42 protein-coding genes, 1 pseudogene and 1 riboswitch are annotated in these 45,053 nt (G+C 51.7%); of the genes and pseudogenes, 40 read left to right on the top strand and 3 right to left on the bottom strand.

Going from position 1 to position 45,053, the window contains the following annotated elements:
- From HPY81_09715 to HPY81_09775, 13 genes are all read left to right on the top strand, one after another.
- Positions 1-269 (top strand): tryptophan synthase subunit alpha (locus HPY81_09715; protein ID NPV27691.1); only part of this gene is annotated, 269 nt, incomplete at its 5' end.
- Positions 256-1,098 (top strand): 3-deoxy-7-phosphoheptulonate synthase, encoded by an 843-nt coding sequence (gene aroF / locus HPY81_09720; GenBank protein ID NPV27692.1) that lies wholly within the window; start codon positions 256-258, stop codon positions 1,096-1,098. The genes HPY81_09715 and aroF, both read left to right, overlap by 14 nt.
- A 143-nt stretch (positions 1,099-1,241) precedes the next feature.
- Positions 1,242-1,460 carry a GerAB/ArcD/ProY family transporter gene (locus HPY81_09725; protein ID NPV27693.1) on the top strand — a complete coding sequence of 73 codons (219 nt, stop codon included), beginning with the start codon at positions 1,242-1,244 and terminating at the stop codon, positions 1,458-1,460.
- Positions 1,460-1,705, top strand: coding sequence for a hypothetical protein (locus HPY81_09730; GenBank protein NPV27694.1), 246 nt, complete (start codon positions 1,460-1,462; stop codon positions 1,703-1,705). Before HPY81_09725 ends, HPY81_09730 begins: the two co-directional genes overlap by 1 nt.
- 137 nt (positions 1,706-1,842) lie before the next feature.
- Positions 1,843-2,391, top strand: coding sequence for a bifunctional pyr operon transcriptional regulator/uracil phosphoribosyltransferase PyrR (gene pyrR, locus HPY81_09735; protein ID NPV27695.1), 549 nt, complete (start codon positions 1,843-1,845; stop codon positions 2,389-2,391).
- A gap of 166 nt (positions 2,392-2,557) precedes the next feature.
- Positions 2,558-3,499 carry an aspartate carbamoyltransferase catalytic subunit gene (locus tag HPY81_09740; protein NPV27696.1) on the top strand — a complete coding sequence of 314 codons (942 nt, stop codon included), beginning with the start codon at positions 2,558-2,560 and terminating at the stop codon, positions 3,497-3,499.
- Positions 3,483-4,790: a dihydroorotase gene (locus HPY81_09745; protein NPV27697.1), complete on the top strand. Its 1,308-nt coding sequence runs from the start codon at positions 3,483-3,485 to the stop codon at positions 4,788-4,790. The genes HPY81_09740 and HPY81_09745 overlap by 17 nt, the downstream gene beginning before the upstream one ends.
- 18 nt (positions 4,791-4,808) lie before the next feature.
- Positions 4,809-5,894, top strand: a complete 1,086-nt coding sequence (gene carA / locus HPY81_09750) for a glutamine-hydrolyzing carbamoyl-phosphate synthase small subunit (GenBank protein ID NPV27698.1) — start codon at positions 4,809-4,811, stop codon at positions 5,892-5,894.
- Positions 5,895-5,931: 37 nt separating this feature from the next.
- Positions 5,932-9,162 carry a carbamoyl-phosphate synthase large subunit gene (carB, locus tag HPY81_09755; protein NPV27699.1) on the top strand — a complete coding sequence of 1,077 codons (3,231 nt, stop codon included), beginning with the start codon at positions 5,932-5,934 and terminating at the stop codon, positions 9,160-9,162.
- Between the two features lie 49 nt (positions 9,163-9,211).
- The gene (locus tag HPY81_09760; GenBank protein ID NPV27700.1) at positions 9,212-10,030 is read left to right on the top strand and encodes a dihydroorotate dehydrogenase electron transfer subunit; all 819 of its coding nucleotides are present in this window, start codon (positions 9,212-9,214) and stop codon (positions 10,028-10,030) included.
- Positions 10,023-10,937 (top strand): dihydroorotate dehydrogenase, encoded by a 915-nt coding sequence (locus HPY81_09765; protein NPV27701.1) that lies wholly within the window; start codon positions 10,023-10,025, stop codon positions 10,935-10,937. The genes HPY81_09760 and HPY81_09765 overlap by 8 nt, the downstream gene beginning before the upstream one ends.
- A 39-nt stretch (positions 10,938-10,976) precedes the next feature.
- Entirely contained in the window at positions 10,977-11,705 is a 729-nt protein-coding gene (gene pyrF, locus HPY81_09770; protein NPV27702.1) for an orotidine-5'-phosphate decarboxylase, read from the top strand.
- A complete protein-coding gene (locus HPY81_09775) occupies positions 11,699-12,274 on the top strand; it encodes an orotate phosphoribosyltransferase (GenBank protein ID NPV27703.1) in 576 nt (191 codons plus the stop codon). Before pyrF ends, HPY81_09775 begins: the two co-directional genes overlap by 7 nt.
- A 233-nt stretch (positions 12,275-12,507) precedes the next feature.
- On the opposite strand, the gene HPY81_09780 is transcribed toward HPY81_09775, so the two are convergent.
- Together HPY81_09780 and HPY81_09785 are read right to left on the bottom strand one after the other, a co-directional pair.
- Entirely contained in the window at positions 12,508-12,942 is a 435-nt protein-coding gene (locus HPY81_09780) for a nucleotidyltransferase domain-containing protein (GenBank protein NPV27704.1), read from the bottom strand.
- A gap of 111 nt (positions 12,943-13,053) precedes the next feature.
- Positions 13,054-14,829: a fibronectin/fibrinogen-binding protein gene (locus tag HPY81_09785; GenBank protein NPV27705.1), complete on the bottom strand. Its 1,776-nt coding sequence runs from the start codon at positions 14,827-14,829 to the stop codon at positions 13,054-13,056.
- A gap of 227 nt (positions 14,830-15,056) precedes the next feature.
- Between HPY81_09785 and HPY81_09790 the strand changes: the two genes are divergently transcribed.
- The 25 genes and pseudogenes from HPY81_09790 (at position 15,057) to hslO (ending at position 42,276) form a co-directional block, all read left to right on the top strand.
- Positions 15,057-16,031 (top strand): amidase domain-containing protein, encoded by a 975-nt coding sequence (locus tag HPY81_09790; GenBank protein NPV27706.1) that lies wholly within the window; start codon positions 15,057-15,059, stop codon positions 16,029-16,031.
- Between the two features lie 124 nt (positions 16,032-16,155).
- Positions 16,156-17,523, top strand: a complete 1,368-nt coding sequence (locus tag HPY81_09795; protein NPV27707.1) for a hypothetical protein — start codon at positions 16,156-16,158, stop codon at positions 17,521-17,523.
- A gap of 210 nt (positions 17,524-17,733) precedes the next feature.
- Positions 17,734-20,517 carry a calcium-transporting P-type ATPase, PMR1-type gene (locus tag HPY81_09800; protein ID NPV27708.1) on the top strand — a complete coding sequence of 928 codons (2,784 nt, stop codon included), beginning with the start codon at positions 17,734-17,736 and terminating at the stop codon, positions 20,515-20,517.
- Positions 20,518-20,714: 197 nt separating this feature from the next.
- The gene (locus HPY81_09805) at positions 20,715-21,593 is read left to right on the top strand and encodes a YicC family protein (protein ID NPV27709.1); all 879 of its coding nucleotides are present in this window, start codon (positions 20,715-20,717) and stop codon (positions 21,591-21,593) included.
- A gap of 88 nt (positions 21,594-21,681) precedes the next feature.
- Positions 21,682-21,954, top strand: coding sequence for a DUF370 domain-containing protein (locus tag HPY81_09810; protein ID NPV27710.1), 273 nt, complete (start codon positions 21,682-21,684; stop codon positions 21,952-21,954).
- On the top strand, positions 21,954-22,574 hold the full coding sequence (gene gmk / locus HPY81_09815; GenBank protein NPV27711.1) for a guanylate kinase: 621 nt from the start codon (positions 21,954-21,956) through the stop codon (positions 22,572-22,574). The genes HPY81_09810 and gmk overlap by 1 nt, the downstream gene beginning before the upstream one ends.
- A gap of 24 nt (positions 22,575-22,598) precedes the next feature.
- Positions 22,599-22,805, top strand: coding sequence for a DNA-directed RNA polymerase subunit omega (locus HPY81_09820; protein ID NPV27712.1), 207 nt, complete (start codon positions 22,599-22,601; stop codon positions 22,803-22,805).
- 105 nt (positions 22,806-22,910) lie between these two features.
- The gene (gene coaBC / locus HPY81_09825) at positions 22,911-24,101 is read left to right on the top strand and encodes a bifunctional phosphopantothenoylcysteine decarboxylase/phosphopantothenate--cysteine ligase CoaBC (GenBank protein ID NPV27713.1); all 1,191 of its coding nucleotides are present in this window, start codon (positions 22,911-22,913) and stop codon (positions 24,099-24,101) included.
- A gap of 41 nt (positions 24,102-24,142) precedes the next feature.
- Positions 24,143-25,329, top strand: a pseudogene (locus HPY81_09830) (methionine adenosyltransferase).
- 155 nt (positions 25,330-25,484) lie between these two features.
- Complete coding sequence (priA, locus tag HPY81_09835) at positions 25,485-27,746, top strand: primosomal protein N' (GenBank protein ID NPV27714.1); 2,262 nt, start codon at positions 25,485-25,487, stop codon at positions 27,744-27,746.
- Between the two features lie 21 nt (positions 27,747-27,767).
- Positions 27,768-28,217: a peptide deformylase gene (gene def / locus HPY81_09840; protein NPV27715.1), complete on the top strand. Its 450-nt coding sequence runs from the start codon at positions 27,768-27,770 to the stop codon at positions 28,215-28,217.
- A 47-nt stretch (positions 28,218-28,264) separates the two neighbouring features.
- Complete coding sequence (locus HPY81_09845) at positions 28,265-29,215, top strand: methionyl-tRNA formyltransferase (GenBank protein ID NPV27716.1); 951 nt, start codon at positions 28,265-28,267, stop codon at positions 29,213-29,215.
- A 24-nt stretch (positions 29,216-29,239) separates the two neighbouring features.
- On the top strand, positions 29,240-29,995 hold the full coding sequence (locus HPY81_09850) for a DUF116 domain-containing protein (GenBank protein ID NPV27717.1): 756 nt from the start codon (positions 29,240-29,242) through the stop codon (positions 29,993-29,995).
- The gene (locus HPY81_09855; protein ID NPV27718.1) at positions 29,961-30,698 is read left to right on the top strand and encodes a zinc metallopeptidase; all 738 of its coding nucleotides are present in this window, start codon (positions 29,961-29,963) and stop codon (positions 30,696-30,698) included. The genes HPY81_09850 and HPY81_09855 overlap by 35 nt, the downstream gene beginning before the upstream one ends.
- A gap of 24 nt (positions 30,699-30,722) precedes the next feature.
- A complete protein-coding gene (gene rsmB, locus HPY81_09860) occupies positions 30,723-32,120 on the top strand; it encodes a 16S rRNA (cytosine(967)-C(5))-methyltransferase RsmB (GenBank protein NPV27719.1) in 1,398 nt (465 codons plus the stop codon).
- 60 nt (positions 32,121-32,180) lie between these two features.
- Positions 32,181-33,263, top strand: coding sequence for a 23S rRNA (adenine(2503)-C(2))-methyltransferase RlmN (rlmN, locus tag HPY81_09865; GenBank protein ID NPV27720.1), 1,083 nt, complete (start codon positions 32,181-32,183; stop codon positions 33,261-33,263).
- Positions 33,264-33,273: 10 nt separating this feature from the next.
- Positions 33,274-33,987, top strand: coding sequence for a Stp1/IreP family PP2C-type Ser/Thr phosphatase (locus HPY81_09870; protein ID NPV27721.1), 714 nt, complete (start codon positions 33,274-33,276; stop codon positions 33,985-33,987).
- Positions 33,988-34,037: 50 nt separating this feature from the next.
- Complete coding sequence (pknB, locus tag HPY81_09875; protein NPV27722.1) at positions 34,038-35,906, top strand: Stk1 family PASTA domain-containing Ser/Thr kinase; 1,869 nt, start codon at positions 34,038-34,040, stop codon at positions 35,904-35,906.
- 10 nt (positions 35,907-35,916) lie between these two features.
- A complete protein-coding gene (gene rsgA, locus HPY81_09880; GenBank protein ID NPV27723.1) occupies positions 35,917-36,792 on the top strand; it encodes a ribosome small subunit-dependent GTPase A in 876 nt (291 codons plus the stop codon).
- Between the two features lie 25 nt (positions 36,793-36,817).
- Positions 36,818-37,477 carry a ribulose-phosphate 3-epimerase gene (locus HPY81_09885; GenBank protein ID NPV27724.1) on the top strand — a complete coding sequence of 220 codons (660 nt, stop codon included), beginning with the start codon at positions 36,818-36,820 and terminating at the stop codon, positions 37,475-37,477.
- A 54-nt stretch (positions 37,478-37,531) separates the two neighbouring features.
- Positions 37,532-37,665, top strand: a riboswitch (FMN riboswitch).
- A gap of 135 nt (positions 37,666-37,800) precedes the next feature.
- Positions 37,801-38,898 (top strand): bifunctional diaminohydroxyphosphoribosylaminopyrimidine deaminase/5-amino-6-(5-phosphoribosylamino)uracil reductase RibD, encoded by a 1,098-nt coding sequence (gene ribD / locus HPY81_09890; protein ID NPV27725.1) that lies wholly within the window; start codon positions 37,801-37,803, stop codon positions 38,896-38,898.
- 34 nt (positions 38,899-38,932) lie between these two features.
- Entirely contained in the window at positions 38,933-39,589 is a 657-nt protein-coding gene (locus tag HPY81_09895; GenBank protein ID NPV27726.1) for a riboflavin synthase, read from the top strand.
- Positions 39,590-39,644: 55 nt separating this feature from the next.
- The gene (locus HPY81_09900; GenBank protein NPV27727.1) at positions 39,645-40,844 is read left to right on the top strand and encodes a bifunctional 3,4-dihydroxy-2-butanone-4-phosphate synthase/GTP cyclohydrolase II; all 1,200 of its coding nucleotides are present in this window, start codon (positions 39,645-39,647) and stop codon (positions 40,842-40,844) included.
- A 67-nt stretch (positions 40,845-40,911) separates the two neighbouring features.
- A complete protein-coding gene (locus HPY81_09905; GenBank protein NPV27728.1) occupies positions 40,912-41,376 on the top strand; it encodes a 6,7-dimethyl-8-ribityllumazine synthase in 465 nt (154 codons plus the stop codon).
- Positions 41,377-41,394: 18 nt separating this feature from the next.
- Positions 41,395-42,276: an Hsp33 family molecular chaperone HslO gene (gene hslO, locus HPY81_09910; GenBank protein ID NPV27729.1), complete on the top strand. Its 882-nt coding sequence runs from the start codon at positions 41,395-41,397 to the stop codon at positions 42,274-42,276.
- A gap of 163 nt (positions 42,277-42,439) precedes the next feature.
- On the opposite strand, the gene HPY81_09915 is transcribed toward hslO, so the two are convergent.
- Positions 42,440-42,628, bottom strand: coding sequence for a 50S ribosomal protein L28 (locus HPY81_09915; protein NPV27730.1), 189 nt, complete (start codon positions 42,626-42,628; stop codon positions 42,440-42,442).
- Positions 42,629-42,879: 251 nt separating this feature from the next.
- Between HPY81_09915 and HPY81_09920 the strand changes: the two genes are divergently transcribed.
- Both HPY81_09920 and HPY81_09925 read left to right on the top strand, forming a co-directional pair.
- Positions 42,880-43,242 (top strand): Asp23/Gls24 family envelope stress response protein, encoded by a 363-nt coding sequence (locus tag HPY81_09920; protein ID NPV27731.1) that lies wholly within the window; start codon positions 42,880-42,882, stop codon positions 43,240-43,242.
- Between the two features lie 12 nt (positions 43,243-43,254).
- Positions 43,255-44,895 carry a DAK2 domain-containing protein gene (locus HPY81_09925; GenBank protein NPV27732.1) on the top strand — a complete coding sequence of 547 codons (1,641 nt, stop codon included), beginning with the start codon at positions 43,255-43,257 and terminating at the stop codon, positions 44,893-44,895.
- The last annotated feature ends 158 nt before the right edge of the window (positions 44,896-45,053 follow it).

A 45,053-nucleotide genomic window follows, 5' to 3' on the forward strand; every position in this document is an offset into this window, starting at 1 on the left:
GGGATCATGTCCCAGCCGATATTGAAGATTTCATTAAGCGGGTGAGAAGTTGCTGTACCCAGCCGCTGGCAATCGGCTTCGGGATTTCTAATCCCGCGCAGGCGGCCCGGCTGGCCCGCCTGGGGGATGCGGTGATTGTCGGTAGCGCCATCGTCAGGGTGGTAGAGCAGTATTCCGCTGACCCGGCGAAGATGTTGGCTGAGGTTGCCAGGCTGGTGCGGCAGTTGAAACAAGCCATCAGGGGGGGAGAGGAAAATGGAACCCTATAAACTCGTGGCCCGGACTGAGGCCACAAAGCGAACCACCATTCAGGTAGGGGAGGTGACCATCGGCGGCACGGAAATTGTCATAATCGCTGGTCCCTGCGCCGTGGAGGGGCGAGAAGAGTACCTGACCACTGCTCTTCAACTCAAGGCGTTGGGCGCCAACCTTCTGCGGGGAGGGGCGTTCAAACCCCGGACTTCACCTTACTCTTTTCTGGGGTTGGGGAAAGAAGGACTGGCCATCCTGGCCGAGGCCCGTCAGCTCACTGGTTTACCGGTGGTCACCGAGGTCATGGATGTGCGGGACGTGGAACTCGTGAGCGTTTACGCGGATATCCTTCAGGTGGGCAGCCGAAACATGCAGAATTTTACCCTGTTACGGGAATTGGGGCAGGTTAATCGACCGGTTTTATTGAAACGAGGACTCTCAGCCACCATTGAGGAATGGCTGCTGGCCGCCGAATACATTCTGGCGGCGGGCAACCCGCAGGTCATTCTTTGTGAGCGGGGAATCCGGACCTTTGAAACGCAAACCCGGAACACGGTGGACATCAGCGCGGTGCCGGTGGCCAAAGAACTCACGCACCTGCCAGTGTTTGTTGACCCCAGCCACGGGACCGGCCGGTGGAAAATGGTGAATCCGGTGGCGCGGGCCGCGGTGGCGGCCGGGGCCGACGGTCTAATGATCGAGGTCCACCCCAATCCCGAATTGGCCCTGTCGGACGGACCGCAATCACTGACCCCGCGGAATTTCGGCAAACTGGTGCAGGATGTATCTTCCATCGCGTTGGCGGTTGGCCGCCAGGTTTCTGTCGCAAATTTAATCCTGGCCTGAGACCACCTTGTTAGAAAAAATAGCCATGAATAGATGAAAAAATATTAATATTAACAATAATGCTACTAAAAAACAGCCGCCTTTAATTGTTTATTTCGCCAGAAGAATAAACAAAATTTGGCTCGAGGTAAAAATAAAAAACGGTGAAAACCAGTCAGCAGGCTATTTTTATAATCATATTTGTTAATATTGCAACATCGGTTCTATTCATTCCCAGTGAAGAAGCTTCTTTCCTCGGGCAAAACGCGTGGGTGGCTGTAGTTTTAGGCACATTTTTGGCTGCTTTGTTCGCATATTATCCGTTAGCTGATTTGGGAATGCGCTATCCTGGACAGAAATTTTTCAATATAGCGAGTCTATAATGGAACGTTATTTAGGTAAATTATTTGGTCTGCTGCTTATTTACATGTTCTTCCAGCTCCATTGCTTTAGTTTAAGGGAGTTTAGTGAATTGTCCGTCGTTTTCTTGCCTCAAACCCCTACAATTCTTTCCACATTCTGCTTTTCACTAGCGCCGGCACTTCCGGAGCAATTACAGCAAAAACACCCAATATGTAAAGTTCTTGACAAGGCTCAGCCGATCACTTATCATAATCTTAATGATTAAGATGCCTTTAAGCAGTCCCGTGAGACTAGCAAGGGTGACATACTGGGGAAGGCCATAAATGGCTTTAACTTTTGCGCATTAGCCTGCTTGCTGGTCAAAGTGAGCAGGCTTTTCTGTATTGTAAGGGGGTTAAAGGAATGACCGGTCAACCGAAGGCCCAAATCATGGACGCCGACCAGATTCGACGGGCCTTGACCCGGATCGCCCACGAAATCATCGAAAAGAACAAAGGGATAGCTAACGTGGTCCTGGTGGGGATTCGTCGCCGTGGGGTTCCTCTGGCCGAACGACTGGCCAGAAAAATCGCTGAAATTGAGGGTCAATCTGTTCCGATTGGAACGTTGGATATTACCCTTTACCGGGACGACTTGACGATGTTGACAGTTCAGCCGGTTGTGCACCGGACAGAAGTTCCGGTGAGCGTCACCGGAAAGACCATTGTCCTGGTGGATGACGTTCTCTACACGGGACGGACAATCCGCGCGGCCCTGGATGCCTTGATGGATTTGGGCCGGCCGCAGGCCATCCAGTTGGCAGTGCTGGTCGACCGGGGCCACCGAGAACTCCCGATTAGAGCTGATTACGTGGGAAAAAACGTACCGACGTCGAGAAAGGAAATCGTACACGTCAAGCTGGTAGAGGTTGACGGCGAAGAACGCGTGGTGATTGAAGAGCACAGCGGCTAGTGAATACCCTTTAATTTAGTCCAGCGAGACTAAAAAGGGGAAAGTCTCAAACAGCAGTGCTTGGGAATGACCTCTTGATTAGTCTCGCAGACTAATAGGGAGGTCTTTTTATTGTAGATAACATTAATTTCTGCTGATTATTAAATTATCAAAGGGAGGGTTATTGATGGGGTTAAACCGCAAAGACCTGCTGGGACTCGAGGACCTTTCAGCCGAAGAAATCAAGCTGATTTTAGACACGGCTATCCCGATGAAAGATATCATGCACCGGGACATTAAGAAGGTACCGGCTTTGAGAGGAAAGGTGATCGCCACCCTCTTCTACGAGAACAGCACTCGAACCCGGACCTCGTTTGAACTGGCCGGCAAGTATATGAGCGCTGACACTGTCAGTCTGGCGGTGGCTACCAGCAGCGTCCAAAAAGGAGAGAGCTTGCGGGATACGGCGAAAACCATTGAGGTTATGGGAGTAGACGCGGTCATCATCCGGCATCAAGTATCGGGGACCCCGCACTATTTGGCCAGGCACCTCAAGGCCTCGGTGATTAACGCAGGTGATGGTCAGCACGAGCACCCGACTCAGGCCCTGCTTGATATGTATACGATCCGCGAGAAGAAAGGCCGGATCGAGGGCTTAAAAGTGGCCATCCTGGGCGATATCCTCCATAGTCGGGTGGCGCGGTCGAACATTTGGGGCCTGACCAAACTGGGTGCGGAAGTACGAGTTGTTGGCCCTTCAACCTTGATGCCGTCCGAGATTACCAGGTTAGGGGTCAAAAGTTTCTACCGGGTCGAGGAGGCACTAGAAGGGGTGGATGTAGTCAACGTCCTGCGTATCCAACTGGAACGGCAACAAAAAGGACTTTTCCCGACCATCCGTGAGTATTCGCGCCTGTTTGGTTTGACTAACGAGCGCTTGAAGTATGCTCAGCCGGATGTTCTGGTCTTGCACCCGGGGCCAATGAATCGGGGCGTCGAGATTTCTCCCGAAGTAGCTGATGGACCACATTCGGTAATTAATGAACAGGTGACCAACGGAGTAGCGATCCGGATGGCGATCCTGTACCTGTTACTGGGAGGAGGGACAGTCAGTGAAATTGTTGGTTAAGGGTGGTCAGGTGATTGACCCGGCGAATGGGATTAACCAGAACGCCGACCTGCTGATTGAGAAAGGTAAAATTGCCGCCATCGGGGCGAGCCTGACGGTTGACCGCGAGACCGAGGTCATTGACGCTACCGGGAAGATCGTTACCCCAGGCTTGATTGACATGCATGTCCATCTCCGTGAACCAGGTTTTGAGGCGAAAGAAACCATTAAAACGGGGACCCGGGCGGCGGCCATGGGTGGGTTCACCTCTGTTGCCTGTATGCCGAACACAAAACCGGTGGTGGATAACCAGGCAGTGGTGGAATTTATCAAGGCGCGGGCCGCACAGAACGGATTGGTTAACGTCTATCCGATTGGCGCGATCACCAAAGGCTCTGGTGGGGAAGAACTGGCTGAAATTGCCGACTTAAAGGCGGCCGGGGCAGTCGCCCTGTCAGACGATGGACGGCCGGTGATGAACGCCGAGGTGATGCGGCGGGCTCTGGAATACGTGAAAATGTTTGACCTGCCGATTATCTGTCACTGTGAAGACCTGCACCTCTCCGCTGAAGGGGTGATGAACGAAGGTTACTGGTCAATGGTTCTCGGGCTTAAGGGAATTCCCAACGCAGCCGAAGAAGTTATGGTGGCGCGCGACCTGATCTTAAGTGAAATGACCGGGACCCCGGTACATATCGCCCATGTCAGCACGGCCGGGAGCGTCAGGCTGATTCGGGAGGCTAAGCAGCGCGGCGTTAAAGTCACAGCTGAGGTTACTCCCCATCATCTGACTTTGACTGATGAGATCGTTAAGAATTTCGATACTTACACCAAAGTCAATCCTCCCTTGCGGACACCGAGTGACATTGCGGCCTTAAAGCAGGGCCTGGTTGATGGGACCATTGATGTGATCGCGACCGACCACGCTCCCCATACGCTCGAAGAAAAGGATGGGGAGTACACCTTTGCCTCATTTGGGATCGTGGGCCTGGAAACAGCGGTTCCCCTGATCTGGTGGGAACTGGTTGAACGGGAGAAGATGCCGCTGGAAACAGTGGTGGCGAAACTGACCATTAACCCAGCGCGCATTCTGGGGTTGCCAAAAGGCACTTTATCAGTTGGGGCTGACGCTGACATCACCGTGATCGATCCACGCCTGGAGTTGGTGGTGGACATAGATAAGTTTGAATCAAAGGGTAAGAACTCCCCCTATAATGGTTGGTTGCTGCGCGGCTGGCCGGTGATCACCATCGTTGGCGGTCGAGTAGTCATGAAGGACCGGCGGATTGTGGAGCAACATCAACAAGGATAAACAGCACAGGAGGATGACATGGCTAAAGGTTACTTGGTATTGGAAGACGGCAGCGTATATTTAGGAGAGGCTTTCGGTGCAGTAGGCAAGCGCAGCGGCGAAGTGGTGTTTAACACCGGGATGACGGGTTATCAGGAGGTTCTGACAGACCCATCGTACTGCGGCCAGATCGTGACCATGACCTACCCGCTGATCGGCAACTACGGGGTGAACAATTGGGACTTTGAATCCAAGCATCCAGCGGTCCGGGGGTTTGTGGTGAAGGAAATGTGTGATTTTCCCAGCCACTGGCAGTCCAACGCTAGTCTGGATGCTTTCTTACGGCGTTATGGGATTATCGGCCTCCAGGGGATTGATACTCGGGCCCTGACCAGGAAGATCCGGACCCATGGGACGATGTGGGGGATTATCACCACTGAGACTGCGGACATCCCTGGCCTCCTTCAGGAAGTCAAAACGAATAGCGGTTTTGCCGGCGTAGATCTGGTGCGTCAGGTCACTACGCCGCAGGCCTATGTGCTGACCGGTGGAGAAAAGCGGGTTGTCTTGGTTGACTTTGGCACCAAGCAGAACATTGTCCGCACTCTACACCAGCGGGGATGTGAGGTGGTAGTGGTTCCCTGTTATTACAATGCTGACCAGATTTTGGCTTACCAACCTGATGGCATCGTCCTGTCCAACGGACCCGGTGATCCGAAGGCAGTCAGTTATGGAATCCAGACGGTCAGAGACCTGATCGGTACAGTGCCAATCATGGGAATTTGTTTGGGGCACCAGATTCTCGCTCTGGCTTTTGGTGGTGATACTTACAAGCTGACCTTTGGCCACCGGGGGTCCAACCATCCCGTCAAGGACTTGGAAACTGGTCGAGTTTACATTACCTCGCAGAACCACGGTTACGTTGTTGATGAGAAATCGCTTGATCCCGCGGAAATCTGGATTTCGCACCGCAACCTGAATGATGGAACGGTGGAAGGGATGCAGCACCGGCGGTTGCCCATTTTCTCGGTTCAATATCACCCAGAAGCCGCGCCTGGTCCCCACGATTCGGAATACCTTTTCGACAAGTTCTTAACCTTGATGGACCAGAAGGTGCTGATGTAGCTCCAGAAAATAATTGAAGCAACAGGGGGAGAAGCTTATGCCTAGAAGAGCGGGAATTCACAAAGTGATGGTGATCGGCTCCGGTCCGATCATTATTGGCCAAGCGGCTGAGTTCGATTATGCGGGTACCCAAGCGTGTCGGGCGCTGAAAGAAGAGGGCCTTGAAGTAGTGTTGGTCAATAGCAACCCAGCTACCATTATGACTGACGCCAATATTGCCGATCGGGTGTACATTGAACCGCTGACCAGAGAGTTTGTCGCCAAGATCGTCCGTCAGGAGAAACCAAACGGGTTGTTGCCGACCCTGGGCGGCCAGGTGGGTCTTAATTTGGCTTTGCAGCTGGCCGAGGATGGCTTCCTGACCCAAGAAGGGGTTGAACTCCTGGGGACGCCACTTTCGGCGATCAAAAAGGCCGAGGACCGGGAATTGTTTAAGAAAATGATGCAGGAGATCAAGGAACCCGTCCCAGAAAGCCGGATTGTCAACCGGGTAGAGGATGCGGTCGCCTTTGCCGAGAAGATCGGCTACCCGGTCATTGTTCGTCCCGCCTATACTCTGGGTGGGACCGGCGGTGGGGTTGCGCACAATGTCCAAGAACTGGAAGCAATTGCCGCCCGAGGGCTAAAATACAGTATTATCAAACAAGTGCTGATTGAGCGCAGCGTCGCGGGTTGGAAAGAGATCGAATTCGAGGTAATGCGGGACTCGGCTAACAACTGCATTACGATCTGCAGTATGGAAAACATTGATCCCGTAGGGATTCACACGGGAGACAGCATTGTCGTCGCTCCCGCGCAAACCCTCACTGACCGGGAGTATCAGATGCTTCGGACGGCCTCCCTGAAGATCATTCGGGCCCTGGGGATCGAGGGCGGCTGTAATATCCAGTTCGCCTTGGACACCCGGAGCCAGCAGTACTATGTCATTGAGGTAAACCCACGGGTCAGTCGGTCCAGCGCCCTGGCCTCCAAGGCGACGGGTTACCCAATCGCCAAGGTGGCCACAAAAATCGCCATCGGTTATACCCTTGACGAAATTCGCAATGCGGTCACGGGCAAAACCTACGCCTGTTTTGAACCGACCATCGATTACGTGGTGCTAAAAATTCCTCGCTGGCCATTCGACAAGTTCTCGCTGGCCGACCGCATTTTAGGGACCCAGATGAAGGCGACCGGCGAAGTGATGGCGATTGACCGAACCTTCGAAGCTGCTCTGATGAAAGCGATTCGCTCACTTGAACTCGGGATTTACGGCCTGAAGGTGGATGCCTTTAGCCAGTTGGACCGCGAGGCATTGCTCGAGAAGATGCGGGAAGCAGACGATGAACGCCTCTTCGTGGTGGCAGAAGGGTTCAGGCGGGGCATGTCTATGGCCGAAATCAACGAAGTTACCAACATCGACCCGTTTTTCCTGGCTAAAATTCAGAAGATCGTCAACCTGGAACGTGAACTGGCCCAGGCCCCGCGTGATGATGGAGGTTTTCCAGAACCGCAACTGATCAGCCGGGCGAAGAAAATGGGTTATGCTGATGTTGATCTGGCCAAACTGCTTGGCAAGAGTCAGCTTGAGGTCAGGGCCTTCCGCAAGCAACACGGGATTGTGCCGGTGTACAAAATGGTTGATACCTGTGCTGCCGAATTTGCGGCGGAAACCCCGTATTACTATTCAGCCTATGAGCAGGAAGATGAGGCTGAACCCGACCAGGTGCCCAAAGTGGTGGTTTTAGGTTCTGGGCCAATCCGTATTGGTCAGGGTATTGAGTTTGACTACTGCTCGGTGCACTCAGTCTGGGCTCTGCGCGGCACTGGCCGACAGGCCATCATCATCAACAACAACCCAGAGACGGTCAGTACCGATTTCGATACCTCGGACCGGCTGTACTTTGAACCTTTGATCCCGGAAGATGTACTTAATATCCTAGAGAAAGAGCAGCCCGAAGGAGTGATCGTGCAGTTTGGCGGGCAAACCGCGATCAATCTGGCCAAACCACTGGCTGACGCGGGGATCAAGATTCTGGGTACCTCAGTCGAAGATATTGACCGGGCGGAGGACCGAGATCGGTTCGACCGTCTCCTGATCGAACTGGGAATCCCCAAGCCGCCGGGACGTACAGCTATTTCAGTCCCCGAAGCCAAGGAAATTGCGGCAGAGATTGGGTTTCCAGTACTGGTGCGGCCTTCGTATGTCCTGGGTGGACGGGCGATGGAGATCGTCTACAGCCAGGAGGAATTGGATGAATACATGGCCACTGCGGTCCGGGTTTCGCCGCAGCATCCTATTCTAGTTGACAAGTATGTGCAGGGAAAAGAAGCAGAGGTGGACGCCATTAGCGACGGCGAAGATGTGCTGATCCCCGGCATCATGGAACACATTGAACGGGCTGGTGTTCACTCCGGGGACAGCGTTGCAGTTTATCCGGCTTATACCCTTTCAGCAGATGAAACGAATCAGATCATTGATTATACAATTAAACTATCTCGAGCCTTGCGGGTAAAAGGATTAATTAATATTCAGTTTGTGATCAAGGACGGCCGGGTCTATGTAATTGAGGTTAACCCCCGGTCAAGCCGGACGGTGCCTTATCTCAGCAAAGTCACCGGCATCCCGATGGTCAAGGTGGCGACGGAGATTATCCTGGGTAAAACCCTGAAAGATCTGGGTTACCGACATGGACTGCACCCAGCGCCAAACTTCTACGCGGTTAAAGTGCCTGTCTTTTCGTTCGCTAAGCTCCTCCAGGTTGACATCTCGCTGGGACCGGAGATGAAATCGACGGGCGAAGTGATGGGTGTCGACCAGAGCCTGGACCGGGCCTTGTACAAAGCGTTTGTGGCGGCCGGCATCGATATCCCCACCCAGGGGACGATTCTGGCGACAATCGCGGACAAAGACAAAGCCGAAGCCGTTCCTTTGCTCAAGGCCTTTACCGACCTGGGGTTCTATCTGGTAGCCACCAGTGGGACAGCGCAGTACCTGCGTGAGGCTGGTCTGGAAGTGGAGAAAGTAAACAAGATTCGCGAGGGTTCACCTCATATCATTGACCTCATCCGCGGCGAGAAAATTCACTTTGTCATCAATACCCTGACCAAAGGGAAGATGCCGGAACGGGATGGGTTTAAAATCCGCCGGGCAGCGGTGGAACTGGGCATCCCCTGTTTGACTTCGCTGGATACGGCGGCGATCATCAAGCAGGTGTTATGCTCACTCCACCGCGGTGAGGAATTCCAGTTGGTGCCGCTGCAGGAGTATTTCAGGAGTATTTATTGATCTAGTAGTTACCCATCTTTAAGCTCGAACAAGGAAAGGCGGTTTTAGAGTGCCAATAGTGATGCAAACAGAAATAGTTAAAAACGAGCGGGTTGCACCTGAGCACTACCTGATGCAGTTTGTTTCACCAGAGATGACAGAAGAGGCAAAACCCGGTCAATTTGTCCATATTCGGATTGGCAGTGGTTGGGACCCGTTGCTGCGGCGACCGATCAGCCTTCACCGCTGGGATCGTAAAACCGGCGTGGTAACTCTATTGTATCGAGTGGTCGGTCGGGGAACGCGGTTGCTGGCGGCGATGAAGCCGGGGGAGCAACTTGACGTTATGGGTCCCTTGGGCCGTGGTTTTGACCTGACAGTGGCCGGCTCCCATCCGGTGGTAGTGGGAGGAGGAATTGGGGTGGCCCCCCTCCTGGCCCTGGTGGAGGAGTTGAGCGCTCAGGGGGCGCAGGTCACCATCTTAATCGGGGCCAGAACTCGCGAACTGGCACTGGGTGTTGAGACCTTCCAGGCTACTGGGAGTGAGGTCGAAGTTGTTACCGAGGACGGCAGCCTGGGACACGCGGGTTTAGTGACTGAACGGCTGAGACAACTGGTGGCGGAGAAGACCGTCTCCAGCATTTATACTTGTGGGCCAGTACCGATGTTGAAAGAAGTGCAGCGGCTAAGTATGACCCACCGTATTCCCCTGCAGGTAGCGGTTGAGGAACATATGGGTTGTGGTGTTGGGGCCTGTCTGACCTGTGTCTGTAAAGTTAAACGGGCTAACACGCCAGAAGATCATGCGCCTGACCGTGGATGGGATTATGCTCTGGTTTGTACTGAAGGACCAGTGTTTCGCGGGGAAGAGGTGAGCTTTGATGACTAGGTTGGCGGTTAACATCGGGGGAATCAAAATGGCAAATCCGGTCACGACAGCCTCGGGAACATTCGGATTTGGTCCTGAGTATGCTCCGTTCATTGACCTGCGTCGACTGGGGGCGATCGTGGTCAAAGGGACTACATTAGAACCGCGCCTGGGTAACCCACCACCCCGCATTGTCGAAACCCCAGCGGGAATCCTGAACTCGGTCGGTCTGCAAAACCCCGGGGTTGATGCCTTTATTGCGCAAAGCCTGCCTTACTTGCGCGGAATCGGGGTGCCGGTGATTGTTAACATTGCTGGCAATACGGTTGAAGATTACGTTGAAGTGGCCCGGCGGCTGGATCGGGCTGAAGGGGTGGCGGGCCTGGAGGTGAATATTTCCTGCCCCAACGTGAAGATGGGCGGATTGGCTTTTGGTACCGACCCCAAAATGGCGGCGGAAGTGATTGGTGGGGTGCGCGCGGCGACGCGTTTGCCGATTATTGCTAAGCTTTCTCCCAACGTAACCGATATTGTCAAAATAGCCCGGGCAGTCGCTGATGCCGGTGCCGATGCTCTATCGCTGATCAACACGCTGTTGGGCATGGCGATTGATATCCGGCGGCGGAAACCGATCCTGGCCAACGTGATGGGTGGATTATCGGGTCCAGCGATCCGTCCCGTGGCCGTGCGGATGGTCTGGCAGGTGGCCCAGGCGGTGCCCCTACCGATTATCGGCATGGGCGGGATCATGAACGCGGCGGATGCGCTCGAGTTTATCCTGGCCGGGGCCAGCGCGGTAGCGGTTGGAACGGGTAATTTCGTCAATCCCCGGGCGACCATGGATGTTATAGCGGGAATTGAGGCGTATTGCCAAGAGTTTGGCGTGGAGGATATCAACGACTTGGTCGGAGCAGCCTGGAAGAAGTAGTTTTGGGAATTATATTTTGCTCAAGGAGGTCGATAACTAATGCTTTCAGCTAAAGACCGCCTGATCGTGGCCCTGGATGTGGACAGCCAGGTAGAGGCAGAGCGCCTGGTGGAGTTGCTCTACGACCAGGTGGGCATGTTCAAGGTCGGCATGCAGTTGTTCAACAGCGAGGGACCGGCTATCCTGGAGGTGGTCAAACGCCTGGGGGGACGCATCTTCGCTGACCTGAAGTTTCACGATATCCCCAACACGGTGGCCCAGGCGGGTAAGGTGATGACCCGACACGGGGTACATATGTACAATGTGCACGTAGCCGGCGGCAGGGAAATGATGGAGGAAACGGTGAAAGTCACGCGTCAGGAGGCCGAACGACTGGGGATACCAAGGCCCCTGGTAATCGGGGTGACGGTTCTGACCAGTATTAGCCAGGAGCAATTAAGCAGGGAGATCGGCATTGAGCGGAATTTGACCGAGCAGGTGGTGGCCTGGGCGAGGTTGGCGCAAGAAGCCGGTCTTGATGGAGTGGTGGCTTCGCCCCAGGAGATTGCGTCGATCCGGGCGGCCTGCGGGCCGGACTTTCTCATTGTTACTCCTGGAGTCAGACCCCGGGGAACGGCTCTGAACGACCAGAAGCGGGTCATGACCCCCGGTGAAGCAGTTAAGGCGGGGGCCTCTTATCTGGTCATTGGTCGGCCAATAACCGGTGCGGCTAACCCGCGTCAGGCGGCCAAAGATATATTAACAGAGATGGAGGAATCAGCATGTTGACACGCGAAGAAGCTTTAGCCATGTTTAAAGAGGACCAGGCCCTGCTGGAGGGGCACTTCCGACTGACTTCGGGGAGACACAGCGACCGGTACATGCAGTGCGCCTTGGTTCTCCAACACCCTGACCATACTGCGCGGCTCGGTGAAGAACTAGCCCGACGTTTCCGCGGTCAGCGGATTGACCTGGTGATCGGACCGGCGATGGGGGGAATTATTGTCGCCTACGAAGTTGCTCGGGCCTTAGGCGTGCGGGCTCTCTTTACCGAGCGGGAAAACGGAGTGATGAGCCTGCGCCGTGGCTTCACCATTAAGCCGGGCGAGAAAGTCCTGGTTGTTGAGGATGTCGTGACCACCGGCGGCTCGGTCCAAGAAGTGATCGAGGTGGTCAAGGGCCAGGGCGGAGAAGTCGTTGGCGTTGGGGTACTGGTTGACCGTAGCAATGGGCAGGTCAAGTTTGGCGTCCAGCAGGAGGCGGTGCTGACCCTGGACGTGGTCTCCTGGCCGGCCGAGGAGTGCCCGCTATGTAAGGAAGGATTGCCCGTGGTCAAGCCGGGTAGCCGGCAGGTCTAAGCGAACCCACGGTGCGCAAGAACGTAATTGGCGATAAGTAAGCCAGGAGGATTATGTCTCCTGGCTTTAAGTTTTTGCTGAAATTTTATAAGTATGACACCGGAATTACAGGAACCTCTCGGCCGCCCAGCGGATAAAGTCTTCTTTGAATTGTTGGAGTGTGACCGCTTTAAGTGAGCGCAAACGGCGCGAGGAGTTTTCTATAAACTATAATGAAGATCTTATCACAGACCTTATCTTTGTTGACCATTGAGATAGGCCTCCCGTAGTGAAACGTCAAATTCGCGTTGAAACCGGCTTAGATCAAGAGAAAAGTCCCTGTACTCTTTAAACACCCGCTCATGAAAATTGTTTACGGCCTGGGGATCGCGTTCGTATATGAGACAGCCGGTGCTAATAACCTTAAACATCATGGTCAACGGGGCACGATTGAGCACAGTCAGGTTAACGTCATCTTCGCGCAGCACCTCGCAGATCTCAGCGTGCAACTCCAACTGATCGGCCAGGTTGAAATCTTTCTTCAGGTCTAAAATGACAGCCAGGTCGACATCGCTTAACGGGGTTTGATACTTGGTGCCGTAGAAACCATATAAGTACATGGCAATGATGTGCTGATTATTTTGACAGTAGTTAATTAAAGAAGGAATATGCTCATCGATGTTGATCATAGTTGGTTTTTTGGCCAGACGAACCAAAGACTATCCTTCGATTTATAAATTATTCTATAATTTACATATTACCATAGCCTCTGGAACAAGTCGAACGCCTGTTCGCATTTTTCACTGTTTTCTTAATCGGCTCACCAGCTCCTCAGTCGGCGTGACGTAAATGGTCCGCTGGTGATCGTAGAGCACCCGCCCAGGTGGGGTGCCTTTGAGCTTGCGGATATTTTTCCGCTGTGTGTAATCAACCGGCACCGCGCTGGAATTTTTGGCCCGGCTAAAATAAGCGGCCAGAACAGCGGCCTCTTCCAGGGTCCGGCTGGGAATCTCTTTACCTGCCGGCACTCTGACGATTACGTGTGAACCGGGGATGTTTTTGGTGTGGAACCACCAGTCTTCTTTCTGAGCTAGGCGCAGGGTCAACCAGTCGTTTTGTTTGTTGTTGCGGCCAACCAGGATCTCCAGTCCATCTGAGGAAACAAATACCCTTGGCTCCATGGGCATTTCTTTTGTTTTAGTGGGATGGTTTTTACCTGGGGCAATCTTGATTTTTAAGTAGCCTTCTTCCTGCAGCTCCTGCTCAATTTCAATCAGTTCAGCCAGACTCTGGGCCTGTTCTATCGCGGTTTGCACCGATTCCAGGTAATCGATTTCCTCCTGAGTTTTTGCTAATTGCTTCTGAATAATCGATAAGCTGTCCCGTTTCTTCGCGTATTTTCGAAAGTATTGTTGGGCGTTTTCGGCCGGGGTCAACTGTGGATCTAGCACGATCCGGACCGGTTTCTCGGTCGGATCGTAAAAGTTAGGTAATTCCACTTCTGTGTCTCCCAGTTTTAACTGCCATAAATAAGTGGTGAGCAACTCCCCCGCGATCCGCCAGTTTTCCGCGTCCTGGACTTCAACTAAACTTTCTTCCTGGAGAGCTCGTTTTTTATAACACCGGCTGAGTTCGTTGTCAACTAATTTTATTAAGCGCTGATACCGCTCCTGCCACTGACGCTGACATTGCTTCTCTGCGTAATATGTCTCGAGCAAATGGTTGATGGTTGGATAGCAGGTAAAATCACCGCTACCCAGGTGAGTGAGTTCAACGGCGGAAAAGGCCGTCTTCCCGCTCTTAACCACAATGGTCGGGCAATAATTTTCTGTAGCAATAGTTTCCTGCAACCACCTCACTGCCCGCCATAAACAGTGCAGCTCGTACTCGCCACAGTGATGTAACTGGAGATCGAACGGCAGACCAGCGCGAAAAACCAGTTCTCGAGCTAGGAGTTGGCTGACCCCGATTAAGGTTTGAAAAAGAATATCGGGTAAGGTTTTATCCCAGGCTGATGACCAGATAATGTCCCGTAATTCCTCTTCTTGGATGATCAGCGGGTTGAGTTTTCCCTGGTTGGGCGGGGCCAGGTAGGTTCGCCCGGGTAAAACCTCCCGGTAGCGGCTGACTGCGTGAGTGTACCGTTTGATGCCGTCTAAGATTGTCTGATCTTCTGCCTGAACCAGGATAATGTTGCTGTGTTTCCCCATGATCTCACAGATTAAGATCTTTTCCGAAAGTTGTCCCAACTCGTTTGGTGATTCAATATACAGGTGAAGGATTCTTTCGAAATTCGGCTGTTCAATTCGGATTATGCGGCCGCCCTCTAGGTGTTTGCGCAGGACCATGCAGAACATGGGGGGAGTAAGAGGATTGGCTTTCGTTTCGGTGGTCAGATGAACTCGGGCATCTTGGGCCTGGGCAGACAGAATAAGCTTGTAATTTTGGCCGGGTTGACGGATATGTAACATGATTTCTTCCTTCTCTGGCTGATATACCCGGTCAATTTTCCCCTGAATGATTATTTTGCTTAATTCGGCGCGTACCGCGGCCAGTACCAAACCGTCGAAGGCCATCGCCATTAGCCTCCCTTTTTTGCATACTGATTCCCTTGCAGTATAGCATTGGGGACGGAATAGTGTCAATTTTCATATCATAGGGCAGACAGATTGGAAACAGAAACGCCGGCAAAGAAAAACTGAGTATGGCGAGAGGAGAGATTAGTACGGTATATCAACGGGTATCATTAAATCCACTACCAAAATCGTGTTCAGCGGCTGATAAAATTCCGCCAGATTTGCTGGTGACTGTGCAAGATTACTATCAAGCTTGGCACCAGGCAACCCAAATTGAGGACCAAGGGGGGTTATGGCGTTACTATTACTATAATACGGAAGAGGATGACAAGTCGGGCTGGGAGTACTGCAGCCGCCAAATCAAGAGATGGAGAAGTTTAAATCGTGCGCGTTTGCTCAACATTCTCGATCACCGAACCCAGGTCGAGCTTGACTTGATTGATGGCGATGGAGAAGCAATCTATAACCTGGCAGTAATCAGAACGACTCTGACCCGCTACCGTCAGTTGGGGCAAGTCAAGGCCCAAGCGATCCGACAGCGGGAGAAATTGACGTGGGCGAAACGGGGTGGACAATGGGTGATCACAGCTAGCCAGCAGGAGGTAGATGGTTATCCTTGGCCGCCCGAACCCCTTCAGTCGTCAATGCAACTGCAACTGCTGGCGAGGCGTAGGTGGCCTGAAATATCGACGGTGGCTAGTGGACAATACAACCGGCAGCGAGCAGTAAGCTACGCTGCGCGCTGGTGGAATGATTTTAACCCCCAGTACAAACGATTTGCTGTCGATTGTACTAACTTCGTATCGCAGACACTACGGGCAGGGGGTGCGCCCATGACCTATGTGGGGCAGCCTCGGGGTTGGTGGTACCTTGGTAGTGGTGGGGAGAGTGACCGCTGGAGCTTGAGTTGGGCAGTGGCGCACAGCCTGCGGTGGTATTTGCCGACCAGCCAGACTGGTTTACACGCCAGCGAGGTGGAAAGTGCCGACCAACTGCAGTTGGGGGACGTGATCAGTTATGACTTTGACGGGGATGGCAAGTGGCAGCACTCAACGGTGGTAGTAGATTTTGATGCCTATGGTCAACCCCTGGTGGCCGCCCATACGGTAGCTGCGTTCAGACGGTATTGGACATATCAGGATTCTCCAGCCTGGTCGGAAAACATTCAGTACAAATTCTGGCATTTACCTGAACGATTCTAACGTATTTTGACACGGTGCGTGAAACTTGCGACCGAATATAGCTGGTGTATAGAGGGAATTTGATAAAGTAGAAAGAATATGTAATAATACGCTGGTTAATTTTGGCCAAAGGGAGTGACGTGCGGTGAAACGGAAGACTGTAGGAGGCGTTCTCATACCCATGCTCCTGATTGGAATAGGGCTGTTTTTTTGGTGCAGTCGTCCGGGAGTTTTTCAGCTTAATGCAGAAGGGGCTACCTTTCTTCCGTTAAAAACCGCAAGTTTTGAGCACCCCTCAGCCGATCCGCAGATGGTCAAGGGTTACCTGGTTGCAATTAATACAGAGGACAGAACTCTGGATATTATTGGTCACGAACCAGCTGAGGCGAAATTCAGAGTCAAAATCCAACCGGCAACTCGACTGATTTATCTGCATAGAACTGGTGGTTGGCTGGTGAAGTTTGAGGACCTTCGTCCTGATTTCTACGTTGAGGCGAGTATTGACAGTACCGGCACGGCCAGGGAAATCGTTTTGCGTGCGCCGCAGAAACAGCCGGTGTTCCTGGGGGAAGTGATCTGCCAACCCAGTTTTCCCCTGGCAGGGTTGAAGGTTTCGCCTGACGGTAAGCGGATTGCCCTGCTCGGAGAAGGGTACGACCATGGTCTTTCATACCTCAATGAAGAGGGAAAGACCGTTATCATCGGTCAGACGTTGAGTCGGAGTTTGTCCTGGTCGCCTGACGGTCAACACCTGGCTTTTGTTAAACAGGAAGAGGTTCGAGGAAAAGATGAGAAACTTTGTGTGTTCTCATTCGCTAATGGCCTGGTGCGGGTGATTAAAACGACCAGGTCGACTCCCCAACAGGTCAACGGATTTAGTTACGTAGCCTGGTCGCCGGACGGTCGAACAATCGCTTATGGGGACTGGACGGGGCTGCCTTATTCGGAGGGTTACACTCAACAAATTGCCTTGATCTCGCCCGATGGAGGGACGGAAAAACCGGTGGCCACTGATTTTGTCGATACATCGATGCTAAATTGGTCGCCCGATGGATGCTACCTGTTGATTAATGAAGTGCTCAGCCCGGAGATGACTGATGCGTTGATTAAGCAGATTGAAGTTGCGACCCGAGAGGTGACGGATTTGACTTCCCTGGCTAAACCAGGTGATTTGTTTCCAAGCTATTCTCCTGATGGAGCCCTGATCGCCTTTCTTAGGAAAGATGGGGTTGCTGATACCATATGGCTGATGGATCGCCGTGGACAATGCCGCCGTCAGGTTGCCCGTGAGGCTGGTCGAATCTATGGCCTTTGCTGGGTCGATGCCAGCCACATTGTCTACTGTAACCAGGATTCACGCGAATTGATTGGAGTGAATTTACTCACTGGCCAGAAGCGATGGTTGACCAGTGGTCTGGAGCCGAACGTGGTTGGGCGCACGCTGTACTATCTGGATCGACCGGCCAATGATGGGGAGCAGCACATTTATAAGTTGAAGCTGGAGGACTTCTAAAAGCAATTTAAAAACTCTCCAACTCGGTTTGTTCGCTATGCCATAGTGGACAAAAATTACCCTATTCCTGGGTTCAAAGGAATAGGGTTTCTTTTTGCGTATATGCTGCCATTCCAGTTATTTTTTATCATCAATGTGAATATGAATATGAGGAAGCCGATACCAAATACGGCTGATAATTGTTCAGGGCTTAAAAGGAGGTCTTATATGATGAATCCCTCGGGACAATGGCACTCGCTCGACCTAATCGAAGCCACAACAAAATTGGGGACGGATCTGCGCAAGGGATTAAGTAGTAAAGAGGCAACTCGACGCCTTGAGCAGTATGGTCCAAATCAACTGGCTGAGCCAACACGCATATCTCCAATCAAGATGTTTATTTCCCAGTTTAAGGATTTTATGGTTCTTATCTTGCTGACGGCCACGATTATTTCAGGATTGCTCGGTGAGGTGGCGGATGCGATAACCATCTTGGCGATTGTGGTTTTAAATGCCACATTGGGATTTATTCAAGAGTATCGGGCGGAAAAATCTATGGAAGCCCTGAAGAAACTAACTGCTCCTGAAGCCAGGGTGCTCAGAGATGGCCTAGAAAAAAAAATTCCGGCGGCTGATCTGGTGCCTGGTGACCTAGTGAACCTGGAAACCGGCGACCGGATTGCGGCGGACCTGCGTCTAACCAAGGCGGTTAACCTGGAGATCGAGGAATCAACATTAACGGGAGAGTCCATTCCAGTGAAAAAGCGCACTGATAAACTACCAGACCCGGAGAGCGGTTTGGGTGACCGACGGAACATGGCTTACATGGGAACAGTGGTTACTCGCGGACGGGGTCAGGGTTTGGTTGTTAGTACCGGCATGCATACAGAGATGGGACAAATCGCCGCGATTATGCAGACCGTAGGAGAAGAGGATACCCCACTGCAAAAACGCCTGGAACAGCTGGGCAAGATTCTGGTTTTTCTCTGTCTGGGAATCTGTGCTGTGGTTGCTGTTACCGGTATCTGGCGGGGTGAGTCCCCTATGCAAATGTTTCTATCGGGGATCAGCCTGGCGGTGGCGGCTATCCCCGAGGGACTCCCGGCGATCGTCACAATCGCTCTGGCGATTGGGGTGCAGAAAATGATTCGCCGTCAGGCGATCGTACGGAAATTGCCAGCGGTTGAAACTCTAGGCTGTGCAACTGTGATTTGTTCGGATAAAACCGGCACACTGACAAAAAACGAGATGACGGTGCGGCAAATTTTTGTCAACGGCCAGACGATTCAGGTCACCGGGGAAGGTTATGAACCCAGAGGGGAATTTGAATTAAAAGGGAAACCCTTAACCAAAAAAGAACGGGAGGGCTTGGATAAACTGCTCAAGATAGCGGCGATGTGTAACAATGCTCAGCTCAAAAGAGAGAAGTTGAGTGTTAAAGACTGGATAACTGGCAAGAAAGGCAACCGTGAGTGGAGCATTAGCGGGGACCCGACGGAAGGGGCCCTGGTTGTTTTGACCGCGAAAGGAGGAGTCACTCAGAAGGAATTAGAAAAGCAGGAGCCACGACTGACTGAACTTCCTTTTGACTCTGAACGGAAGCGGATGAGTGTGGTTTGTCAGAAGGATAACGGGCAGCGCACTGCCTATGTAAAAGGAGCACCGGATGTCATCCTCGACCTGTGTGATTACATTGAACTCGCTGGCCGAGTGGTTCGGTTGACCAATGAGCATAAGGACTTGGTTCTTCGACACAATGAAGATATGGCCCGGCAGGCCCTTCGCGTGTTGGCTTTCGCTTACCGGGAGTTACCGCCCAACTTTGAAGAGCTTGAAGTGGATACTGTGGAAAAAAATCTGGTTTTTGTTGGTCTGGCCGGGATGCTCGATCCCCCGCGACCGTCGGCCATCCGGGCAGTTGAGTTGTCGCAAGCAGCGGGAATAAAGACAGTGATGATAACTGGGGATCACCAGGTCACCGCCTGTGCCATTGCTCGTGAACTCGGGATCATCCGTGGGAAGGAACAGTCAGTCACCGGGAAGGAACTTGACCGGTGGTCAGATGAGGAACTGGCCAAAAGGGTAGACGACATTGCGGTTTATGCCCGGGTATCTCCCAAACACAAACTGCGGATTGTTCGTGCCCTAAAACAGCGCGGCCACATTACGGCTATGACAGGAGATGGGGTCAATGACGCCCCGGCTGTCAAGGAAGCTGACATCGGCATTGCCATGGGGAGAACGGGTACGGATGTGACGAAGGAAGCCTCGGCGATGGTCCTGGCGGATGACAACTTTGCCACTATTGTAGCGGCAGTTGAAGAGGGGCGAGCCATCTACGATAATATTCGCAAGTTCATCCGCTACCTCCTGGCCTGCAATACGGGAGAGGTCTTAACCATGTTTTTAGGGACTTTAATGGGATTGCCGCTTCCCCTCCTTCCGATCCAGATGCTCTGGGTCAATCTGGTCACCGATGGCTTGCCGGCGATCGCTTTAGGGTTGGAAAATGCGGATCCCGATGTAATGCGCCGACCACCTCGTCATCCGCGCGAAAGTGTTTTTTCTCACGGTCTAGGAGGGAAAATCGCTTCCCGCGGTGCCCAGATCGGCTTGGTGACGCTGCTGGTTTTTTTGATCGGACTCTTCCTGTTACCAGCAAGGGGTGGTGACCAAATCAGTCAAGCCCGAACGATGGCGTTCTGTACCCTGGTCTTTTGTCAGTTGTTTTATGTGTTTGATTGTAAATCGGAGCATTATTCGGTGTTTGAGCTCGGATTTTTCTCTAATCCATATTTAGTACTGGCAGTAGTTTGTTCTGCATTGATGCAACTGACTGTAATATACGTTCCGTGGCTGCAGAATGTTTTCCATACTGTCCCGCTTCACCCGTTACAATGGACGATCTGTTTGGTTGGCGGCGGTTGGCAAACGGTTATGGCAGGGATTTATTACTGGGTTATCCATCCAATAAGACTAAAGTTTGTTTATCTCAGGGTGCACCATTCTCGCTAGGTTGCTCAAGCGGTGGAAAACCTACACTGTTTTTTCTTTTTCTAAAAAAGGATTTTCGTTTTTCTGGTCGAAATACTATGCTTTAAATGACTGAGTCCCTAAATTTGGTTATTCTTGTATAGCCTGCCGGTTGATGGAAACAATATGCAGGAGTGGGGCTTAGTGAAGATGATTATCTCTGATTAGGGGGTTGTCCGGTGCCAAGAAGCATGACGGGTTTTGGACGGGCTGAGGTTTGCGGTGAGGGAAAGATTATTGTGGCCGAGATGAAGGCCGTAAACCACCGCTACAGTGAAGTAGTGGTACGGTTGCCGCGGCAGTATTCCCCACTAGAAGAACGAATCCGTCGGGTCATATTGAATAAAGTTTCCCGTGGGCGGATTGATGTTTATTTGAACATTGAAGATGAAAGTGAAAAAAGCCGTTTGGTAAAGGTTGACAAGGCATTAGCGATAGCTTATTATAATTCTTTGAAGGAATTGGCGCAAATACTGGAAATTCCCCTTCAAGTTGGAGTTGACCAGGTAGCAGGTCTGCCGGAGGTGCTCAAGCTCGAGGAACCCGAAAACGACCTGGAGACAATCTGGTCAGTAGCCGAGCCTGCTGTTTCTCTGGCCGTAGAAGAATTGATTTTGATGCGCCAGCAGGAGGGCAAGAAGCTGGGCGAGGATTTAATACATAGATTAAACAAAATTGCACAATTTATTAAGGAAATTGAGGCGCGAGTGCCGTATGTCGTCCAGTCCTATCGTGAACGTTTACAAATGAGGGTCCAAGAACTGCTGGGTGAGACCACGGTTGATGAGGCGCGCCTGGCCATGGAAGTGGCTGTTTTTGCTGAACGCTGCAATATTACCGAAGAGCTGGTTCGGTTGGACAGTCACTTGCACCAATTCCGAGAAACACTGGGACTTGACACGCCGATTGGGCGTAAACTTGAGTTTCTGGTACAGGAAATGGGTCGCGAGATTAATACCATTGGGTCAAAGGCTAATGATTTACCCATTGCTCACCTGGTGGTGGAAGTCAAAAGCGAACTCGAAAAAATCCGCGAGCAAATCCAGAACATTGAATAGTATTCTCACCGCAACCCAGTGTTGGGACAGGCCCAACCTAAATATGCAAGGAGGTGAATCCTGGGAGGAGTGACTTCACCAGGGAAGCATGGAAATTAAACTGATTAACATTGGGTTTGGAAACATTGTTTCGGCCAATCGCATTGTGGCGATTGTTAGCCCGGAATCGGCCCCGATCAAGCGGATCATTCAAGAAGCCCGAGAACGGGGAATGTTGATTGATGCAACTTATGGCCGACGTACTCGAGCGGTTATCATTACCGACAGTGATCACGTTATTTTGTCAGCTGTTCAACCAGAAACGGTTGCCCACCGCCTATCGGCGAAAGAGATTACCCAACAAAACGAGGATGCTGAATAATGTCTGAACGGAAGTTTTGGGCCAGGCCGAGTTGCGGAATTCTGCTGGTATTGTCTGGACCTTCTGGCGCGGGGAAGGGTACTTTATGCAAAGCGCTGCTGCAAAAGTGCCCTGAACTGACGTATTCTATCTCGGTGACTACCCGTTCCCCGAGACCGGGGGAAAATCACGGGGTGAATTATTTCTTTTTGTCTACTGCCGAATTTCAAGATATGGCTGAACGGGGAGAGCTTTTGGAATGGGCCCAGGTTTATGATCATTATTATGGCACACCGCGTAAGTTTGTGGAGGAAACTCTGGCCAGTGGCCGGGATATTATCTTGGAGATTGATATTCAGGGAGCTCGCCAGATTAAAGAGAAGTTCCCAGCGGGGGTATTTGTATTTGTGATGCCTCCTTCCCTGGAGGAACTGGCCGTCCGCATTGTTAAGCGTGGTGCCGATTCAGAAGAAGAGATCCGCAAACGCTTAAGTTGTGCGAGTGATGAACTGAGTCATGTTACTGATTACGATTACGTTGTATTAAATGATGAAGTCACTCGGGCGGTGGAGAAGCTGAAAGCCATCTTAATAGCCGAAAGATGCCGGGTCAGTCGGCAGATTTTCCATCTAACTACATAAGCCAAAGGAGGAATGGAGTCTTCTATGGAGCAACCATCCCTTGAAAGCTTGATGAAGAATGTCGACAGCAAGTACACTTTGGTGGTGGCGGCTGCCAAGAGGGCTCGAATGATCACGGAAGGACATGCACCGCTGGTTACCGTGAAATCGAGCAAGCCAGTTACAATTGCTTTACAGGAAATCGCTGCCAGAAAAATAAAGTATGAGCGAACAAAAAGTGGTATTAAGTAAGTGTTTTAATGGTGGTACTCAGTCCGGCTGTTTCCAGCATGGCACCAGCGGATGAGTACCCTTTCCTATGGGTATGCTGGGAGATCTGCTTTGGAGGGGGAGCAAATGCTGAAAGGGAAGGTAGTACTGGTTGGAGTAACTGGCGGTATTGCTGCCTATAAGATGGTTGACTTGGTCAGCCGACTGAAGAAACTTGGGGCTGACGTTTTTGTCGTGATGACCGAGGCGGCAACCAGGTTTGTGACTCCGCTGGTGATGCGGACAATTTCACAAAACCCGGTCTCAATTGATACGTTTGCCGAAACCAGCACCGGGCCGGTGCAGCATATCGATTTGGCCCAGCGGGCCGATGTGGTGCTGATTGCGCCGGCAACTGCTAACATTGTTGGCAAAATAGCCCATGGAATTGCTGATAACCTGTTGTCTACCCTGGTCATGGCGACGCGGGCCCCTGTCCTGATCGCACCCTCCATGAACGTAAATATGTATGAGAATCCGATTTTTCAGGAAAACCTGGCCAGGTTGCGCCGCCTAGGCTTCCAGATTATAGAACCGGCTTCAGGTCATCTGGCCTGCGGTGATACGGGTAAGGGACGGTTACCCGAGCCGGAAGTAATTATTGAGGCAATTTTGACTACCCTGCATGTAAAACAAGATTTACGGGGGAAAACAGTGCTGGTCACCGCCGGGGCAACCAGAGAGGCTTTGGACCCGGTTCGGTTTATTACCAACCACAGTACCGGAAAGATGGGGTACGCCCTGGCTGAAGCGGCCCGCGACCGTGGAGCACGGGTGATTCTTGTCAGCGGCCCGACCAATTTGGCGCCGCCAGCTAATGTCACTTTTATTCCGGTAACCAGTGCTATCGAGATGTACGAAGCGGTCATGAAACATTTCCCTACCAGCCACATTGTTGTGAAAGCAGCGGCGGTAGCGGATTATCGTCCTAAACGCAGGGCGGAACAGAAAATCAAAAAAGGAGAAGGCAATTTAATTATTGAGCTGGAACGCAACCCAGATATTTTATATGAATTGGGTAAACGCAAAGAACATCAAATTCTGGTTGGTTTTGCGGCTGAGTCGGAAAATGTTATTGAGTACGCTAAGAATAAGATCCAGCAGAAAAACCTTGATTTGATTGTTGCCAACGATATAACTCAAACCGGGGCGGGTTTTGGAGAAGAAACCAACATTGTGACCTTGATTTCCGCGAATGGCCTAATGGTTGACCTGCCAAAACTGAGTAAATATGAGGTTGCGCACCGGATTTTTGATGCTGTAACCGAGTTGATTTAAAGAAATAATGCATTGGACATGAGGAAGGAGGAACCGTTGAATTGGCAAAAAAACTATTCACGTCCGAGTCGGTTACTGAAGGTCACCCTGATAAAATCGCGGACCAAATCTCAGATGCGGTTCTGGATGCCATTCTAGAGCAAGACCCTGACGCCAGAGTGGCTTGTGAAACCCTGGTCACTACCGGCCTGGTCCTGGTGGCTGGGGAAATCACGACCAACTGTTACGTTGACATTCCCCGGTTGGTGCGGGAAACGGTGCGGGAAATTGGCTATACCCGGGCCAAATATGGATTTGACTGTGATACCTGTGCGGTGATCACGTCGATCGATGAACAGTCGCCAGATATTGCCCTGGGGGTTAACCAGGCCCTGGAAGCTAAACAGGGCGAAATGGAAAATGAAATTGAAGCACTTGCGCGGGCGACCAGGGGATGATGTTTGGGTATGCTACGGATGAGACGCCGGAACTGATGCCAATGCCGATTGCCCTGGCCCACCGCTTAGCCCGGCGATTGACAGAGGTACGTAAATCAGGGGAGATCTCATACCTGAGGCCAGATGGGAAAACCCAGGTCACCGTGGAATATGATGACGATCGCCCAGTGAGGATCGATACCATTGTTGTCTCGGCACAACATTCGCCGGAAGTTGATCTGGAAACCATCAAACAGGATATCTTGAATAAGGTTATAAAAGCAGTTGTCCCGGCGGATTTTTTAGACGAACGGACCCGGTATTTTATTAACCCGACCGGTCGTTTCGTTGTCGGGGGTCCCCAGGGTGACTGTGGTCTAACCGGCCGCAAGATCATCGTTGACACATACGGCGGGATGGCCCGCCATGGTGGGGGAGCTTTTTCCGGTAAGGATCCGACAAAAGTTGACCGTTCGGCCAGTTACGCGGCCCGCTACGTGGCCAAGAACATCGTCGCGGCCGGACTGGCTAAACGCTGCGAGGTTCAGTTGGCCTACGCGATTGGGGTAGCCCGTCCGGTATCAATTTCGGTGACCACGTTCGGGACGGGGAAGATCAGTGATGAGCAGATAGTCGAACTGATTAAACGGCATTTTGACCTTCGGCCGGCCGCCATTATTCGCAGTCTCGATTTGCGCCGCCCGATTTACCGCCAGACGGCGGCCTACGGACATTTTGGCCGAAGCGAACTCGATTTGCCATGGGAAAAGACCGATAAAGCCGAGATGCTCCGACGTGATGCTGGATTATAGTGGAGAGGAGAGTGGGATTGAAGCTCACTCTCTTTTATTTAGAAGCAATTGCCTTTTATTGCCTTCATAAATGGATTGGCGTTTGTTATAATTAATTTAAAAATAAAAAGGGGTTTAGACGCACAATAAATAGTCTACAGTTAGGGGGGAGTGGAATGGCGGCTGAGTTTGCAGAAGTGGTTGTTGATGCGCCTTACTCGCGCCTCGACCGGACATTCCACTATGCTATCCCTTCAGCATTGGCTGATCAGTTGCGTCTGGGAGCTCGGGTATGGGTACCTTTCGGCCACCGTCACGTCGAGGGTTTTGTGGTCAATTTAGTTGACCGCTCACCGGTACCTGAGCCAAAGGAAATTTGTCAATTGTTAGACCCTGAGCCGCTTTTCGACCCCGTAATGCTTGAGTTGGCACGCTGGATCGCTTCTTATTATCTCTGTCCTCTGATCAAGGTCTTGAAGTGTTTCCTACCCGCGGGATTGAAAGTGACAGGCCAGGATGTGATTGGACTGGGCATAGAGACAGAGGAGGAGCTGGCTAGCTGGATTGATTACTGGGAAACCATCGATCCTCCGGTTGCCAAGCTTCTAGCCTGGCTCTGGGAAAATGGGGAGACCCCTGTCGGTAAACTCGGGCGGATATTGCCGGCTGGAAGGAAAGACGAACTGCTGGCTGACCTGGTCGAGCGGAGGCTGATCACCCGGCAAACGAACGTGGTTCGCCGCCGGCGGGCGGCGGAAATCGTCTGGCCCTGCAGGCTGGGCGAGTCCGTCCAAGGCGCGCTGATGAAACCCCGCTTGACTGTGGAGCAAGAGAGAGCTCTGCTCCGCATTGCGACTGCCCTTGATCGCGGTGGATACCGGGTGATTAATCTGCACGGGGTAACCGGGAGTGGAAAGACGGAGATCTACCTGCGAGCGATCGAACAGGTCCTTCTTACTGGGCGTCAGGCTATTGTGTTAGTGCCGGAAATATCTTTGACCCCACAAATAGTTGCCCAATTTCGCCAGCGTTTTGGAAGCCAGGTGGCGGTCTTGCACAGTCGCTTGTCAACGGCAGAGAGATATCAAGAGTGGCTGAAAATTCGGACTGGCCAGGTGAGTATCGCCGTTGGGGCACGCTCGGCGATTTTCGCGCCGTTCAATAGACTGGGTCTGATCATTATTGACGAAGAGCACGAAAACTCTTATAAACAGGAGGATGACCCCAAATATCACGCACGGGAAGTTGCCCGGAAACGGGCCGAGTTAGAAAATGTAGTTTTGCTTCTCGGAAGTGCCACGCCATCGCTAGAAAGCTACCGGTCTAGCTTGACCGGTAGCTATGAATTAATTACCCTGAACCAGCGGGTTGAATCCCGTCCACTGCCGCAGGTAATCGTCGTGGATTTGCGAGAGGAAATCAAAGCGGGTAACCGCAGTATCTTCAGTCGAATGCTCCAGGAGAAACTGCACGAGCGGTTGACCCGGGGTGAGCAAACCATCTTGTTTCTGAACCGCCGGGGATTTGCCACCTTTGTCAGCTGTCGTCACTGCGGTTTGGTATTGTGCTGTCCTCGCTGCGGGATTGCCCTGACTTACCACGCAACGGCGTCACAGTTGCGGTGCCATTACTGTAATTACGGGAGGACCATCCCCAGCCGGTGCCCAGCCTGCCACAGTGACTACATTCGACATTTTGGTGTGGGTACGGAACGGGTAGAGGCGGAAGTGGTCCGCCTGTTTCCGCAGGCCAGGGTCATTCGAGTTGATGTGGACACCACGGCCCGGCGGGGAGCGTACGAAGAATACTATCAAGCTTTTCGGCGCGGTGAAGTGGACGTCCTGGTTGGGACTCAGATGGTGGCCAAGGGACTTGACTTTCCGAATGTCACCCTGGTAGGAGTGGTTAGTGCCGATCCAACGCTGAACTTACCTGATTTTCGGGCGGGTGAGCGGACTTTTCAACTTCTGACCCAGGTGGCGGGACGCGCCGGCCGCGGCGAGCGTCCCGGTGAGGTAATTATCCAGACGTATCGCCCGGACCATTACAGTATTGTTACTGCTCAACAACATGATTATGCGACATTTTATGCCGAAGAAATCAAGCACCGGGAAAAGTGGGGTTACCCGCCGTTCCTTCATCTGGTCAGGGTTGTAATGAGTGGCTTTCAGGAAACTGCGGTTCGCCAGGGAGCCGAAATGCTGGGGCGTTATTTAGCGAAATACCTGCCGGAAGGTGGTAATTGCGAAATATTGGGGCCAGCCCCGGCCTTTTTAGAAAGGATTAAAAACCGCTGGCGCTGGCAGATCGTCTTGAAAGGACAAACGGTGGCGATGTTAAGAGAAATAATTCAACTTGCAACCAGTGACTTCGAACAGAATCATCAGCACAAGGGATTGCGGTTGAATATAGACGTAGACCCATTGGGGATGTTATGAATAGAATAAGGAGGCAGAGGCATGGCCGTATACAAAATCGTGGAGATTGGCGATCCAGTCTTGCGGGAAAAGGCAAAACCAGTGCCTAAGATAACACCGAACATCCTAAAACTGCTTGACAATATGGTGGATACAATGCGTCAGGCTCAGGGAGTTGGTCTGGCGGCTCCGCAGATCGGGGTTTCTAAACGGGTGATCGTGGTTGAAGTTGACGGCCAACTGGTTGAAATGATCAACCCCGAGATTGTCGAACAGTCAGGCGAGGAGATTAGCGTTGAGGGGTGTTTGAGCATCCCTGGCGTAGCAGGAGAGGTTAAGCGGGCCTACCGGGTAAAAGCGAGAGGTCTGAACCGGCATGGTCAGCTGGTTGAGGTTGCCGGCCAGGGGATGCTGGCACGGGCCTTACAGCATGAAATTGACCATCTGGACGGGATCCTATTCGTGGATAAAACGATCCGCTTCATGAGGTAGATAGACCATGTGTCACTTATGAATAATAACAGGGCAGGGTGTTTTGGATGCGGTTAGTGTTTATGGGCAGTGCGGAGTTCGCTGTGCCATCCTTAAGAGCAGTGGTGGCGGCCGGCCATGAGGTGGTGGGGGTGGTGACCCAGCCCGACCGTCCCCGTGGCCGGGGGCAGCAAATGGCACCTACACCGGTAAAACAATTAGCGGAACGCCTGCAGCTTCCAGTTTGGCAGCCAAATAAAGTCAGGGCAGAAGACTTTGTCGCCCTGCTGCGTGAAGTAAACCCGGAGCTGATTGTAGTAGTTGCCTTTGGTCAAATCTTATCAAAAGATGTGTTGGATATCCCTAAACTAGGCTGCATTAACGTTCATGCCTCGTTGTTACCCCGCTATCGAGGAGCCGCTCCGATCCATTGGGCGATAATTAATGGCGAGACCAAAACCGGGGTTACCACAATGTATATGACCGAGGAGTTAGATGCCGGAGATATCATCCGGCAGTCGGCGGTAACGATCGGCGACTCGGTCACAGTGGGGGAAGTTCATGACCAGCTGGCCAAGGTAGGGGCTGATTTGCTGGTGCAAACACTGACGGAAATTCAGGCGGGAATTGCTCCCCGTATTCCCCAGGATTCGCACCTGGTCAGTTACGCTCCACCGCTTAAACGAGAACATGAGAAAATCGATTGGCAGTGGTCAGCTACCAGAGTGAAAAACCTGGTGCGCGGCCTTAATCCCTGGCCAGGGGCATATACTTTGGCCGCTGATCAGGAGTTGAAGGTTTGGCAAGCTGAAATCTGGCCAGCAGTCCATGACCAGTCGAGTAAGCATTCTGCTCTACCTGGTGAAGTCGTGGAAATAATCAAAGATCGGGGGTTCGTCGTGCAGACTGGAGGTGGTTTGTTATTAGTGACTGAGGTACAGCCGGCCGGCAAGCAGCGCATGACGGGAGCAGACTTTTGTCGGGGTTATCGGATAAAGCCTGGTTTGCGATTAGGCTAGGGGTAGGGGCTGGGAAGTGAGAATATGTACCCCAAGAAAAGACTATTTGTTGGGCTGATTTGTCTAAGCTTGCTGGTTGTTCTGCTGCTGGTGGGGCTGGTGTGGTATCTTGCGCTTAATCGGTTCAGCCTGATCAATCAGATACTCCTATTGAGTGTAGGGAGTTTATTCTTAATCCTGTTGGGCATGGTAGCGTTTGGAATCGGCGGGATTGTCTTGACTATCTGGTTAGCCAGATCAATCCCTCCGCTGCAGAGTCCGATACGCATTGCCACTAACCTATTGTTTCCCATCGCTTTATACCTGGGTCGCCTTATTAATATTGACCGGGACTTAATCCGCAGTTCATTTATCGAGGTCAATAATCAACTGGTGCGGGCCCGGAAGTACCTGGTGTCACCTGGCAAAGTTTTGTTACTCACACCCCACTGCCTGCAAAAGGCCGATTGCCCAATCAAGATTACGAACAATGTCCAGAATTGCAAACGCTGTGGTGGCTGTTCAATTGGTAGCTTGCTGGAGCTGACCGAGCGTTACGGGGTTAAGCTGGCCGTGGCCACCGGGGGGACTTTTGCCCGAAAGTTCATTAAGGATTATCGTCCCCAGGCTGTCGTCGCCATTGCTTGTGAACGGGACCTCACCAGTGGAATTCAGGACATCAATCCGCTGCCGGTGGTCGGGATCATAAACGAGCGGCCACAAGGGCCGTGTTTTAACACTCAGGTCAATTTAAACCGGGTGGAGAATGCCATCCAATATTTTCTTAAAGGAGGAGATTAGTGTGTTTTTCCCGATTTTGGACTGGACGATCCTGTTGCTGGTTCCAGCGATCCTCTTGAGTTTGTATGCCCAAATGAAGGTACAATCAACGTTTAGTCGTTATTCTCAAGTTTTTTCGTCCCGTGGCTTAACGGGAGCGGTAGTGGCCAGAGAAATTCTCCGTCAGAGCAGAATTTACGATGTGCGGGTGGAACCGGTAGCTGGCACTCTGTCCGACCACTACGATCCGCGAGCTAAAGCCCTGCGGCTATCGGAACCGGTCTATGGTAGCTCCTCGTTGGCGGCGATCGGGGTGGCGGCGCACGAAGCCGGCCATGCGATTCAACACGACGTTGGTTATGTTCCGCTCGGAATTCGCTCGGCCATTGTCCCGATTGCCACCTTTGGTTCAAATTTGGCGATGCCGCTCCTCATCATCGGTCTGATCTTTGGCTCGCCAATGTTGGCCCAAACGGGTGTATTGGCGTTTTCCGCCGTCGTGCTGTTTCAACTGATAACCCTGCCGGTTGAATTTAATGCCAGCAACCGGGCAATTGAAGTCCTGGTTGACGGTGGGTACATTACCCGGGAAGAGGTTGGCCCAACCCGGGCTGTTTTAAACGCTGCTGCCCTGACGTATGTGGCCGCCGCTTTGATGGGTATTCTAAATCTGATCCGTTTACTGATCCTTTCGGGGATGTTCGGGAACCGGGATGATAACTAACGCTAACAATTTGGAGTGATTTTGGTGACCCTAAAGAAACAGTCTAATCAGGGCTCCTACTCCGGGCGGGAAGGAGCCCTGCATGTTTTGGTTAGAGTTGAAGGAGATAAGGCCTATGCTAATCTGGCCTTAGACCAATTTTTACGGTGCCACGCGTTGGAAAGGCTTGAGCGTCATCTGATGACTGAACTTGTCTACGGGGTAGTTCGTTCCTTAAACACACTGGACTGGGTCCTTGAGCAGTTCTTGCGTCAGAAACTGGTCAAGCTTACCCCCTGGATCCGTAATATTTTGCGTCTTGGGGTTTATCAGTTGATTTTTTTAAGCAAGATCCCCCCAGGGGCGGCAGTCAATGAGTCGGTCAAGCTGGCTCGCCGGTATGGACATGCAGGAACAGTCCGTTTAGTTAATGGGGTCTTGCGTAATATCAGCCGGGGCCTGAACAACCTGCCCTGGCCTAACCAGAACGAAGATCCGATTGCTTATCTGGCGATCAGGCATTCGCACCCAAGCTGGTTAGTGGAGCGCTGGTTGACGCGTCTGGGGTTCACCGAGACGGAAGCACTATGTCAAGCTAATAATCAGGCAGCGGGGATCTCGATCCGTTGCAATACGCTGCGGCTGTCACCAGCAGAATTAACGCAGGTTTTACAGCAGGAGGGGGTTAAGGTAGAAGCCAGTAACCTGATCCCGGAGGGGCTAAAGATCGGTGATTTTAGCTCAATCGTGGAATTGAAAAGCTTCGAACAGGGTTTTTTCCAGGTGCAGGATGAAAGCTCGATGCTGGTTAGTTATGTGGTTCGACCAACGCCAGGAAGTTTGGTGATCGATGCCTGCAGTGCTCCTGGGGGGAAAACAACTCACCTGGCCCAATTTATGCAAAACCAGGGGCGGATCCTTGCTTTTGATGTCCATCCCCACAAGCTTGGGTTGGTGGAAAAGAATTGTCAGCGCTTGGGTATTACCAATGTTGTGGTTCAAACGGGTGACGCCCGCGAGTTGCCAGTTGAGTTTAACGGGAAAGCAGACTTTGTGCTGGTTGATGCCCCTTGTTCTGGCCTGGGGGTACTGCGTCGCCGGCCAGACGCCCGATGGCGAAAAGAGCCAACCCAAATCGCTGAGCTGGCTAAAATTCAGCAGCAAATTTTAGACCGGGTGGCGGAATGTGTTCGCCCAGGAGGGGTACTGGTCTACAGCACCTGTACAACTGAACCAGAGGAAAATCAGGGACAGATTCAGGCCTTTCTCTGTCGACATCCAGAATTTACCACTAATGATTTAACGGAGTTGATCCCGTTTCCGTTAACAGGGCGGGATGATCAGGAAACGGCTAAAGCTGGTTGGCTCCAACTGTGGCCGCATCGTCACGGGACGGATGGTTTTTTTGTCAGCCGGCTGGTCAAATCAGAAACATCAGTTTAGAAACTGATGTATACTGGTATTGAAAATCATTTCGCTGTATTATAGAAAAGAGGATACATGATGAATTTATTACCCAACCTGGTTGGAATGTCGCTGGAAGAAATAGAGCAGTATTTGTGCGGACTCGGCGAGCAGCGCTATAGGGCACAGCAGGTTTTCGAGTGGATATACCAGAAGGGAGCCACCTCATTTGCCGAAATGTCTAATTTGCCCCTGGCGCTGCGCACGAGACTGGCCAGCGAAGCTCAACTTATTTTACCCCGAATAATTACCACACGAACTTCCGCAAAAGCGGATACGGTCAAGTACCTGTTAGAATTGAGCGATGGGCAACGGGTTGAGACGGTGTTGATGCGGTACAGCCTGGACCTGGCCCGTGACCGCAAAACGATTTGTGTTTCGTCGCAAGTCGGCTGCCCAATTGGTTGCCCTTTTTGTGCCACTGGCCAGTCTGGATTTGTTCGCAATCTAAGCGTCGGCGAAATTGTTGGACAGGTTTTAACCATCAAACGAGATGAACTGGTGAAGACAGGTTCATCCAAGCGGGAACCAGGAATCACTAATATTGTTTTTATGGGGATGGGCGAACCCTTATTAAATTATACTGCTTTGCTAAAAAGTATTCGCCTGCTCAATCATCCCCGCGGCTTGAATATTGGTATGCGCCGGATCACAGTCTCGACTGCGGGTGTAGTTCCCAGGATTCGGGACCTGGCCATAGAGAATCTGTCAATTACCCTGGCCGTGTCCTTACATGCGGCCAATGATCGGCTGCGCGATCGACTTGTTCCTTTGAATCGGAAATACCCGTTGCGCATGTTAATAACGGCTTGCCGTGAGTACAGTGAACAGACTGGCCGGCGGGTAACCTTTGAATACGCCTTGATTAACGGGGTGAACGATCGGCCAGCGGATGTGGCTGACTTAAGTTGTTTACTAAAAGGTATGCTGGCTAATATAAATGTAATTCCAATTAATCCAATAACCGGCGCTGATTTTGTTCGTTCAACCAGAGTTCGAGACTTTGTTAGAGAACTGAACCAGGCCGGTGTGTCAGCTGTGGTTCGGGAGGAACGGGGAACCGATATTGAAGCAGCATGTGGCCAGTTAAGGGCCAGGCTTGAGCAGGATCCTTCGAAGTGAGGTGGGGGAAATGTTGGCGGAAGCACGAAGTGAGGTTGGTCTGGTTAGGCCAAACAATGAGGACGCCTATCTGATTTGCTTAAACCGGGGATTGTTTGTGGTGGCCGATGGAATGGGGGGCCATGAGGCGGGAGAGGTCGCCAGCCGTCTGGCGATCGATGAAATTAACCGCAAAGTCATTCTCCCTGCTTGCCGGGTGGCCCCAGCCCAGACTTTACACCAAGGCATCCAGGCGGCCAATCAACGCGTGTTTGAGTTTGCCCAGACCAATCCCATGTGTAATGGGATGGGGACAACGGTTACTGCGGCGCTGCTGGTTGACCGGACCATCTACATTGCGCATGTGGGAGATAGTCGTGCTTATCTGGTTAGACCGGATGGACTTCGGCTCTTGACCCAGGATCACTCCCTGGTGGGCGAACTGGTCCGGAATGGGGAGTTAACTGAAAGCGCAGCCATGTTTCACCCCTTTCGTCATGTTCTGACGCGAGCATTGGGGACCAAGAGTGAGATAGAGGTTGATTCCAATGAGGTGTTTGTTCAACCAGGTGATCTCCTGCTTCTGTGTACAGATGGGTTATCTAATTTGATTAATGATCGCGAGATTCATGAGATTATCCGGTCTGCTGTTGACCTGAAAGCGGCAATCAATGAATTAACGAAACTTTCCTTGGAACGGGGCGGTTATGATAACATCACTATCGTTATCGTTCAACTTGACTGAACTCGAACCAGTTTCGTTTGGCGGAAGACTTGCGGAAGAGGTGAGAGATTTTGATTGGAAGAATACTCGGTAACAGATATGAGATCATTGAACAATTGGGTGTTGGCGGCATGGCTCTGGTTTATAAGGCCCGTGATACTCTTCTAGATCGCCTGGTAACGATCAAGATCCTTCGTGATGAATTCACCAGTGATGATGAATTTGTGAAACGCTTTCGACGGGAAGCCCAGGCTGTGGCCAAATTATCTCACCCCAATGTGGTTAGCGTCTATGATGTAGGTAGTGAAGGTTCAATACACTATATTGTCATGGAGTACATTGCGGGACGGACCTTGAAGGAGTTGATAAAAGAAAAAGCGCCGCTGCCCCCGAAACAGGCAGTAGAAATCGCCCGACAGATTTGCGAGGCCCTAGAACACGCGCATGAAAATGGGATTGTTCACCGTGATATCAAACCACACAATATTTTGCTCACTAGAGATGGCCGGGTCAAGGTAACTGATTTCGGTATTGCTCGGGCTGCTTCGGCTGCTACGGTGACGCAAACGGGGACGATCGTTGGCTCAGTCCACTATTTTTCGCCGGAACAGGCTAAGGGAGAGGTTGTTGGCATTAAGTCTGACCTATATTCGGTTGGGGCGGTCCTCTATGAGATGATGACCGGTCGGGTACCGTTTGAAGGGGAGAGTCCGATCGCGGTTGCTCTCAAGCATCTACAGACGCCGGTATTGCCGCCGCGTCAGCTCAACCCTAGTATTCCAGTTAATCTCGAACAAGTAATCCTCAAGGCTATGGCGAAGGAGCCAGGGATTCGTTTTCGCACGGCGCGAGAAATGTCCAGGGCTTTACAGGATGCCATGGAGGGAAAGAGTATCCCGATGATTTATACGGATGACGACGCCCCGACCCAGGTGATGCCAGCGATTAGATTTAGTACGGGGGATTTTGACATGAATCCTGAGCAGCCAAGAAAGCGGGAAAAACGCAAAATGCGACCGATCATCAAAGTGTTTTTAGTGGTTGCGATTCTAGGACTGCTCTCTGGCATGGTCTTTGGTGCTCGTCACCTGCTGATCGTGCCAACGTTAGAGGTACCCAATGTGGCCGGAAAGACGGTTAATGAGGCCATAGCGACTCTGGCCGCTGTTGGCCTGGAGTCCAGAGTCGTCAGCTCGGAAAATAATCCAACTGTACCCAAAGACCACGTGGTTCGGACTGAGCCACCAGCGGGTCAGGTAGTGAAGAAAAACCGGGTGATTGGGCTGGTGGTTAGCCAGGGGGCGAAGACGGAGACGGTTCCGAATGTTAAAGGGCGTACTGTCGCTGAAGCTTCAATCATCTTGCGCAACGCAGGGTTTGATGTTGGAACTGTTGAACCTATTTATGATGCGCAAGCACCGAAAGATTTGATTGTCAGCCAGGAGCCAGTCGCCGATTTACCGGCTCCGCTGGGGACTAAGGTCAAACTGTTAGTTAGCAAAGGGCCACCGCCACAGAATGTGGGTATGCCTAACCTGATTGGTCTCTATCTGGAAGAGGCGAAACAAAAATTGGAAGCTGCCGGTCTCACCTTAGGGGTGGTTAATGATAGAACAAGTGGTGAATATTTCGCAAGACAGGTTATTGAACAAGATACCCCACCAGGCACACAGATTGAACAGGGAATGGTGGTCAATCTGGTGGTTAGTAAGGGACCCGGTCCGGCGCCCAAAACTGCTCCAGTGTCGGTGATAGTGCCGGCCACCGGAACCGAACACCAGGTCATCATCGTGGTGGAAGATTTAAAAGGTACCAGGGAAGAATACATTCGGAACCATAAACCGGGTGATGTGGTAACCGAAAACATTCGTTATTACGGAAGAGGTAAGATCCGCGTCTTAATTGATGGCCAAACGGTCAGAGAAAAACAGGTGCAGTAGGGAGGGTTTTATGCAGGAAGGGGTAGTAATCCGGGGATATAGTGGATTTTACTACGTCCAGGTTAACGATGCCATCTGGGAATGTTCTTTAAGAGGACGGCTGCGGCAGAACAGGCAAAAGGTCCTACCTGGTGACCGGGTCAAAGTGACCTGGCTGAAAAAAGACAAAGGAGTAGTGGAAGAGGTTTTGCCCAGGCGTTCTGAGTTAATACGTCCTCCGATCGCCAATGTTGACCAGGTGGTGATCGTCATGGCCCTGAGCAACCCTGAACCAAATTTGAAATTGTTGGATCGTTTACTGATCTTGGTTGAGCACGAGCAAGTCAAGCCGGTAATTTGCCTGAGCAAGGCTGATTTAGTGAACCCGACGAAAATTGCGCCACTGGAAAGAGTGTACCAGGAAACGGGTTATCCAGTTGTGGTTACCAGTGCTACTGAAGGTAGGGGTTTAGAGGCTCTCCGCGAACATCTGACGGAGAAAATATCGGTTCTGGCTGGACCATCAGGAGTCGGCAAATCGACTTTGCTCAACGCCATTCAACCGGGTCTGTCCTTGAAAACCGCCCCGGTAAGTCCAAAAATCGGCCGGGGAAGGCATACCACCAGGCACGTGGAGCTACTGCCACTTACATGCGGTGGATTGGTGGCGGATACACCCGGCTTTAGTATCCTCAGTCTTCCCAAGATGAAGAGGGAAGAGCTTGTTGGCTATTTCCCGGATCTGTCCAGGTACGTGGCCAGGTGCCGATTTTCGTCTTGCCTGCACGCTCAGGAGCCGGATTGTGCCGTAAAACAAGCTTTGGCTGAGGGGAAAATTGATACCAATCGCTACCGCCACTATCTGGAATTCCTGGCAGAAGTAATTGCCAGCGAGCAAAGATATTAAATGGATAATGCAAGGAGAGAATGAAATGATCAAACTGGCACCATCGATTCTTTCTGCCGATTTTGGTTGCTTACGAGACCAGGTAGCGTTGGTGGAAAGAGCAGGCGCAGATTATCTGCATATCGATGTGATGGACGGGCACTTTGTCCCCAACATTACCATCGGGCCAGGAGTGGTGAGGGCGTTGCGCCCATACTCTAACTTGTTTTTCGATGTGCACCTGATGATTGAGTCGCCCAATTGTTATATTGCAGACTTTGTTGAAGCAGGAGCGGACTTACTATGCGTCCATGTGGAGACCTGTTACCACCTGCATCGGGTGATCCAGGAGATTAAGGCGCATGGAATCAAGGCCGGAGTGGCCTTGAATCCAGCAACACCTCTGGTCATGGTTGAACCGGTTCTGGAAGAGGTCGACTTGGTGCTGCTGATGACCGTGAACCCAGGTTTTGGTGGACAGGCTTTTATCCCTGCTGTATGCCGAAAGGTGGCAGAACTCCGACGGTGGCTGGATGACCGCGGGCTTACCATTGACCTGGAGGTTGACGGGGGAGTCAATCAGGAGACAGCGAGGCTGGCTGTTCAGTCGGGAGCAAACGTGCTGGTCGCCGGCTCGGCGATTTTTGGGGCCCCTGATGTGGCCCAGGCTCTCAGAGACCTGCGTTTGGTTGCTATCAAAGATTGACGGTCATATGAGGTAGGTGTATAATAAACCTAACCAAAGATGGACAATTTGATAGAAGTCCTTCGGGGACCGGTGAAATTCCGTACCGGCGGTGAAGCCATTAGGTTAGCCCGCGAGCCGCCCGCAAGGCGGCAGATCTGGTGTAAATCCAGAGCCGACAGTGACAGTCTGGATGGGAGAAGGATGGGAACTAGCGACCTGAGGGGGTTTATGCGCCCTCCGCCAGGATACTTGTTGCCGGTTTTGTTCTTTGTTGCCATGGTCCCGAGAAGGAATTTCGGGATTTTTTATTTAGCAGCGAATCCTGTTGATGGGGGGAAGATATGTCTATCTTTGCAGACTATGAGTACATGGGGCGGGCGCTGGAACTAGCCCGGTTGGCTGAAGGAAGAACCAGCCCGAATCCGATGGTCGGTGCGGTGCTGGTCAAGGATGGACAAATCGTGGGGGAAGGTTACCACCAGAAGGCTGGTACTCCCCATGCCGAGGTGCACGCCCTGCGGCAGGCGGGTGACAGGGCGAGAGGGGCCACCCTATACGTTAATCTCGAGCCATGTTCGCACTATGGGCGAACCCCACCATGTGCAGAGGCCTTGATTCAGGCGGGAGTAGCCCGGGTGGTGGCGGCCATGACCGACCCTAACCCGTTGGTCGCCGGGAGAGGAATGAAACTTCTTGCGGCAGCTGGAATTAAGACTGAAGTAGGTTTGCGGGCCGCGGAAGCCCAGCGCTTGAACGAAGTATTTATTAAATATATCACTAGCCGGCGGCCCTTTGTCGTATTGAAAACCGCCATGACCTGGGATGGTAAGATCGCGACAAGCACCGGCCAGTCTCGCTGGGTGACTGGTTCGGCGGCCCGGACCTACGTTCACCGGTTGCGCAATATCTATGATGGTATTATGGTGGGAATCGGCACGGTTTTAGCTGATGACCCTCAGTTAACCGTTCGTCTGGAGGGAATACCTACCCGAAACCCAGTCCGCATTGTGGTGGACAGTCGCTTGCGCGTCCCGCTCCAGGCCCAGGTGGTCAATCAACTCTCTAACGCCCGGACAATCATCGCCACGACTGAGCAGGCCCCGCGGGAAAAAATCACTGAACTGGAGCAACGGGGGGTGGAGGTACTAGTAGTCGAGGGCCGGGAGCGAGTTGATCTGAACCAATTGATGTTAAGGTTGGGAGAACGGGACATCTGCAGTATCCTGCTCGAAGGCGGCGCCACCTTGAATGCTGCGGCCCTGGAGGCGGGTATTGTCGATAAGGTCTTGAATTTTATTGCTCCTAAAATAATCGGGGGAGCGATGGCCCCAACGCCTGTTGGCGGGGTGGGCAAACAAGTGATGAACGATGCTTGGTGTTTGAATAATTGTAGCGTGGACAGGATCGGCGAAGATTTTTTGTTAACCGGATATTTATAAGAGTAAGAGCCAGAATGGCAGGTGAAAAAAGACAATGTTTACGGGGATTATTGAAGAACTGGGGCGGCTGCGCGAAATGGTTCGGGGTCCCCAATCGGCCCGGCTGGTTCTCGAAGGACAAGTAGTCCTCGAGGGAACTAAACTTGGTGACAGCATCGCGGTCAACGGGGTCTGCCTGACCGTGACTGAATTAAAGGGGAATACCTTTGCGGTGGACGTGATGGCTGAGACGCTGAATAAAACCAATCTGGCTGAACTGACGGTTGGCGAGCGAGTTAACCTGGAACGGGCTCTGCGGGTAGGTGACCGGCTCGGTGGCCATATTGTCAGCGGCCATATTGACGGAGTGGGGACGATCGTTCGGGAGGAACACCTGGACATTGCCAAAATCGTGGAGATTGAGGCACCGCCGGCAGTCTTGAAATACGTGGTGGAGAAGGGTTCAATCGCGATTGATGGAGTTAGTCTGACGGTGGTCAAAGTAACTGACCGGACGTTCTTGGTTTCCCTGATCCCGCACACGGCTCACCTGACAACACTGGGATTTAAACAAACCGGGAGGCGGGTAAATCTGGAAGCCGATGTAATCGGCAAATATGTCGAACGGTTATTGAACTGGCGGGAACCAGCCAATGGCCAAGGGGAGGGTAAAATAACCTGGGAGTTTTTGGCCAGTCATGGCTTTCTATAATTATTAATTTTGACAATTTTGACTCCAATAACAACCAACGGAGGTGTAAAAAGCGATGAAGTTGAATACCATTGAAGAGGTGATTCAAGATATTAAGGAAGGCAAGATGATCATCGTGGTCGATGATGAGGACCGCGAGAATGAGGGTGACTTGCTCATGGCGGCTGAAAAGGTCACCCCTGAGGCGATCAATTTCATGGCTACTTATGGGCGGGGCCTGATCTGTATGCCCATTATTGGTCAGCGACTGGATGAATTAGAGATCAAAGATATGGTGGTCCAGAACAACGATTATCTGGGGACGGCCTTCACCGTTTCCATCGATGCGATGGAAACCACGACGGGCATCTCGGCTTTTGAGCGGGCGATGACGGTGCAAAAGGTTCTTGACCCCAAAACCACGCCAGCTGATCTGCGCCGGCCCGGCCACATTTTTCCGCTCAGGTATAAAGAGGGTGGAGTTTTACGCCGGGCGGGGCACACCGAGGCCGCTGTTGATTTGGCCAAGCTGGCGGGGTTATACCCGGCTGGGGTCATCTGTGAAATCATGAATGATGACGGAACCATGGCTCGTTTACCCCAGCTTTGTGAGTTCGCGGCCAAACACGGCCTGAAGATCGCCTCCATTGCTGATTTGATTGAGTACCGCCGGCGTACGGAGAAACTGGTTCGACGGGTAGCTACTACCAAACTACCTACCAAGTATGGAGAGTTTACAGCGATCGCTTATGAAAATGCCCTCGACAATCAAGGGCACCTGGCGCTTGTTAAGGGGGATATCAGTAAGCAGGATACTGTTTTGGTCCGGGTGCACTCTGAGTGTCTGACCGGTGATGTCTTTGGTTCCTGTCGTTGTGACTGTGGAGACCAACTGGCTACGGCTTTGCGGATGATCGAGAAGGAAGGGGCAGGAGTGTTGCTCTACATGCGCCAGGAAGGGCGCGGGATTGGTTTGGTGAACAAGATCCGGGCGTACAAACTGCAAGACGAAGGGAAAGACACCGTGGAGGCCAATGAGATCCTTGGTTTCCCCCCTGATTTACGCGACTATGGAATCGGAGCGCAGATTCTGGTTGACCTGGGTGTCCGTAAGATGAGGCTAATGACTAACAACCCGCGGAAACTGGCAGGACTGGAAGGGTACGGGCTGCAAATTGTGGAACGGGTCCCGATCGAGATTAAACCCAAGCTGGAAAATCAACGTTATTTAAAGACCAAGAAGGAAAAACTCGGGCACTTGCTGGCCTCGATTTAGTCCCATTGCTCGAATAGTAATACAATAACAACATTCGAAACGTATTAAAACTGGAGGTCAAACAATCATGCCAAAAACGTACGAAGGAAAACTGATTGCGGAAGGTCTAAAATTTGGGTTGGTGGTCGGCCGCTTTAATGAGTTTATCACTTCTAAGTTATTGAGCGGGGCTCTGGATGCTTTAGAGCGGCATGGGGCGTCAAGTGAAAATATCGAGATCGCCTGGGTGCCAGGGGCGTTCGAAATTCCGCTGGTTGCCCAGCGCATGGTCCAGAAAAATTACGATGCGGTTATCTGCCTGGGGGCGGTGATCCGCGGCGCTACCCCGCACTTTGAATACGTGGCGGCGGAAGTGACAAAAGGGATTGCCCAGGTTGGCTTGCAAACTGGGAAGCCAGTGGTTTATGGCGTGATTACGGCGGATACCATTGAGCAAGCGATTGAGCGAGCGGGAACCAAAGCGGGAAATAAAGGATGGGATGCAGCGGTTACCGCCATAGAAATGGCCAACCTACTGCACGAATTAGGCTAACTGGGAAAGGATGAGGAAATGGATTATTTACTTCGGGTTACCGCTGCCCAGGGGATGATTCGGGCGTTTGGGGCGATAACCACCCAGGCGGTGGAAAAGGCTCGTCAGCGCCACGGTACTTATCCAACTGCTACTGCGGCCTTAGGGCGAGCCCTAACCGCTGCCGCTTTGTTGGGGATGAACCTAAAAGGGAAAGATACCCTGACCCTACGGATCAAAGGGAATGGCCCCCTGGGAAGTGTGGTGGTGGTAGCTGATGCTGAAGGAAGAGTCAGGGGCTATGTTCAAGAACCACAGCTCGACCTGCCGCTAACTCCCAATGGCAAACTGGATGTTGGTGGAGCAATTGGCCGAGAAGGGTTTCTTTTTCTGACCAAAGACCTGGGGCTCAAAGAACCGTACACGGGAAGCAGCCCCCTGGTCACCGGCGAAATTGCTGAGGACCTAACTAATTATCTGGCCATCTCAGAACAAACTCCATCTGCTGTTGCTCTAGGGGTTCTGCTCAATCCTGACCAGTCGGTTCGCGCTGCGGGTGGCTATATTGTTCAATTGCTGCCTGGGGCAGTGGAAGAGATAATCAACCGCCTGGAGCAAAACTTGAGCGGGATTGCTCCGGTCAGCCATTTGGTAGATCAGGGACGTACTATGGAAGAAATTCTGGCGGAAGTTTTAGCGGGCTTATCTATGCGGGTTCACGAACGACAGCCAGTCAGTTTTGCCTGCCCTTGTTCCAAAGAGCGGCTGGAAGAAATAATGCTGAGCCTGGGGGCCGAGGAACTAAACCAGATTCTGACTGAACGGGGCCAGGTGGAAGTACGCTGCCATTTTTGTAATGAGTTTTATCACTTCAGTACGGATGAACTCCGTGGGTTGATCGCTAGCCTGAAAAGCGAATAGGTTTTAGGATTTCTTAGAAGTGTATATGGGTTAAAGGGGTAAAGAAAACAATTAAAGATTTTCTTTACCCCTAAAATTTACCGATTCCCTTAGATATTTAATCGTTTTCCTAATCATCATTTTCCGAATTCGTAGTGTTGTTTTGAAAAAGGTGGAACCAAGGCTAGATGGCTCGCTGCACCTTCCCTGATTTTAAACACCGTGTACAAACTTTAATCTTCTTCGGAGTGCCCTCAACCAGGGTCTTTACTGTTTGAATATTTGGGGACCAGGTTCGTTTGGTTCGAATATGAGAGTGGCTCACCTGCATACCCGTGGCCACACCTTTACCGCAGACAGCACACTTAACCATTACTTCCACCTCCTTTATCGTGAGCACGTCATTTATCCTGATTAAACTTTGGGATAACTGGTAAAATAGTTAAGAAAAATTACTTTTCTAATTTTAACAAAAATCAGGGCCTTTGGCAAGATTGTGGAAAATTTTGCGGTTTGGCAGGAATAAATTGACCAGTGTGGAAATTATTCTATCGATTTGAGCAAGTTACCATACTTGGAAGAGCCCAGCAATTTATCTTGGTTAGTGCCGAAAAGGAGGTAAAGATGACCAGAACTATTGTTAATGAATTGGGGACGATTACTATTTCTGAAGATGTGATCGCGACGATTGCTGGCCTGGCGGCAGTGGAAAGCTATGGTCTGGTTGGTATGTCTTCCCGGAAGCTCACCGACGGGATAGTGGAGTTGTTAGGGCGGGAGTCACTGGGTAAGGGAGTGGAAATTGGCGAAGAGAATGGTCAGCTCCATATTGATGTGCATATCATTGTCAGTTACGGGATCAAGATTTCAGAAGTAGCGCAAAACGTAATTAACCAGGTGCGCTACGCTGTGGAGACAATGACAGGGTTAAAAGTAGCCAGGGTAAATGTCAATGTCCGCGGCGTTAAATTGACGGCTAGAAAATAAGGGGGAATATGGTTGGAGTTACAGAAGATTGACGGCCTGACTCTACGGCAGATGCTGTGGAGCGGTGGACGTTTACTAGAGGAGAATAAGGCAGCGGTTAACGCCTTGAACGTATTCCCAGTACCCGATGGTGACACTGGCACCAACATGTGTTTAACAATGGCTCAGGCCATCAAAGAGACAGAAAAACTAAGCGTACTTTCCGTGAGCAAGGTGTGTGAGGCGGCCTCCGCCGGCTCCTTGATGGGGGCGCGAGGTAATTCTGGGGTGATTCTGTCTCAGCTCTTACGTGGGTTTGCCAAAGAAGTAGAGGGAAAAGAGACCCTGAACGCCAGAGAGTTCGCGGTGGCTTTGCAAGCAGCGGTTTCTACCGCCTATCAGGCGGTCATCAAACCCGTGGAAGGGACGATTTTAACGGTTGCCCGCGAGGCGGCGAAAGCAGCGGGGGAAGCGGCTCGTCGTGGTGTTGATGTGGTGGGGGTTTTGGATGCGGCCATTACTAAAGGTGAACAGACTCTGAACCGGACGCCAGAGATGCTCCCAGTTCTCAAGCGAGCAGGTGTGGTTGATGCGGGAGGGCAGGGTTTAATGCTGATCTTAAAGGGAGCCAAACAAGCCCTGCTTGGGGAAGATGCCCGTCTGCCAGTTGTCAAGGATATTGCACCAAAGCTTGTTGAGGCACCAATTCCTACCAAACCGGTGACTGAAGAAATGGCGTTTCAATACTGTACAGAGGTAATTATCAAGGGGCAGCAGCTTCCTCTGGAAAAGATGCAGGTGGACTTAAGCCGGTTTGGCGACAGCTTACTGGTGGTGGGGACGAGTGAAATGATCAAGGTTCATGTTCATACCAATCATCCGGGGCAAGTTCTGGAGTACTGTTTGAGCAGGGGGACTTTGCATCAGGTTAAAGTTGATAATATGCAGGAACAGCACCGAGAGTTTTTGAACGATCAAATGGTTCCGCTTAAATCAGCCGGGACGGCTGAACGGCAGAAATTGATCGGCCTGGTGGCAGTAGCCGTGGGGGACGGATTAATTGAGCTCTTAAGGAGTTTGGGGGTTGACCAGATCGTTGAAGGTGGTCAAACGATGAACCCGAGTACGGAAGAAATAGTTTCCGCAGTGAATCAGGTGACCGCTGATAAAGTCATCGTACTGCCCAATAACAATAACATTGTTTTAGCGGCTGAACAGGCCAGGTCGTTAGTGAATAAGGAAGTTGTTATTGTTCCCACTAAGAGTATTCTGCAGGGAATCGCTGCCTTGATTGCGTTTGACCCAGAAGCCGAACTGGACGACAATTATCGAATGATGCTGGATAGCATCAAGCAGATCAAGTCAGGGGAGATTACTTACGCGGTACGTGACTGTCAGATCGGGGACTTGGTGATTAACACTGGTGACATCCTTGGGATGGTTGACGGGGAAATCGCGGTAGTTGATGGAGATGTTTCAGAAGCGGCCAGGACCCTAATCAGTAAAATGGTTGATGAGAGCAGTGAGATGATTACTATTTATTATGGTCAGAATGTTCTGCTGGAAGACGCCCAGGAACTGAAGCGCACTGTCCAGGCGGACTTTCCAGACTGTGAGGTGGAGCTGCATTACGGAGGCCAGCCATTATATTATTATCTGATTTCAGCAGAATAGGGGCGCCAAGAGGCGTCCCTAAATACATAAATGAGCCTTTTGCAATTTTCCAACACTTGATTTACTAAGGATTTTAGGGCCATAAAAAAGGACTTCACCCCAATTTGGAGAAGTTTTCAAGTAACCAAACCGAAAACCCCATAAAGGAGTGAAGTCAC

This window comes from Bacillota bacterium, assembly GCA_013178045.1.
GTDB lineage: Bacteria > Bacillota > Ch66 > Ch66 > Ch66 > Ch66.

Excerpts from the sequence above, each read along its gene's own strand:
- aroF (NPV27692.1), top strand. The coding sequence starts at position 256 with ATGGAACCCTATAAACTCGTGGCCCGGACTGAGGCCACAAAGCGAACC.
- HPY81_09730 (NPV27694.1), top strand. The coding sequence starts at position 1,460 with ATGGAACGTTATTTAGGTAAATTATTTGGTCTGCTGCTTATTTACATG.
- pyrR (NPV27695.1), top strand. The coding sequence starts at position 1,843 with ATGACCGGTCAACCGAAGGCCCAAATCATGGACGCCGACCAGATTCGA.
- HPY81_09740 (NPV27696.1), top strand. The coding sequence starts at position 2,558 with ATGGGGTTAAACCGCAAAGACCTGCTGGGACTCGAGGACCTTTCAGCC.
- carA (NPV27698.1), top strand. The coding sequence starts at position 4,809 with ATGGCTAAAGGTTACTTGGTATTGGAAGACGGCAGCGTATATTTAGGA.
- carB (NPV27699.1), top strand. The coding sequence starts at position 5,932 with ATGCCTAGAAGAGCGGGAATTCACAAAGTGATGGTGATCGGCTCCGGT.
- HPY81_09765 (NPV27701.1), top strand. The coding sequence starts at position 10,023 with ATGACTAGGTTGGCGGTTAACATCGGGGGAATCAAAATGGCAAATCCG.
- pyrF (NPV27702.1), top strand. The coding sequence starts at position 10,977 with ATGCTTTCAGCTAAAGACCGCCTGATCGTGGCCCTGGATGTGGACAGC.
- HPY81_09775 (NPV27703.1), top strand. The coding sequence starts at position 11,699 with ATGTTGACACGCGAAGAAGCTTTAGCCATGTTTAAAGAGGACCAGGCC.
- HPY81_09780 (NPV27704.1), bottom strand. The coding sequence starts at position 12,942 with ATGATCAACATCGATGAGCATATTCCTTCTTTAATTAACTACTGTCAA.
- HPY81_09785 (NPV27705.1), bottom strand. The coding sequence starts at position 14,829 with ATGGCCTTCGACGGTTTGGTACTGGCCGCGGTACGCGCCGAATTAAGC.
- HPY81_09800 (NPV27708.1), top strand. The coding sequence starts at position 17,734 with ATGAATCCCTCGGGACAATGGCACTCGCTCGACCTAATCGAAGCCACA.
- HPY81_09810 (NPV27710.1), top strand. The coding sequence starts at position 21,682 with ATGGAAATTAAACTGATTAACATTGGGTTTGGAAACATTGTTTCGGCC.
- gmk (NPV27711.1), top strand. The coding sequence starts at position 21,954 with ATGTCTGAACGGAAGTTTTGGGCCAGGCCGAGTTGCGGAATTCTGCTG.
- HPY81_09820 (NPV27712.1), top strand. The coding sequence starts at position 22,599 with ATGGAGCAACCATCCCTTGAAAGCTTGATGAAGAATGTCGACAGCAAG.
- coaBC (NPV27713.1), top strand. The coding sequence starts at position 22,911 with ATGCTGAAAGGGAAGGTAGTACTGGTTGGAGTAACTGGCGGTATTGCT.
- priA (NPV27714.1), top strand. The coding sequence starts at position 25,485 with ATGGCGGCTGAGTTTGCAGAAGTGGTTGTTGATGCGCCTTACTCGCGC.
- def (NPV27715.1), top strand. The coding sequence starts at position 27,768 with ATGGCCGTATACAAAATCGTGGAGATTGGCGATCCAGTCTTGCGGGAA.
- HPY81_09845 (NPV27716.1), top strand. The coding sequence starts at position 28,265 with ATGCGGTTAGTGTTTATGGGCAGTGCGGAGTTCGCTGTGCCATCCTTA.
- HPY81_09850 (NPV27717.1), top strand. The coding sequence starts at position 29,240 with ATGTACCCCAAGAAAAGACTATTTGTTGGGCTGATTTGTCTAAGCTTG.
- HPY81_09855 (NPV27718.1), top strand. The coding sequence starts at position 29,961 with ATGCCATCCAATATTTTCTTAAAGGAGGAGATTAGTGTGTTTTTCCCG.
- rlmN (NPV27720.1), top strand. The coding sequence starts at position 32,181 with ATGAATTTATTACCCAACCTGGTTGGAATGTCGCTGGAAGAAATAGAG.
- HPY81_09870 (NPV27721.1), top strand. The coding sequence starts at position 33,274 with ATGTTGGCGGAAGCACGAAGTGAGGTTGGTCTGGTTAGGCCAAACAAT.
- rsgA (NPV27723.1), top strand. The coding sequence starts at position 35,917 with ATGCAGGAAGGGGTAGTAATCCGGGGATATAGTGGATTTTACTACGTC.
- HPY81_09885 (NPV27724.1), top strand. The coding sequence starts at position 36,818 with ATGATCAAACTGGCACCATCGATTCTTTCTGCCGATTTTGGTTGCTTA.
- ribD (NPV27725.1), top strand. The coding sequence starts at position 37,801 with ATGTCTATCTTTGCAGACTATGAGTACATGGGGCGGGCGCTGGAACTA.
- HPY81_09895 (NPV27726.1), top strand. The coding sequence starts at position 38,933 with ATGTTTACGGGGATTATTGAAGAACTGGGGCGGCTGCGCGAAATGGTT.
- HPY81_09900 (NPV27727.1), top strand. The coding sequence starts at position 39,645 with ATGAAGTTGAATACCATTGAAGAGGTGATTCAAGATATTAAGGAAGGC.
- HPY81_09905 (NPV27728.1), top strand. The coding sequence starts at position 40,912 with ATGCCAAAAACGTACGAAGGAAAACTGATTGCGGAAGGTCTAAAATTT.
- hslO (NPV27729.1), top strand. The coding sequence starts at position 41,395 with ATGGATTATTTACTTCGGGTTACCGCTGCCCAGGGGATGATTCGGGCG.
- HPY81_09915 (NPV27730.1), bottom strand. The coding sequence starts at position 42,628 with ATGGTTAAGTGTGCTGTCTGCGGTAAAGGTGTGGCCACGGGTATGCAG.
- HPY81_09920 (NPV27731.1), top strand. The coding sequence starts at position 42,880 with ATGACCAGAACTATTGTTAATGAATTGGGGACGATTACTATTTCTGAA.